General features: G+C 35.6%; 54 protein-coding genes and 1 pseudogene (1 of these 55 running past the window's edge). 36 read left to right on the forward strand and 19 right to left on the reverse strand.

All coding sequences use genetic code 11. The annotated features are described in order from the left end of the window. Positions 1-322 carry the 3' end of an HAD family phosphatase gene (locus B0E44_RS03210; RefSeq protein ID WP_077370765.1) on the forward strand. 338 nt of this gene lie to the left of the window's left edge, so 322 of the gene's 660 nt are visible here — the last part of the coding sequence; its start codon lies beyond the left edge, outside the window; the stop codon is at positions 320-322. Positions 323-541: 219 nt separating this feature from the next. Here the strand turns inward: B0E44_RS03210 and B0E44_RS03215 are convergent, their stop codons facing one another. Continuing rightward, on the reverse strand, positions 542-1,651 hold the full coding sequence (locus B0E44_RS03215) for an AI-2E family transporter (RefSeq protein WP_165688761.1): 1,110 nt from the start codon (positions 1,649-1,651) through the stop codon (positions 542-544). 274 nt (positions 1,652-1,925) lie between these two features. Here B0E44_RS03215 and glgA point away from each other — a divergent pair, with 274 nt between their 5' ends. Next, positions 1,926-3,152, forward strand: coding sequence for a glycogen synthase (gene glgA, locus B0E44_RS03220; RefSeq protein WP_077370767.1), 1,227 nt, complete (start codon positions 1,926-1,928; stop codon positions 3,150-3,152). Between the two features lie 125 nt (positions 3,153-3,277). Here glgA and B0E44_RS03225 read toward each other — a convergent pair whose 3' ends face one another. After that, a complete protein-coding gene (locus B0E44_RS03225; RefSeq protein ID WP_077370768.1) occupies positions 3,278-4,093 on the reverse strand; it encodes a DUF5995 family protein in 816 nt (271 codons plus the stop codon). 225 nt (positions 4,094-4,318) lie between these two features. On the opposite strand from B0E44_RS03225, the gene B0E44_RS03230 reads away from it, so the two are divergent. The 11 genes from B0E44_RS03230 to B0E44_RS03280 all read left to right on the forward strand — a co-directional run bounded on the left by B0E44_RS03230 (position 4,319) and on the right by B0E44_RS03280 (position 13,047). After that, the gene (locus B0E44_RS03230; RefSeq protein ID WP_077370769.1) at positions 4,319-4,648 is read left to right on the forward strand and encodes a winged helix-turn-helix domain-containing protein; all 330 of its coding nucleotides are present in this window, start codon (positions 4,319-4,321) and stop codon (positions 4,646-4,648) included. Positions 4,649-4,657: 9 nt separating this feature from the next. Next, positions 4,658-5,227 (forward strand): molybdenum cofactor guanylyltransferase, encoded by a 570-nt coding sequence (locus tag B0E44_RS03235; protein WP_077370770.1) that lies wholly within the window; start codon positions 4,658-4,660, stop codon positions 5,225-5,227. Further along, a complete protein-coding gene (locus B0E44_RS03240) occupies positions 5,224-5,466 on the forward strand; it encodes a MoaD/ThiS family protein (RefSeq protein ID WP_077370771.1) in 243 nt (80 codons plus the stop codon). The genes B0E44_RS03235 and B0E44_RS03240 overlap by 4 nt, the downstream gene beginning before the upstream one ends. Positions 5,467-5,550: 84 nt before the next feature. Next, complete coding sequence (locus tag B0E44_RS03245; protein ID WP_077370772.1) at positions 5,551-6,603, forward strand: HesA/MoeB/ThiF family protein; 1,053 nt, start codon at positions 5,551-5,553, stop codon at positions 6,601-6,603. Positions 6,604-6,663: 60 nt separating this feature from the next. Then, positions 6,664-7,110, forward strand: a complete 447-nt coding sequence (locus B0E44_RS03250) for a molybdenum cofactor biosynthesis protein MoaE (RefSeq protein WP_077370773.1) — start codon at positions 6,664-6,666, stop codon at positions 7,108-7,110. Positions 7,111-7,207: 97 nt separating this feature from the next. Continuing rightward, a complete protein-coding gene (gene moaCB / locus B0E44_RS03255) occupies positions 7,208-8,134 on the forward strand; it encodes a bifunctional molybdenum cofactor biosynthesis protein MoaC/MoaB (protein ID WP_256382256.1) in 927 nt (308 codons plus the stop codon). After that, positions 8,124-9,131, forward strand: a complete 1,008-nt coding sequence (gene moaA / locus B0E44_RS03260) for a GTP 3',8-cyclase MoaA (protein ID WP_077370819.1) — start codon at positions 8,124-8,126, stop codon at positions 9,129-9,131. Before moaCB ends, moaA begins: the two co-directional genes overlap by 11 nt. Positions 9,132-9,228: 97 nt before the next feature. Then, a complete protein-coding gene (locus B0E44_RS03265; protein WP_077370775.1) occupies positions 9,229-10,179 on the forward strand; it encodes a TIGR01212 family radical SAM protein in 951 nt (316 codons plus the stop codon). A gap of 269 nt (positions 10,180-10,448) precedes the next feature. Further along, positions 10,449-10,871: an SRPBCC domain-containing protein gene (locus B0E44_RS03270; protein WP_077370776.1), complete on the forward strand. Its 423-nt coding sequence runs from the start codon at positions 10,449-10,451 to the stop codon at positions 10,869-10,871. Between the two features lie 10 nt (positions 10,872-10,881). After that, positions 10,882-12,411 (forward strand): glycosyltransferase family 39 protein, encoded by a 1,530-nt coding sequence (locus tag B0E44_RS03275; RefSeq protein ID WP_077370777.1) that lies wholly within the window; start codon positions 10,882-10,884, stop codon positions 12,409-12,411. Between the two features lie 243 nt (positions 12,412-12,654). Then, positions 12,655-13,047: a VOC family protein gene (locus B0E44_RS03280; protein WP_077370778.1), complete on the forward strand. Its 393-nt coding sequence runs from the start codon at positions 12,655-12,657 to the stop codon at positions 13,045-13,047. A gap of 146 nt (positions 13,048-13,193) precedes the next feature. On the opposite strand, the gene B0E44_RS03285 is transcribed toward B0E44_RS03280, so the two are convergent. Further along, on the reverse strand, positions 13,194-15,701 hold the full coding sequence (locus B0E44_RS03285; RefSeq protein ID WP_077370779.1) for a M14 family zinc carboxypeptidase: 2,508 nt from the start codon (positions 15,699-15,701) through the stop codon (positions 13,194-13,196). 240 nt (positions 15,702-15,941) lie between these two features. On the opposite strand from B0E44_RS03285, the gene B0E44_RS03290 reads away from it, so the two are divergent. Together B0E44_RS03290 and B0E44_RS03295 are read left to right on the forward strand one after the other, a co-directional pair. Then, positions 15,942-16,202 carry a hypothetical protein gene (locus tag B0E44_RS03290; RefSeq protein ID WP_077370780.1) on the forward strand — a complete coding sequence of 87 codons (261 nt, stop codon included), beginning with the start codon at positions 15,942-15,944 and terminating at the stop codon, positions 16,200-16,202. A gap of 35 nt (positions 16,203-16,237) precedes the next feature. Further along, positions 16,238-17,137 carry a CPBP family intramembrane glutamic endopeptidase gene (locus B0E44_RS03295; RefSeq protein WP_077370781.1) on the forward strand — a complete coding sequence of 300 codons (900 nt, stop codon included), beginning with the start codon at positions 16,238-16,240 and terminating at the stop codon, positions 17,135-17,137. A gap of 193 nt (positions 17,138-17,330) precedes the next feature. Here the strand turns inward: B0E44_RS03295 and nadB are convergent, their stop codons facing one another. Continuing rightward, the gene (nadB, locus tag B0E44_RS03300) at positions 17,331-18,854 is read right to left on the reverse strand and encodes an L-aspartate oxidase (protein WP_077370782.1); all 1,524 of its coding nucleotides are present in this window, start codon (positions 18,852-18,854) and stop codon (positions 17,331-17,333) included. A gap of 2 nt (positions 18,855-18,856) precedes the next feature. Beyond that, complete coding sequence (nadA, locus tag B0E44_RS03305; RefSeq protein ID WP_077370783.1) at positions 18,857-19,783, reverse strand: quinolinate synthase NadA; 927 nt, start codon at positions 19,781-19,783, stop codon at positions 18,857-18,859. A gap of 259 nt (positions 19,784-20,042) precedes the next feature. On the opposite strand from nadA, the gene B0E44_RS03310 reads away from it, so the two are divergent. After that, complete coding sequence (locus B0E44_RS03310; RefSeq protein ID WP_077370784.1) at positions 20,043-21,863, forward strand: hypothetical protein; 1,821 nt, start codon at positions 20,043-20,045, stop codon at positions 21,861-21,863. Between the two features lie 63 nt (positions 21,864-21,926). Here B0E44_RS03310 and B0E44_RS03315 read toward each other — a convergent pair whose 3' ends face one another. The 9 genes from B0E44_RS03315 to ric all read right to left on the reverse strand — a co-directional run bounded on the left by B0E44_RS03315 (position 21,927) and on the right by ric (position 30,011). Next, the gene (locus B0E44_RS03315; protein ID WP_077370785.1) at positions 21,927-22,661 is read right to left on the reverse strand and encodes a DUF3667 domain-containing protein; all 735 of its coding nucleotides are present in this window, start codon (positions 22,659-22,661) and stop codon (positions 21,927-21,929) included. Between the two features lie 111 nt (positions 22,662-22,772). Next, the gene (locus B0E44_RS03320) at positions 22,773-23,501 is read right to left on the reverse strand and encodes a hypothetical protein (protein ID WP_077370786.1); all 729 of its coding nucleotides are present in this window, start codon (positions 23,499-23,501) and stop codon (positions 22,773-22,775) included. 61 nt (positions 23,502-23,562) lie between these two features. Then, positions 23,563-23,997, reverse strand: coding sequence for an Rrf2 family transcriptional regulator (locus tag B0E44_RS03325; protein WP_077370787.1), 435 nt, complete (start codon positions 23,995-23,997; stop codon positions 23,563-23,565). 312 nt (positions 23,998-24,309) lie between these two features. Next, the gene (locus tag B0E44_RS03330) at positions 24,310-24,759 is read right to left on the reverse strand and encodes a CopD family protein (RefSeq protein ID WP_077370788.1); all 450 of its coding nucleotides are present in this window, start codon (positions 24,757-24,759) and stop codon (positions 24,310-24,312) included. A gap of 180 nt (positions 24,760-24,939) precedes the next feature. Further along, a complete protein-coding gene (locus B0E44_RS03335; RefSeq protein ID WP_077370789.1) occupies positions 24,940-26,178 on the reverse strand; it encodes a hypothetical protein in 1,239 nt (412 codons plus the stop codon). A gap of 2 nt (positions 26,179-26,180) precedes the next feature. Then, complete coding sequence (locus B0E44_RS03340; protein WP_077370790.1) at positions 26,181-26,897, reverse strand: anaerobic ribonucleoside-triphosphate reductase activating protein; 717 nt, start codon at positions 26,895-26,897, stop codon at positions 26,181-26,183. Further along, positions 26,851-27,018 (reverse strand): anaerobic ribonucleoside-triphosphate reductase, encoded by a 168-nt coding sequence (nrdD, locus tag B0E44_RS19100; protein WP_124019267.1) that lies wholly within the window; start codon positions 27,016-27,018, stop codon positions 26,851-26,853. Before nrdD ends, B0E44_RS03340 begins: the two co-directional genes overlap by 47 nt. Positions 27,019-27,144: 126 nt before the next feature. Further along, complete coding sequence (locus B0E44_RS03345) at positions 27,145-29,250, reverse strand: ribonucleoside triphosphate reductase (RefSeq protein WP_077370791.1); 2,106 nt, start codon at positions 29,248-29,250, stop codon at positions 27,145-27,147. 29 nt (positions 29,251-29,279) lie between these two features. Beyond that, positions 29,280-30,011, reverse strand: coding sequence for an iron-sulfur cluster repair di-iron protein (gene ric, locus B0E44_RS03350; RefSeq protein ID WP_077370792.1), 732 nt, complete (start codon positions 30,009-30,011; stop codon positions 29,280-29,282). Between the two features lie 431 nt (positions 30,012-30,442). Between ric and B0E44_RS03355 the strand changes: the two genes are divergently transcribed. The 13 genes and pseudogenes from B0E44_RS03355 (at position 30,443) to B0E44_RS03415 (ending at position 43,929) form a co-directional block, all read left to right on the forward strand. Then, positions 30,443-30,874, forward strand: a complete 432-nt coding sequence (locus tag B0E44_RS03355; RefSeq protein ID WP_077370793.1) for a cytochrome c — start codon at positions 30,443-30,445, stop codon at positions 30,872-30,874. Between the two features lie 15 nt (positions 30,875-30,889). Continuing rightward, positions 30,890-32,224: a cbb3-type cytochrome c oxidase subunit I gene (locus B0E44_RS03360; RefSeq protein WP_077370794.1), complete on the forward strand. Its 1,335-nt coding sequence runs from the start codon at positions 30,890-30,892 to the stop codon at positions 32,222-32,224. A 115-nt stretch (positions 32,225-32,339) separates the two neighbouring features. Then, complete coding sequence (locus B0E44_RS03365; protein WP_077370795.1) at positions 32,340-33,131, forward strand: CbbQ/NirQ/NorQ/GpvN family protein; 792 nt, start codon at positions 32,340-32,342, stop codon at positions 33,129-33,131. Positions 33,132-33,256: 125 nt separating this feature from the next. After that, positions 33,257-35,032 (forward strand): nitric oxide reductase activation protein NorD, encoded by a 1,776-nt coding sequence (locus tag B0E44_RS03370; RefSeq protein ID WP_077370796.1) that lies wholly within the window; start codon positions 33,257-33,259, stop codon positions 35,030-35,032. 83 nt (positions 35,033-35,115) lie between these two features. Then, complete coding sequence (locus tag B0E44_RS03375) at positions 35,116-36,081, forward strand: DUF438 domain-containing protein (RefSeq protein ID WP_077370797.1); 966 nt, start codon at positions 35,116-35,118, stop codon at positions 36,079-36,081. 10 nt (positions 36,082-36,091) lie between these two features. Next, on the forward strand, positions 36,092-36,673 hold the full coding sequence (locus tag B0E44_RS03380) for a cytochrome c oxidase subunit 3 (RefSeq protein WP_077370798.1): 582 nt from the start codon (positions 36,092-36,094) through the stop codon (positions 36,671-36,673). After that, a complete protein-coding gene (locus tag B0E44_RS03385) occupies positions 36,673-36,918 on the forward strand; it encodes a cytochrome C oxidase subunit IV family protein (RefSeq protein ID WP_077370799.1) in 246 nt (81 codons plus the stop codon). The genes B0E44_RS03380 and B0E44_RS03385 overlap by 1 nt, the downstream gene beginning before the upstream one ends. 213 nt (positions 36,919-37,131) lie before the next feature. Then, positions 37,132-38,622, forward strand: a complete 1,491-nt coding sequence (gene nirK / locus B0E44_RS03390) for a copper-containing nitrite reductase (protein WP_077370800.1) — start codon at positions 37,132-37,134, stop codon at positions 38,620-38,622. Positions 38,623-38,725: 103 nt separating this feature from the next. Continuing rightward, positions 38,726-39,046: pseudogene (locus tag B0E44_RS03395) on the forward strand (cytochrome c); the annotation flags it as partial. 75 nt (positions 39,047-39,121) lie between these two features. After that, positions 39,122-39,844 carry a formylglycine-generating enzyme family protein gene (locus B0E44_RS03400; RefSeq protein WP_371594582.1) on the forward strand — a complete coding sequence of 241 codons (723 nt, stop codon included), beginning with the start codon at positions 39,122-39,124 and terminating at the stop codon, positions 39,842-39,844. 33 nt (positions 39,845-39,877) lie between these two features. Beyond that, positions 39,878-40,519, forward strand: coding sequence for an SCO family protein (locus B0E44_RS03405; RefSeq protein ID WP_254423236.1), 642 nt, complete (start codon positions 39,878-39,880; stop codon positions 40,517-40,519). An 11-nt stretch (positions 40,520-40,530) separates the two neighbouring features. Continuing rightward, a complete protein-coding gene (locus tag B0E44_RS03410; protein WP_077370803.1) occupies positions 40,531-41,805 on the forward strand; it encodes an alginate export family protein in 1,275 nt (424 codons plus the stop codon). Between the two features lie 501 nt (positions 41,806-42,306). Further along, on the forward strand, positions 42,307-43,929 hold the full coding sequence (locus B0E44_RS03415) for a hypothetical protein (RefSeq protein ID WP_077370804.1): 1,623 nt from the start codon (positions 42,307-42,309) through the stop codon (positions 43,927-43,929). Positions 43,930-43,985: 56 nt separating this feature from the next. Here B0E44_RS03415 and B0E44_RS03420 read toward each other — a convergent pair whose 3' ends face one another. From B0E44_RS03420 to lysS, 3 genes are all read right to left on the reverse strand, one after another. Further along, complete coding sequence (locus B0E44_RS03420) at positions 43,986-44,297, reverse strand: type II toxin-antitoxin system RelE/ParE family toxin (RefSeq protein WP_077370805.1); 312 nt, start codon at positions 44,295-44,297, stop codon at positions 43,986-43,988. After that, positions 44,279-44,515, reverse strand: coding sequence for a hypothetical protein (locus B0E44_RS03425; RefSeq protein ID WP_077370806.1), 237 nt, complete (start codon positions 44,513-44,515; stop codon positions 44,279-44,281). Before B0E44_RS03425 ends, B0E44_RS03420 begins: the two co-directional genes overlap by 19 nt. A 128-nt stretch (positions 44,516-44,643) precedes the next feature. After that, on the reverse strand, positions 44,644-46,344 hold the full coding sequence (lysS, locus tag B0E44_RS03430; protein WP_077370807.1) for a lysine--tRNA ligase: 1,701 nt from the start codon (positions 46,342-46,344) through the stop codon (positions 44,644-44,646). A gap of 346 nt (positions 46,345-46,690) precedes the next feature. On the opposite strand from lysS, the gene B0E44_RS03435 reads away from it, so the two are divergent. After that, positions 46,691-47,431, forward strand: coding sequence for a hypothetical protein (locus B0E44_RS03435; protein WP_077370808.1), 741 nt, complete (start codon positions 46,691-46,693; stop codon positions 47,429-47,431). Positions 47,432-47,535: 104 nt separating this feature from the next. After that, positions 47,536-48,237 (forward strand): lipoyl(octanoyl) transferase LipB, encoded by a 702-nt coding sequence (lipB, locus tag B0E44_RS03440; RefSeq protein ID WP_077370809.1) that lies wholly within the window; start codon positions 47,536-47,538, stop codon positions 48,235-48,237. Between the two features lie 34 nt (positions 48,238-48,271). Here the strand turns inward: lipB and B0E44_RS03445 are convergent, their stop codons facing one another. Then, on the reverse strand, positions 48,272-48,931 hold the full coding sequence (locus tag B0E44_RS03445; RefSeq protein ID WP_077370821.1) for a ribonuclease HII: 660 nt from the start codon (positions 48,929-48,931) through the stop codon (positions 48,272-48,274). Between the two features lie 383 nt (positions 48,932-49,314). Between B0E44_RS03445 and B0E44_RS03455 the strand changes: the two genes are divergently transcribed. The 5 genes from B0E44_RS03455 (at position 49,315) to B0E44_RS03475 (ending at position 55,097) form a co-directional block, all read left to right on the forward strand. Next, positions 49,315-51,270, forward strand: a complete 1,956-nt coding sequence (locus B0E44_RS03455) for a putative porin (protein WP_077370811.1) — start codon at positions 49,315-49,317, stop codon at positions 51,268-51,270. 121 nt (positions 51,271-51,391) lie between these two features. Beyond that, positions 51,392-52,753 (forward strand): pyridoxal-phosphate dependent enzyme, encoded by a 1,362-nt coding sequence (locus tag B0E44_RS03460; protein WP_077370812.1) that lies wholly within the window; start codon positions 51,392-51,394, stop codon positions 52,751-52,753. 77 nt (positions 52,754-52,830) lie between these two features. After that, the gene (locus tag B0E44_RS03465) at positions 52,831-53,313 is read left to right on the forward strand and encodes a 3'-5' exonuclease (RefSeq protein ID WP_077370813.1); all 483 of its coding nucleotides are present in this window, start codon (positions 52,831-52,833) and stop codon (positions 53,311-53,313) included. A gap of 162 nt (positions 53,314-53,475) precedes the next feature. After that, positions 53,476-54,747 (forward strand): DUF2851 family protein, encoded by a 1,272-nt coding sequence (locus B0E44_RS03470; RefSeq protein WP_077370814.1) that lies wholly within the window; start codon positions 53,476-53,478, stop codon positions 54,745-54,747. Between the two features lie 122 nt (positions 54,748-54,869). Beyond that, positions 54,870-55,097 (forward strand): PspC family transcriptional regulator, encoded by a 228-nt coding sequence (locus B0E44_RS03475; protein WP_077370815.1) that lies wholly within the window; start codon positions 54,870-54,872, stop codon positions 55,095-55,097. 80 nt (positions 55,098-55,177) lie between these two features. Here the strand turns inward: B0E44_RS03475 and B0E44_RS03480 are convergent, their stop codons facing one another. Then, on the reverse strand, positions 55,178-56,629 hold the full coding sequence (locus B0E44_RS03480) for an amino acid permease (RefSeq protein ID WP_077370816.1): 1,452 nt from the start codon (positions 56,627-56,629) through the stop codon (positions 55,178-55,180). Positions 56,630-56,821 lie beyond the last annotated feature (192 nt).

The raw sequence follows: 56,821 nt of genomic DNA on the forward strand, positions 1-56,821 counted from the left end.
GCGAGCGAATCTCGACTTGATTATTAATGCTTTAAAAATTGAAGACAAAATGGATTCAATGATGGCAAGTCAGGACGTTCAGCAGCATAAACCCAATCCGGAAGTCTATCTAAAATCGGCAGAACGCGTTGGTGTTGTCCCATCTGACTGTGTCGTTTTTGAAGATTCTTTTTCGGGAGTTACGGCAGGTCTTAATGCAGGGATGAAAGTAATTGGCGTTTTGAGCTCACATACAAAAGAGGAATTGCCTCCGTGTGACTTTTACATCAACGATTACAGTGAAGTAAGTGTGGATAAGATTTTGGAATTATTGAATAGTTAAATTTTTTTGTAAGCTTTTCAAATAATAAATATTTCTGGTCTTGATTAAAGTTCTTGTGACTCGCGTGAGGGGTAGAAGTAAGCTACCGAAGTAGCACGGATGACCCGACAGCATAAAGCAAAGGGAGCGGACTCACCGCTGTGATGAGTAGCTCCCTTTGCTTTATGGTGGCACGCCCAGATGATCTTTGGCGAACGGATGAAGTAAATTGAAATGGAATTATTCTTCTGCCTCTAATTGTGATTTTTCTAATTGTGGTTCTTGATTCATATCGATCCACGAGAGGAAAAATTTATAACCCAATGTAAGTATTACTGCTCCCAAAAATAATCCGATGAAGCCGTTGTATATGAAACCACCAATAGCTCCTAGGAATATCACGAGCATGGGGGCTGGCGGATTACCTCTTCCAAGGAATATTGGTTTTAGAATATTGTCGGAAATCAAGGTGATTCCTACCCAAATAGCCAGTATGGTTGAGGTTGTGGCATCGGTAATGGAATACATGTAAATGACTACTGGGATGGCAATGGGGCCAATTCCTACTTGTATTATGGCAAGAAATAGACAAATTATCGTGAAAATTCCAGCAAAAGGTACTCCTGCAAGGAAAAATCCAATTCCGATCATTAGCGCTTGTATTAAGGCTACGCCCAAGAATCCTTTTACGACATTGCGAATGGTAATTACAGTGACTTCGGCATAGTGTTCGCCATTGGAACCTATTAGCTTTATAAAAATATTTTTAGAAACTTTGACTAATGATTCAGTGTACAATAATAGTCCCATTGCAATGATGATTGAGACGATAAACTGTAGAATGCCTTTGCCAATTCCAGCCAAGGAAAGCAGTAGCCATGCACCCGCTACTTTTAGTTGTTCGGAGTATTTAAGTGCGACTTTGGATAAATCTTCAGAGGCCGATGCCCATATTTCGACAATGGGTTTTGTTATCGTTGGCCAGCTTTTGGTGGTTTCTCCAGGAGGCGGAATCAAGTGCTCATTCGTTTGATAATAATGGACAAAATTGTTGATTTCTTCATATAAGGATTGGGTTATCAATACACTGGGCAAGACTAAAATAGTAAGCAGTATAAGTGCGACGAATATGGTGGCCAGAACTTTTCGGCCTCTAAATAATCGGACAACCCTTTCGTAAACAGGACTGAAGGCTATGGCAATAACTATCGCCCAAACTATAATTAAAACAAATGGTTTTAGAATATCATAACACCAACCGATTAACAGGAAGAGGACACCAAGACGAATAAGGGTATCGGCAATTTTTTCGAAATTATATCCGTAGAAATTTGAGTTGTTTTGATTCATAAAGGTGAATTTTTTTGATGAATGAGATGTTTGCATATTGTAGTGCTAATCTAGTTAAATTGTAGCGATTATTGATATTGTAAATTGATATCTTTTGCAAAAGGTTTATTTTTTTTCAGAATCTTAACGAAAAAATAATTTTAAAATAATGAAAGGTTTCAGTACGAATTAAATTGCGGTTTCGTATTTTTACTAAATTGATATTTTGATGCAGTTCAATACTTTAATGGTGTGCTCATGTGTCGAATACTCTGAATTATAAAAAATACAGCAAATGAAGATAGCGCTTTATACCAACGAATTTCCACCAAACATTTATGGCGGAGCAGGAGTTCATATTGATTTTTTGAGTCAAGAGTTGGCTAAATTGGGACAGGTTGAAGTTCGGTGTTTTGGTGACCAAAAAGAAAACAAGGACTCCATGCATGTGGAAGGAATTAATTCCTGTTTGACTAAAATGGTTGATCCCGAAAACGAACACATCAAGATGTTTCATAACCTAAGTCGGAACGTCGAAATGGCTCAAGCTACTCCAAAAGCCGATATTGTTCATTGTCATACTTGGTACACGCATTTGGCTGGTGTTTTTACAAGGGAATTGTTGCAGGTGCCTTTGATATTGACAACACATAGTCTGGAAACGCATCGTCCTTGGAAAGTCGAGCAGCTCGGTAATGGTTATTTTATGTCTCGATGGATTGAAACTAACGCCTATAAAACTGCCGATGGTATTATTGCCGTGAGCGAACAGATGAAAACTGACGTGGTGGAAGCCTATGGGGTAGATCCTAAAAAAGTAACCGTAATCCATAACGGAATAGATCCCGAATTTTACAGACCTACTTTTGATGAAGCTTTACTGAAAGAATATGGAATCGATCCAAATATTCCGTTTGTGCTTTTCGTTGGCCGAATTACACGTCAAAAAGGAATTTCGGGATTGATTGAAGCGGCGCAGTATTTTAATGAAAATTGCCAGATTGTGCTTTGCGCCGGTGCTCCCGATACCGAAGAAATTGCTAAGGAAACTTCAGCACTTATCGATCAATTGAAAGCCAAAAGGAAAGGAGTAATCCTGATTTCGGAAATGCTGCCACGAGAAAAAGTCAAAGTGCTCTACAGCCACGCCAGAGTTTTTGCTTGTCCATCTTTGTATGAGCCTTTCGGGATTATTAATCTGGAAGCAATGGCTTGCGAAACGCCGGTTGTTGGAAGTCACGTAGGCGGAATACCCGAAATAATTGTAGAAGGAGAAACAGGGTATTTAATTCCGATGGAAAGTGTATCGCGAACTAATTTCAATCCGCTGGATCCATTTGCTTTTCAACAGGCATTTGCACATAAAGTAAATGTATTGCTGGATCATCCGGAATTAGCAAAAGCTATGGGCAAAGCTGGCCGTGAAAGGGTTTTGGAAAAATTCAGTTGGGAATCGATCGCTAAAACCACATTTAACTATTATCAGGAAGTAATTGCTAGGTTTGAAAAAGAGACGGCATAAATTATAGTTGTAAAAAATTAACCGCAAGGTTCGCAAGGCAAGCGCTATGAACGCAAAGCTTTGCGAACCTTGCGTTTTTTCTTTGTGTTCTTTGCGGTTAAATCTGCCAAGGATTTTTTTATTTCTTAACTTTGTGCAACACATTCAGGAGTTACAACGGTTTGATTTACTGGGTTGTATTCTACTTTGCTTAAGTCAATAATTTTTTGGGCAACAGTTCCTCTTTCGAAAAGTCGAATGAGTTTAAAAACACTGCTTACAAGATAACCTGGATTCGAAACTAATCGGGCAATTCTGGTGATTTTGACATCTCTTTCCTGTATGGAAGCTTCTCTTTCATTTTCTGGAAGAAGGACAAATTCAGTAGCGTATTTCCATGCCCCATCTCTTGCGGTTTTCATGCTAAAATCAATAAAGAAATTGTCTATTTTTCCGGATAATTTCAAGATGTAGGTTAGCGTTGGCCAAATTTCGACTAAGCATTTTTCAACTCCTTCTACTAGATTACTTAAAATTTCATTGATTTTATTATAGTCAGAATGTAGGTCAAAAATGCTTTCAGGAGTACTAACTTGTGCGCAGGCAATTCCTAAATCTAAATTGACATGAGCGTTTATACCAAGCAGTAAATGTTGCACAACAATAGGCCAGTATTCTTCACCTTTAATAAATGAAAACTCCCAGCATTCTGAGCATTTTTCTTTGGCTTTAAATTGATAGTAAGCCTTTAAATAGCGATTAGCAAAAATAACATCCAGTTTTTCCATTCGTTCTGGATTTTGGAATAAACCCGTTTCGATACCCTGTTTTATTTGCAGCGTAACTTCTCTATATAAAGTGGTAAACAAGCCAATGGCACATTGTTCTAATTTTGATGTTTCAATTATTTCATCCAAATATTGAATGACTTCATTTATGGTTGTAGCTTGTTTTGTATTCATTTTTAATTGGTTATGGTTAAATAGGTAAGCGAATATAATTATTTTTTGTGTTTCAATCTGCTTTTTTTGGAGTAATTATCTTGTTGTTTTTTATAACAAAAAACAGAATGTTGTGCTTTTTTTTATTTTTTAGAAACAATCATTTCGTTATATTTGTAAAAGTATAACGAAAGTAATTGGCTTTGAAATGATCATGACCAATAAAGATTCAATACGTGCTTACATATGAAAATCAAAAGTAAAATTTGGATTGAAACGGATGATGGAATTCTAATCAGCGAAGGACGTATTCAATTGCTAAAGCTGATTGAATCGACAGGTTCACTGAATAAAGCCGCCAAGGAAATGAATATTTCATATCAAAAAGCGTGGAAATTAATAGATGCTTCGAACAAAGCTTCCAAAGAGCCTTTGATTGCTACTCAAGTGGGAGGAAATAAAGGTGGAGGTACAGTGATAACTCCTTACGGTAAATCATTAATTGAGTCTTTTGAAGCGATCAATGTTGCCTGTTGGAAATTTCTGGATGTGGAATTAAAAAAGCATTCCTTATAAACCTAGAGGATGGAAAATAAAATAACAGCAATACTATTGGCCGGCGGAAAAAGCCAGCGCATGGGTACCGATAAAGGGATGTTGGATTTGAACGGAAAGACATTCATCAAACATATTTGCGACGCTTTACAGCCAATTGTGGGTTCAAATATTCTGATTGTTTCTACCAACAAAGAATGCGATGCTTTGGGCTTTACCAGAGTGGAAGACATAATTTCAGACAAAGGTCCTGTTGGCGGACTTTATACAGGATTGAAAGAGTCCAAAACCAAAGTGAATCTCGTTTTGAGCGTTGATGTGCCAATGGTTTCGACCGAATTGCTGAAATGGCTGATAGAAAATCACAGCGAAACAGATATGGTCACGCAAACGAAAATTGATGGGAGTGCAAATCCGTTGATAGGGGTTTACGACCGTTCGATGCGTATTGTTTTTGGCGAACAGATAGCCGGAAACAAATTGAAACTGCAACAGGCTATCGAAGAGGTCAAACACAGTACTCTTGAAATTCCTGAAAAATGGAAAAATCAAGTGCAAAATATTAACACACCAGAAGAATATCAAAATTTAATCAAATGACTATAACGCTAAAATATTTTGGTTTACTCGCTGATATTACTCAATTGAAAGAGGAGCAATTCACTTTCGATGAAGAGACTGTTTTGGTTTCTGCATTGAAATCAAAAATTGAAAGTAGTTACCCAAAAATGCAAAACACAGCTTATAACATTGCGGTTAACCAAATGATAGTTGATTTGCAGACTAAAATAAAAGATCAGGATTTGATTGCTTTTTTACCGCCTTTTGCGGGAGGATAAAATTGTTTAAAGGTTTAAGAAAAAGTTTAAAGGATTTAACTCATTAAACTCTTAAACTTTTAAACTCTTAAACTTTTAAACAATATGAGATATTCCAGACAAATAATTCTCCAGGAAATAGGAGAAATAGGCCAGCAAAAATTGCAGGATGCTCGTGTCTTGGTGATTGGTGCGGGAGGTTTGGGCTGTCCGGTTCTGCAAAATTTGGCAGCAGCAGGAGTGGGAACTATTGGAATTGTTGATGGCGACGTCGTGGAAGAAACCAATTTGCACAGACAATTGTTATATACTTTAAAAGATTGTGGCAAAAGGAAAGCCGAAATAGCCAAGAAAGCCATTTTGGAACTCAATCCCGAAATCAGCGTAACGGCTTTTTCAGAATTTTTTACTGTCCAAAATGCTATTCAAATAGTGGGTGAGTATCAAATCATTGTCGATTGCACGGACGCAATTGCTGTTCGCTATTTGATTAACGATGTGTCGGTCACCAAAAGGATTCCAATGGTATATGCTTCAATCCATAAGTTTGAAGGACAGGTTTCGGTATTTAATTATAAAAATGGACCGAGTTATCGATGTCTGTTTCCTGAACAGGAAGGATTAAATGCCGTTCCGAATTGCGTAGAATCTGGAGTTTTGGGAGTTTTGCCAAATACGCTTGGAACATTGCAAGCTACAGAAATCCTTAAAATAATATTAGAAATCGGTACTGTGTTGTCAGGTAAATTATTTATTTATGATGCTCTGCATTTTCAAACTCAAATTATAGATTTTGCCAAAAAACCGAAAATGATTGAAAAAGGAATCATAAACGGAATAAAGCTTTTAAATAGTAAAAATCCAGAAGCAGATTTAAGTCCGAAAGCATTTTTAGAAAAATGTAATCAATTAGGAATCGTTGTTATTGACGTTAGGGAATTAGATGAAACACCTGAATTTAAAGGAGAAAATATCATTCAGATTCCACTGAGTGAATTAGAAGAATACAGTAAAAAATTGGATAAAAATCAGGAAATTGTTTTGTTTTGTCAAACAGGTCAACGCAGTTTAGCGGCTATGAATTATCTTCAAAAATCAGGATTTGTTGGGGTTTTTCATTTAGGAAGAGGTATTGAATCTTTGAAAAATCAGATTTAATGGGAATGGCAATATCAATTTCAATGACAATTTTAAAATAAAATAAAAAATATACTATTCATGTCAACAGATAAACCCAAAAAAAGTTCCTTTGTTCAGGGACAGATAACATCAGAATTCATTGGGAATTCAATTGCGAAACATCAAAGTAAAACCACAATTGGCGCCCATAATATTTTTCTAGGCCAGGTTCGTGCCGATGTGATTGAAGGAAAAACAGTCGCTGCGATAGAATACACTGCCTACGAAGAAATGGCAGAACAAACTTTCTATGAAATCAGAGAAGCGGCTTTCGCCAAATATGAATTATCGTGTCTGCATATTTACCACAGTTTGGGAACGGTAAAAACAGGTGAAATCTGTCTGTTTGTTTTTGTTTCGGCACCAAGACGAAAAGTGGTTTACGAAGCTTTGGAGTTTTTGGTTGAAGAAATAAAAGAAAAGACAGCTATTTTCGGGAAAGAAATTTTTGAAGATGAAAGCTATGTTTGGAAGCAGAATACATAAAAACAAAAACACAGATTGCACAAATTGTCGCAGATTTTACAACCTAAAAAATAATCAGTAAGAATCCGTTGAATCTGTGTCATCCGTGGCCAATAAAATAAAAAACAGAATGGTAGATATCACCCATAAAATAATTACACAGCGCACGGCTACAGCACAAGCAATCGTAAAAGTAGGCTCACTTGCAACGATGCAAGCCATTTTGGACAAAACCGTTCCAAAAGGCGATGTGTTAGAAGTCGCACGAACAGCGGGTTTGTTTGCCGTAAAAAACACTTCGAACTCCATTCCGGACTGCCATCCTATGCCGATTGAATTCACCGGAATTGAATATGAACTGCTCGAAGATTCGGTATTAATCAAAGTAACCGTCAAAGCAATTTACAGAACAGGCGTTGAGGTCGAAGCAATGCACGGCGCTTCGATTGTTGCTCTGACAATGTACGATATGCTAAAACCCATAGACAAACAAGTCGAAATTTCGACCATAAAACTGCTTCACAAAAAAGGAGGGAAATCCGATTATGGAGTCAAAGAAGATCTCGATTTATCGGTAGCGGTAATCGTTTGTTCAGACAGTGTTTCCAGCGGTAAAAAAGAAGACCGAGCCGGAAAAGTAATCTCGGATAAAATTAAAAAATTAGGACTAAGCGTTTCGAACTATTCGGTAATTCCGGATGAGGTTGCTGATATTCAAGAGACTATAAATAAATTGTGTTCTGCCAATAAAGATCTGATTATCCTCACTGGAGGAACAGGTTTGTCTAATCGCGATGTCACTCCCGAAGCCATTATCCCAATGCTCGACCGACGTATTCCGGGAATTGAGGAAGCCATTCGTTCTTACGGACAGGATAGAACGCCTTATGCAATGTTGTCCAGATCGGTAGTAGGTTTCAAAGGTGATACGCTGATTATGGCTTTGCCGGGTTCCACAGCGGGAGCCAGTGAATCTATGGACGCCGTTTTTCCATCAATATTACATTTATTCAAAATATTAAATGGTTTTAACCATGGAAAATAACATCAATCCAATGCAGGACAACCACGGCAGAGCGCATAATTACCTCCGCATTTCGATTACAGAACACTGTAATTTGAGATGCACCTATTGTATGCCAGCCGAGGGGATTGCGCTTACTCCAAGAGCACATCTGATGACTGCAGACGAGATTATTACCATTGCCAAGACTTTCGTAAAACTCGGCGTGAATAAAATCCGATTAACCGGTGGAGAGCCTTTGGTACGAAAAGATGCCAAAATTATTATCGAGCAATTAGGGAAACTAGGAGTTGAATTAACGTTGACAACCAACGGAATCTTGGTCCACGAATTCATAGATACATTCAAGGAAGCCGGAATTACCACTTTGAACGTGAGTATCGACAGTTTGAAAAAAGATAAATTCAACCAAATTACTCGTCGAAATTATTTTGAAAAGCTGGTTGAAAATCTCGATTTGCTAGAGGCAAATAATTTCAAGGTAAAACTAAATGTAGTTGTTATTAAAGGTTTTAACGAGAATGAAATTATCGATTTCATTGAAATGACCAAAGACCGAAACATTCAGATTCGGTTTATTGAGTTTATGCCTTTTGATGGCAATCAATGGAATAAAGAAAAATTGGTGAGTTATGCCGAAATTCTTTCACAGGTGAATGCTTTTTATACCGAACAAAAAGTAGAGCGCACCCAAGACAAACCGAATGACACCGCCAAAAATCACAAAATTGCTTCTTACAAAGGCAGTTTTTCGGTCATAAGTTCCGTGACCAATCCGTTTTGCAGTACCTGTAACCGAATCCGTTTGACTGCCGACGGTAAACTAAAAAACTGTTTGTTCTCTAATACCGAAACCTCTTTGCTCGACACATTACGTGCGGGAGATTCAATAGAACCACTTATCATTCAAAACATAAAATCCAAACACGCCATGCGCGGCGGAATGGACGATGATGCTAAATTCCAGAATCCGCTTCTTTTTTCTCAAAACAGAAGTATGATTAAGATTGGGGGATAGAGCATTTTGCGCCTTTGCGTCTCTGCGAGAGATTGTTTCGTAAAATCCCTGATAAAAGTCATTGTTGGCACTATATCATAGTGAATACCTTTGCAAGATGAATGCAAAAATAGAATCCAACAAAAAAGGGTACAACAATTACGGCACCCATCTCCGTGAAAAATACAACGGAAAAAAAGTTTTCAAAGTAATAGTCGATGGCAATTTCAGTTGTCCCAACCGAGACGGACTCAAAGGTTACGGAGGTTGCACCTATTGCAATACCGATTCTTTCACCCCCGATATTTCCAGAAAAGCACCAACGATAGAAGAACAGTTGTTTCAGGGAATGGAGCGTGCCAAAAAATCATACAAAGCCGACCAATTCATTGTCTACTTCCAACCAAATACCAATACTTATGCACATGTCGATTATCTAAAAACAATTTATGACCGAGCCTTGTCTTTCAATCCCGATGAGGTCGTTGGATTTTCGGTAGGGACGCGTCCAGATTGTATTGATGCCGAAAAAATAGCTTTGCTCGAAAGCTATTGCAACCGTTTCGATGTCGATCTCGAAATGGGAATGGAATCGATGTATGATGAAACATTAGAAAAAATAAACCGAGGCTGTACCCACGCCGAGTTCATCACCGCCGTAGAATTGTTAAAAGACAGCCCCATCGATTTGTGTGTCCACACCGTTTTTGGATTCCCTTGGGAAACCCGCGAAATGATGCTCAACTACATCAATGAAATCAACCGTTTCCCCCAAATAAAATTCGTAAAATTCCATCATCTGCACATCGTCGAAGGCTCGATAATGGGTGTGCACTACAAGCGAAACCCGTTCCCGCTCTTCACTCTGGAACAATACACCGATTTACTTTGCGACCTAATCCCGCTCCTGCGCCCCGACATTGTCATTCAGCGCCTCTTCGGAATCTCCGATTGGGATTTGCTCATCGCACCAAATTGGGGACTCAAAAAGACACAAATACAGCATTATATCGACTCCACAATCGAAAAAAGAGGTATTATTCAAGGTTCTAAATACATCAATTTATAAAAAAATTAAAGTATCAGTTGGGCGTGCCCCCGTTGAGAAAAGGGGTTTGCTTATTGTACTGCTTATTCAGCCCCTTTCCTCAACGGGGTCGGGCTATTCGCGCTACTTCGGTAGCTAGCTTCTATCACTCACGCAATTCACAAGATATTTATTGAAAATGAGAGGCAAATCCATCTAATAAGAAACTAATTTGTTGTAGTTAAATCCGTTATATTTACGTTGTAATTAATGATAGTCAACAGTATATAGAATAACTAAATCAAATAAAAATGATAACAAGTAAATCAACAATACTAATCAATTCAACCAAACAAAAGGTTTGGGACGCTCTTACCAAACCGGAATTGGTCAAAAAATGGCAATACGGAAGTGACGTTGTAACGGATTGGAAAGTGGGTAGCGAAATTAGATTTAGTGTGGTGTGGGAGAATAAAGTATTCGACCAATGGGGAAAAATATTGGAAGTGATTCAAAACGAACTCATAAAATACAGTTTGTTTTTCCCAAGACCGGACCTTGAAGACAAAGAAGAAAATTATTTCATTATGAGTTATATTATTTCGGAAAGGCAAAATATGATAAAACTCGAAATTATAAAAGAAGACAACAGACCAGGAGCGGTGGAAGAAAAAGAAAGCGATGAAGAAAATCCTGTTTTGACTGCATTAAAGGAAATTATTGAAAGTAACTAAGTAACATCAAATGAACAAAAAAACATTACTGCTACTCGGCTTTATCATACTGAAATTTGTATTGCAATATTCTTTAATAACTGACGACTACGACTTACAGCGGGATGAATATTTGCACCTTGACCAAGCCCGTCATTTGGCTTGGGGGTATTTGTCGGTACCGCCATTCACTTCTTGGGTTTCCTATTTTATTTATCTTTTGGGGAATTCGGTTTTTTGGATTAAATTTTTTCCTGCTTTGTTTGGTGCCTTGACGATTGTTGTCGTTTGGAAAGCAATTGAAGAATTGAAGGGAAGTTTGTTTGCCTTGGTTTTGGGAGCAACTTGTGTGTTCTTTTCAGCACTTTTAAGGCTGAACACTTTGTACCAACCCAACTCTTTTGACGTATTGTGTTGGACAACTTTTTATTTCATCTTAATCAAATACATCAATTCCAAAAACACCAAATGGCTTTTCATTTTGGCGATTATTTTTGCTTTTGGTTTTCTCAATAAGTACAATATCGGATTCTTGATTATTGGATTGATTCCTGCCATTTTATTAACCCAAGAACGTAAAATTTTCACTCAACCGAAATTGTATGTTGCGCTTGTTTTGGGCTTGCTGTTAATTGCGCCAAATCTTTTATGGCAATACACAAACGGATTTCCAGTAATTCATCATATGAAAGAATTAGCCGAAACACAGTTGGTAAATGTAGACCGATTGGAATTTTTAAAATCGCAAGTGCTCTTTTTTATTGGTTCTTTCATAGTCATTGTGTCCGGATGCATAGCTTTGCTATTATATAAACCGTTCCAGAAATACAGATTATTTTTCTGGAGCATCATTTTTACGCTTGCGGTTTTTATGTATTTAAAAGCCAAAGATTATTATGCCATTGGACTTTATCCTATTTACATTTCTTTTGGTTCCGTTTATTTGGCGGAGCAATTAAAAGAAGGTTGGAAAAGGTATTTACAGCCAGTTTTAATAATACTGCCGATACTTTTTTTTATACCGATGTACAATGCTTTTTTCCCTAACAAAAGCCCGGAATACATTGTAAATAATGCTAAAGCGTATCAAAAATTTGGTTTGCTTCGTTGGGAGGACGGTAAAGATCATTTGCTGCCGCAGGATTTTGCAGATATGCTGGGTTGGAAAGAATTAGCTGTGAAAGTGGATTCCGTTGCAGGAACACTGCCGGATTTGGAGCATACCTTAATTCTTTGCGATAATTATGGGCAGGCAGGAGCTATCAATTATTACACCACTAACAAAAAAGTGGTTGCGCATTCCTTTAATGCCGATTATATCAATTGGCTTCCTTTGGATATGAAAATTAAAGATGTCATCTTAGTAAAAGAGGATAACGACGATGACAAAGAAAGAAAAACCGAAATTCCATTATTTGACACCGTGTATTTGGCAGCAAAAAGAATCAACAAATTTGCCAGAGAACCCGAAATTTCGATTTATGTATTGCGCGGAGCTAAAGTTGATGTCAGTAAAAGAATAAAAGATGAAATGGAATCGAAATTGAAAGAAGGTCAATAATTTAACCGTTTTAATCTGTATTTTTAATTTTAAACATGTTTCCAAACAATTGGGAGTAAGACCAATTTCGTTGAAGAATTAGATTATACTTCTTTTCAAAAGATGCTTTTATTGTGATTTAAATTTTTTATATTTATCTGATTTATAGTGATATAAATATGAATTGGGTGGGTGAATTTGCCAAGTTCGTGAATAGCTATAAATGGGTAGAGTAATAAATAGTAACTTATAAAATTATTAGATATGGCAGCGTTATCAAAGAACCCGTTTACATGGGTTGAAATTTATGTAGAGGATATGAGTAGAGCACAAAAATTCTACGAAACTGTATTGCAAATCGAAATGACTCCTATGCAAGCACCAGGTGAAATGGATGATTTAGAAATGTTATGTTTTCCTTGGGCTGAGGGTGGAATAAACAGCAGTGGTGCATTGTGTAAAACTAGTGAAATGAAGCCAGGTACTGGAGGAACGTTAGTTTATTTTGCATGTGAAGATTGTGCCATTGAGGCATCTAGAGTGGAAAGTGCCGGAGGGCAGGTATTACAGCAAAAATTTCAAATTGGTGAGCATGGATTTTGTGCTATTGTTATGGATACTGAAGGGAATACAGTTGGTTTGCATTCGATGAATTAATAATTGATTTTGATATCATTCAGCGAACTCAAAGTGTAAATAAATTTATTAAATATTGAAGATATAGAATAAGAAAAGGATTTGAGAAGCAAAAAAAAGGGATCCCAGTTCAAATCAGGATCCCTTTTTTATTTAAAAAAACTTTTTTATTTTACCAAAAACAAGGCATTACTGAATAATAAGATTCCGTTTTCCCAAAAGCCTCTAAACAAAGGATTGTCAATCATATAAATAACGGATCCGTCTCCTTTTTTGTCAACGGCAAAGCTTACAGTTTCTGTTAGTTTTTTCTTCATATCATTACCCACAAAACCATAACTAATATATTCCTTTGGAATGTAAGCCACATTGATTGCTTTTTTTAATAAAGGGTAGCATTTTTCATTCGTTTTAAGACTAAAATAAGAATTGCCCAAGCCAAAGGCCATAGGATATGTTTTGTCTATTTTATTTTCCATAATAGCGCCAGGAATAGAACCTGAAATGGCTCTTCGCTCAGATCCTTCAAAATCTAGAAAACGTTTTTTAAGTTCCAATTCTTTTTCTTCTTTTTCTGATTTTTCTTTATCTTCAGTACTTGCAAACGGACTCAAAGCATATCCTTCTCTATCTTCAAATAACGAATTGGATGCATTGATAGCAATTACTTTTCCACCGTTTTTAATCCAAGAATCAATTTGTTCTTTTTGCTCGTCTGATAAATTATAATAGCCATCTGCTAAAATCAAAGTGTTGTAATTGTATAATTTGACTCTGCTAAAATTGGCAGTTTCTACAATACTTACAGGATAACTAATAGTTTCATCCAAATAGAACCAAGTGGCACCAAACTCAGTGGAGCTTACTCCTTTTCCAGATAAAAGCAATACTTTTGGAGCTTTAAGCAAAATGAAATTTTCTCCTCCTAAATCTTTTGAATTGTTAGAATATCCAGTTGCTATAAAATTATAATCGGATTTTATTTTGATAATTTCATTTACCGTTTTCTCAAAATCAACCACCTTTGGGTTGTCGGCTTTACTGACTATTAATCCCCCTGGTTCAACAATAATATCCCCAAAAACAGCTTTCTTCATTGCTGATCTTACTTTTATACCCGCTTGATGTAATTGAGAAACGACTTGGACAGAGGTTCTGTTATTCCACGGAATGTGAAAAGCATAAACCGACTCTGGTATCTTTTTTTCTTTGACTTCAAGTGTAGCTTTTGTTTTGATATCCAAGCTGTTTTTTACGGCATAACTTTCTACGCCATAAGCCAGAGGTAATGCCCAAGCTGTAATGTCATATGATAAACTGTCATTTAATTTTTGGTTGGGTTCAAAAAGGACTTGAGTCAAAACAGCTCTAGGCTGATCTACTTTTACGATTAAATCGTTAGGTTCTATTTTGAAACTTTTATTCTTTTTAGATTGATAATGAAAGCCTGATTCATTAGCTGTAGCATCAGCATAAGCAAATTCGATATTGTTTTTCTTCAATAAAACAGCCATTTGATCCAATTTTGGATTGTTTTTCATGACATAGGTTTTGTAACTTCCTTTTACTTTTTTTCGTGCATTGTTGTTAAAATCCCTGAAGCCTTTTATTAATGCTTCTTTTTGAGCTGAAGCACTTTCTATGATGGTAAGTACTGCAGTAGCATGATGTGTGAAACGGTCTTTTATGGTTAAATTCACTCCGTTTTCCATCGTGATTTCTCTTCCGGCACCAATTCCGCCTTGCTCTAGTGTCATTCCAACAGCACCATTGTAGGTAGGGTAAGTATCTCCATAACTTGGGTAAAATAAATCAAATCGTTCACGTGTATTGTATGTCCAATTCTGTTTATCAAATTTTGCCGAAATTTTTTTGCCTAATGTAGTGTGAAAGTCTTTTTGATATTTCTCTATAAACTCATGCAAAGGTTCGGCTGAGGGCGGAAAGAAGTACGGTGAATCATAACTCATTTCATGAACATCGGCATGCACCTGTGGCATCCATTGATAATACATGGCTATGCGCTGCTGTGTTTCTGCTTGTGTTTGCCAAGCCCAATCTCTGTTTAAATCAAAAATATAATGATTGTATCTTCCGCCTGGCCATGCCTCCATATGCTCTCTGTCATACAAGCCAGGATGTGTTTTTTTTCCTGAAATTTCTCTTAACCAATTTCCATATCGAGAATAGCCATCTGGATTGATACAAGGATCCAGAATGACTATAGTATTTTTTAACCATGTTTTGGCGGCTTCATTAGTTGGATTTAGTAATTCATAAACAACAGATAAAGCACTTTCAGTTCCAGCAAATTCATTTCCATGTACATTAAAGCTGATCCAAACAATCACTTTGTCTTCAACTGTTGGCGTTTTAGAATTAGACATGCCAATAGCGGCGAGATTGTTGTTTCTGATTTGTTCTAAATTGGCTAAATTCTCTGGAGTCGAGATATAATATAAATTCAAATCTCTTTGCTCTGCAGTTACACCATATTTATGCTTTTTGATGAGTTTGGATTCTTCAGTTAAATAATTAAAATAATTTTCAACCTGATGGTAATAAGTGATTTGTTTACCGTAAGTGGGAATGAAATCTGAAGGACTTTTTAATTGTGCGAAAGCCGAAAAAAATGTTGTGAACAACAATAAAGTAATGTAAAGGTTTTTTTTCATGGTTAGGTTGAGTTTATAGCAGGTCAAAAATAAGGATTAACTTTTTAATGTACTAAAATGCATTATAATTTAAACAATGAAATATAAAAATTAAATTTTGACTTTTATTATGGCTTGAAAGCTAAATATGGGGTTAAATGAAAAAGTATAAAAAAAGTATCACAAAAATTAGATGTAAGAATATTATTTGTTATTTTTATAAATAAATACTAATTATTCTGATAAACTAAATTTACATTTATGATAAGCGAATGGATTGCAAAATATGAAAATACTGAAATTAAGATAACAAACAGTTGGTTTGGAGGAGAAAAACTATTTGTTAATGGTGAATTACAAGATGAACAATTGAATTTTGTTACACCAAGTAGAATGACTGGAAATCTTACGAATTCAAAAGGCGAAAAATTAAACATCAAGGCCAATGTTTCTGGATTTTTTACGGTGAGTTGTAGAGCTTTTGTAGATAATAAAAAGCTGGAGTTGCAACAAACAAAGTAAAAACAAAGAGCTTCAAAAGTGAAATCAATATAATAATGGATGTGAGTTTGGTTAAAAAAGATATAAATCAAAATGAAGGTTGGCGAAATGTTTTATTATTAATATTTCCCTATTTGTTTATCGTTGGAATATTTCAATGGATTGCATACTATAACTTGGGACTTGATATTTCTTATGAAAATATTCATATGACTCCTTTTCAATTTATGATAGTTGCTTTTGGTTCTCTTGTGGGTACTATGATTGCGATTGGTATAATGATGAAATATATGGATCAAAAGCCATTTTATACTTTAGGTTTTAAAAGGCGTCACATTGTGAAAGATACGATAAAAGGTATTTTTTTGGGTTTTACCATTATGCTTTTGGGCTTTTCTATCTTATATTTTACTAAACAGATACAGATTCAAAAGTTGGATTTTAATTTGAATTTTTTACTGCAAGGGTTTTTGCTTTTTGTTTTTGTAGCGATAGCTGAAGAAGTGTTAGTAAGAGGCTATATTTTAAAAAATTTATTGGCTTCATTCAATAATCTAACGGCACTTTTAATATCCGCAGTTTTTTTTAGTATACTGCATTTGGGGAATCCTCATATGAGTTTTTTTAGTTTTATTCAGCTTTTTGTAGCGGGAATATTGCTAGGGATTCCATATATAATTACTCGAAAATTATGGTTTTCTATTGCACTGCATTTCAGTTGGAATTTTTTTCAGGGAACAATTTTCGGTTTTAGTGTGAGTGGAATTCAGCATTATTCAATTATTGAAACAAAATTTCATACTGCTACTATTTGGAATGGTGGTGATTTTGGATTTGAGGGCTCTTTATTATGCTTGCTATTTCAAACAATAGTAATCATTTTTGTTTTACTTAAATTTGATAAAATTGGTGAATCAAAAAGAACTAGAGTATTTGATTTATTTATAAAAAACTAAAAAGTCCCTCAATATTTCTGTTAAGAGACTTCTGGTAATGTTTTTTGCCACAAATTGCATAAAATTATTGGTTCTATTAGTGTCTAACAAAGAAGCATTAGAACCTTGCTACCTTTCAGTCTGCTAAGCAAATCACTATGGACTGGAAGTTCATAGTGATTTGTTTTAAAATGTTTTATGGTTCAATATACGATCATTTATACTTTACAAATCCGCCACAATTGCCATTACGGTCAATAGATTGCTGAACGATAAGATTCCCGATGTCAATCATATTATTCAATTCATATAAATCAGTGCAAACAAGATGATTCTGAATTTTTTCATCAATTTCGTTTTGCATGTTTTTAAGTGTTTCTTTGGCTTTCAATAAATCCGAATCAAATCGAACGATCCCCGCATTTTTACGCATCAATAATTGCAGTTTAGCTTTCGTTTGAGCGATGTATTCGGGAGCTATTTTTACTTTAGATGGAATAGACCACCTTGGAAGTACGTTGGCTATTTTTGGTTCGATAAAAGGATTTTCAGCTAAGTAATGGTAAATTTTATCTGAGTATACCAAGGCTTCCAATAAAGAGTTTGAAGCCAGTCTGTTGGCGCCATGTAAACCTGTTCTGGAACATTCGCCACAGGCAAATAAATTATCTATAGATGTTTTTCCATTGATATCTACAACTATTCCACCACACAAATAATGCTGGGCAGGAACCACCGGAATCCATTCTGTTTCAAGGTCGATACCTACTTTTTTGCAATGCTTATAAATCATTGGAAAATGGTTTTTGAATCCTTCCATATCCAAGTGCGTACAATCCAAATAAACGCATTCATCACCTGATTTTTTTAGCTCCAAATCAATGCTTTGGGAAACAATATCTCTAGAGGCTAGATCACCTCTTGAATCATAAAGATGCATGAATAAATCCCCTTTCTTGGTTCTCAAGCGAGCACCAAAACCACGAACAGCTTCGGAAATTAAAAATTTGGAACCAGCAGTATTGTCAAATAAAGCCGTTGGGTGAAACTGTATAAATTCCATGTCTTGGATTGCTGCATTGGCGCGATACGCCATTGCAATTCCGTCTCCTGTGGCAATAATTGGGTTGGTGGTGTGTCCGTATAAATGTCCAATTCCACCAGTGGCCAGTAAAGTGAAATCTGATTGATAGGTGATTACCTCGTTTGTTTTTTCGTCAAGGGCATAAGCGCCAATGCATCGATTGTCTTGTGTAATCAATTCCAGTGCGAAGTGATGATCGAGTACAGTAATGTTTTCTTTTTGCATTACTTGTTCCAAAATGGCACGTTGGATTTCATGACCCGTTTGGTCTTTATGATGCACCACTCTGTTTTCAGAATGGCCTCCTTCTTTGCCTAAATCAAAAGTGCCTTTGGCATTTTTGTCAAATTGGGCACCCCATTCGATCAATTCTTTCAATCGTTTCGGACCTTCAGTAACAACCATTCTAACTACAGTTTCGTCACACAATCCGTCGCCACAAATCAGCGTGTCCTCAATGTGTTTTTGATACGAATCTTCGGTTTTATCGGTAACAATAGCGATACCTCCTTGTGCGTATTTGGTGTTAGACTCGTCTGCGTTTGCTTTGGTAATAATGGTGATGGTTCTCTCAGGAAAACGATTGGCCATTTTGAGAGCAAATGTCAGACCTGCAACACCGGAACCTATAATTAAATAATTGGTTGTAATCATTCTTATGATAATTCGAGCATGCGTTCGATAGGGATTAATGCTTTTTCTCTAATGTCGTCTGGAACATTAATTTCTGGAGTTTCATTTAGCAAGCAATCGTATACTTTTTGAAGGGTGTTCATTTTCATGTATCCACATTCGCTGCAAGCACAGGTATTATCCTCGTTTGAAGGTGCTGGAATCAAAATTTTATTAGGAACCACCTGTTTCATTTTATGCAAAATACCAGCTTCAGTTGCTACAATAAATTTGTTGCTTGGATTGGTTTTTACATAATTGATCATCCCTGCGGTAGAACCAATGTAGTTGGCCGTTTTCAGTATATGTGTTTCAGATTCAGGGTGTGCAATAATTTGGGCATCTGGATTTTTTTTGTACAAAGCGATTAATTTATCTAAAGAAAAAGCTTCGTGAACCACACAAGAACCGTCCCAAAGTAGCATTTCTCTACCCGTTTGTTCCATTACATATTTTCCTAAATTTTTATCTGGAGCAAAAATGATGGGTTTGTCTAACGGGATGGATTGTACAATTTTAACGGCATTGGAGGAAGTAACCACAATGTCTGTCAATGCTTTTACTTCGGCTGAACAGTTTACATAAGTTATAACTATATGGTCAGGGTGTGCTTCTGTAAACTCTTTGAATAAAGGGGCAGGGCATGATTCAGCTAGTGAACAACCTGCTTTCAAATCAGGCAAAATTACTTTTTTGGTAGGGTTTAATATTTTGGCAGTTTCTGCCATAAAGTGAACTCCTGCGAAAAGGATAATATCGGCATCTACTTTCATTGCTTCTTGGGAAAGTCCCAAACTGTCTCCTACATAATCTGCCACATCTTGAATATCGGATTCTTGATAATAATGCGCTAAGATTACCGCATTTTTCTCTTTTTTCAATTCCAATATACGTTCTTTAAGACTTTTCATTTTTTAAAAACTTTAATGGTGTTTTTTTAATTGAAGATTAATTTCTATGCAAATATAAGGTAAAACTTTGAAGCTACACGTTTCTGAAAGCTTTCTAAAAGTTTCAAAAAAAATGTTTTTGTTAAAAAAATGCCTTTGTGGTTTTTGCAACCCGCAAATCTATTGCAATATGTTTCATGTGAGTATGACATTTATCAGTTTTTAAGCAAATTAGTATGGTGATATTTGCATAAAAGTTTAATAAACCAATTTTATACCTATGGCGACTAAAAAACAACTACATACTTTCCATATTCCAGTGATGGGGTTGGCCTATACTATTGACAGTCCAATACGTGTGGCCCAGTATGGGATTTCATCTGTAGTCTCTATTATAGATGACGATTTGATTGAAAGGATGAATGCTTTTTACAGCGAAAAATTCAAAATACCTTATCAGGAAATCACAGAAAAGATTCATGATTATCGTGCCGAACGTGTTACTTCTTATTTGAATTTGATGGACACTATCGTAAAAGATAAATTCGAAAAATTCAAAACAGAATTAGCCGAAAGCAAACAGGCTTTGGAGAATTATATCTCAATGTTACCGAATAAATCGGAAATTAAGAAAGGACTGCAAGATTTAATAGACGACGGAATTGCTTTTAAAGATACTATCAAAAATTACCTTGAAGAGAATCTTTCCGCAGGTGAAATTGATGTGAATATCATGACCAAAGTCGATAAAGACAATTTCATTAAAGACGAACAATTACCGGTTGAGTTTAATGATGCTCATGCTTCACTTCGTGGTTTTGCCAATAGTAATTTGTCATCTTCGGTAGTGCTTTCTGCAGGGATGAATCCTAGATTGTATGCTTATTTTGAAAACTTCCCTGTTTTTTATCCGGATGCAAATAATAAATTACAAAAGAAAATTATCCTGAAAGTTAGCGATTTTCGCTCGGCGATGATTCAAGGAAACTTCTTGGCCAAAAAAGGACTTTGGGTTTCAGAATACCGAATAGAATCAGGTCTAAACTGTGGAGGACATGCCTTTGCAACCGACGGTTATCTGTTAGGGCCAATTTTGGAAGAATTCAAACAAAAGAAAGAGCAATTAATCCAATCTGCTCATGAATTGATGGTAAAAGCATTGGAAATAAAAGGATTGCATATACCTGAAAAACCATTGGAATTAAAAATTACGGTGCAAGGTGGTGTTGGTACTGCCGAAGAGCATGACTTTTTATTGGAACACTATCAAGTGGATTCTGTGGGTTGGGGTTCTCCTTTTTTATTGGTTCCCGAAGCTACTTCTGTAGATGCTGCAACGAGAACATTATTGGAAAAAGCCAAAGAGGACGATTTTTATTTGAGCCATATTTCGCCTCTTGGAATTCCGTTTAACGCAGTGAAAGGAACAACAAATGAGTTTTTTAAGCAAAAGCGTATTGAGGAAGAAAAGGCAGGAAGTTCTTGTCCGAAAAAATTCTTGGCTTTGAGTAAAGAATATGGCCCAAAAGGAATGTGTCCCGCATCTAAAAAATACCAAGATTTAAAATTAGATGAATTGGATGCTGTAAAGGATTCATTGTCTAAAGAAGCTTTTGATAAAAAGAAAAACAGTATTACAGAGAAATCGTGTCTTTGTGTAGGTTTGGCCAATGCTTCTTATCTTGAAAATAACATTAAAATAAAAGGGCAGTCCCAAGGAGTTGTTATTTGTCCAGGTCCTAATTTGGCTTATTTTGACAAAGAAGTTTCGCTTTTGGATATGGTAAAACACATTTATGGAAATGCTTCCGTACTTGGAAATAATGATCGTCCGAATGTAATTATCAATGAATTGAAAATGTACATGGATTATCTAAAAAATGAAATCAATGAATTTTCAGAGCAAATCACAGCTCCTCAAGCAAAGAAACTGAAAGCGTTCAAAAGTAATTTGAATGAAGGGATTGAATATTACCAATCATTAATTGCATCCAATAATTGGTTTGAGAAAAGTAAAGAAAAAATTGAAAATCAATTGAAACAATATAAAGAGGAACTGATTGATCTTTGTATTCCTGAACAAGTGGCAATAGCAGTTTAAATAATAGTAGTTTGATAATGAAAAAGACTTGATGTAACTCAAGTCTTTTTTTTGGATTTTAGTTTATGCTTTGTCCAGAATAAGCAACACAATGACGCCGATCAAAATCACTATAAACCAAAATATCAAATGGGTTAACAATGTCAAGAAGAATGTTTTTGTTTTTGATAAATGATTGAAAAATTGCTGATTGGTCCAAAAATACAAAACAAAATCTATAAAAATTATTATTTTGGTTATTGTATTGATGGCTGGAGTTCCGCTGTAATAATAGAATACCGGGATAAATAATAAGGAGATATATAATTTTTGTGCTGCCTTGTAAGTGTTGAGGATAAAATATTCAAAAAAATTATAGCCTTGTTTTCTAAAAGTAACAATAGTGCCGATTGTGTGTATGGGTATAAAGGCTAGCGTAATCCATGCAAAATGAGCTTGTAACCATTCTCCAATTTTTCTAGCATCAATATTGGAACCAGAGTCACTTGTATTTACAATTAAATCAATGTGAAGCAAGTGAATCAAAGCTAAATAGGTTGTTGCCAATACCATCACTAGAGAAATGGGTTTGAAATGTTTTATTCTTTTTCCTTCTATAAATTCTCGAATCGAGTGACCTGGTCTAGTGAACAGTTGCTTGGCTGTATATGCTATTCCATTGTCAAAATGAAGAAGGCCTTTTTGAATATCATGCCACAAAAAGTGTAAGTTTATAGGATGAGTCTCTGCAGTTTGTCCGCAATTACTACAATAATGTCCTTTGAAAGTTTGATGGCAGTTTTTACAATTGATATACATTATCTTTCGTTTTTAGTCTTTGTAAAAAAAAATAAAAGCAGAATCTTTTTTAAGTAAATATAATGGATTTATTAAATAGTTGTAAAAAAAGTAAGGACTTTTGACGGTAATTTAATCTTTAAACAGCGTATTTCCTTTAATTAGCCATGCAAAACCAAAACTTTCAATTGCTATCGTTTCCATCCAAAAGGTCAATGGGAATGCTTTAAAATAGCTTGGGGGAATTATTTTTAAAGAACCTACAAGCAATGTAATTAGAGCCATAAGCATCAAAACACCGCAAGTTCTGTAAATTCGGTTTCGGATGATTTTATTTTTCCCTCTTTTGCTCGGTGATTTGTCTGACTTTGTAAACAAAAAGAAAGACATATAGGACAGGCATAAAAAAAATAACGCCGCAGCTGTGTAATGAAAATAAACTCTGAAATCACTGTTTGGTAAAATCGTAATAGCATATTTTTTGTCAAGGTCACCGCATATTTCCGTGATGTTATTAGTTGGAAATAAAACTACCAAAAGCGCAAAAAATCCAGCGAATAGGGAAATATAGAAATCAACAGGTTCTTTGCCTTTGTAAACAATTAGAAAAATGGCCAATAGACTTAAAATAATTACAAAAATGCCACTCACTCTCGTGTAGTAATAATGGCTAATGGATTCTAGAGGGTGCTGCATTCCATTGTCAAAGTATAAGAATGCATATAAAAGCAACGGCATCGCCATTCCCAAAACACCAATAATCTTCCGAAGTGTCAAACTATTGGTTAGCCAAATGCTATTGTCTTCTTTGTAGTCTACTTTTAAAAAAGTGTTTAAATTGGATTGCTTAGATTTATTCATGATAAATTAGTTTAAGTTCAGTTACTTAAAAAATATCATGTAAATATAAGATTACTTTTTATTAGTACCGCAAAAAAGTATCTCCGGTCTTAATTCCCAATGCCAATTCTTCTAGATTCGTGTTTTCGAGCATAAAAGCCAATTCGTTTCGAATGGATTTGAATTTTTCATGCATCGGACACGGATGGTCTTCCGAGCAATGGGTAAGTCCCAAGCCACAGCCGGTAAAAACGCGGTCACCTTCCAAGGCATTTACTATCTGAGCCAGTTTGATATTTCTCATAGTCTCTCGAGGAATTTCAAAACCGCCACCAACACCTTTTATGGAATTTATAATGTTGTCTTTTGATAATATTTGAAGAATTTTTGCCGTAAAAGCTTCAGGAGAATCTATTTTTTTGGCAATGTCTTTGAGTCCAACTCTTTTATTCTGATAAGACTCTGAAGCTATAAAAATCGTGGCACGAATGCCGTATTCACAGGTTTTGGAAAACATAATCGGTTTTTTACAAATTTAAGAAATTACTTTTATTTCCCATAGTAATAAGGGCAAAGGTTTAGGTGTTTTTAATCAAAATTTTCATTTTTTTGGGCGTGTCCCTGCGGGTCGGGTTTTACGTTCCCGCTTTTTTTTATCCCGCTAAAAAGCGTGATAAAAAAAGAGCTCCACTGCAACCCCTCACGCAAAATAGCACTAGTTTAATTTTTCTCGCAAAGACGCTAAGGCGCAAAGTTCTGATCCAATTTCTTTGCGCCTTAGCGTCTTTGCGAGAGATAGATTTAGTGAAAATTTTGCGAGAAACCAAAATCAAAATCCCCCAAAACGTACAAAAGAGCCAAAAATAAGCATGAAAACACCAATCAAAGTGACAGATACAATATGAAAAGTCATTTCAGGCAATTTATCGGGATTGGTTTTAAGTTTTGGCAGTACTCGGAATTGCGCGCTCAACGCAAAAAGCACCGTCAGCAAAAGCAAAAGTAATTTTGTCGAAACCACTTTTTCGATGGGCGTAGCAAATTGAAACCAATATTCAATGTTTACGCCATATTTATAAGCCATCAGGATTCCAGTGACAACTAACAAAACCAAAGCTGTCATTCCCACCGGTTCATACTTTCGCTCATAGTCGAGGATTATATTTTGATTTTTCTCCCTGAGAGCTTGTGGCAAATGGCCAAAGACGAGCAATAAATGGCCACCTACCCAAATACTCGCACACAAAAGATGAATGATTAATAATAAATGATGGCTCATATAATTTATGATTTAAGTTTAGAAATATCGATTAATTTAAAAACATGTAAGTCATATAAGTTTTAAATTGAATAAAATCAGTTTAAAAAACAGATTATTTAAGCAAAGTTAGATAGCAATACAAAAACGTTCTCAACTTATAGTCACTTTTTTTATCCTAATTTGGCAATCTAACTTTCTTTAACTTATATGACTTATATGTTTAAAATTGAATGCTTTTTTTGCATGGCTGAAAATACCAATAGTCAGCATTAAAAGTCCCATTGGCAGAAAGACACTTGACAAAAATAAATTAAGATAATAATTCGGGAATGATCTATTATTCAAAAGTAGCCAAATACCCTGAAGAAATAAAAGGATTTCGGTAGCCAAAAATCCCAGTAAAAAAAGGATTGCACCCCATTTTTGGATAGCATTTTTAGAATTTAAGAAACCATTTTGAAAAGCAAATCCAAAAAGGAAACCAGTGATAATTCCCAACATAGTCAAGTGGATGTATCCAATCACGAAATTCCGAATCTGATGCGAAACCTGAGCCAATTCGGGAACCAAGACAACCAATTGAATGGCGATTTTTAAAACCAATGATAAAAGGGCAAAACGGTAAACGTTTTTTTCCAATGCAGACAATGGGGCGAAGAACGTTTGAAATTGAGTTTGAATAAGCTGTATAAAAAGAATTGCCGAAAAGAATTGGAGTACAACCCCAACTACATTTATCCAATAAAAAGCAGGATTTGAAAGCGACCAACTCACAGGCAAAGCCAATGTCAATACCGTTCCAACAACGAATAAATTATAAAAAAGGCGAAACTTTTTCTCGTCGAAATTTAGTTTAGCTTGTTTAAAAAACAAAGCCAAAACCGCAAACAAAAACCACCCGTTAAATTGAAAATGAAGGAAAAACTGAATCGCAATTTGATAAAAGGCACTTGCTTTTCCCAACATTCCTACTGCAGGACCCAAGCACCAAACGCCCAATGTAGAGAATAGCATAAAGAACAAAGCAGTTCTCAGCATCCTTTTTTCGGGAAAAGTGGCGGGTTTGGCGTCTTTCCAAACCAAGTGGCAGAAATAGTAACTGCAAAAAATATGCAAAGTCGAAAAGAGAATGGAAGCAAAGGCATAACCTTGCGCTGGAAAATCTATCATCATGCCTACTACGGCGAGTTCTGTTATCCAGAACAATCTATTATAAATGTTTTTTTGTTGGCTTTCTTTTGGAACAAAAAAAATAAAAATCAAACAGTAAAGCATTAAATAGACCCAACCCAACATCGCAACATGCGAATGCCCATGCATTAAAAACTGAAAATTTACTCCGGAAATCGGTGCAACATACATCCAACGAAGCAGTAATCCCATCAGCGAAGCAATGAAAAAATTAATGAAACACGCCAAAATCCAGCTCTTTCTCATATTTATCCTCTAAAATGAACTTTTATTTTTTCTGTTGAAAGGTTTTCGTTTTCCAGTTCATTGAATGAATGCTCCAGTTTTTCTATAGTTGTCGCTCCGTTCACAAAATGCTGAATGTAATAATTACCAGTATACCCTATATTTTCCAAATAGGAAATCATTTCCCGAATATCATTTTTATTCAATAATTCGGAATGTACGGTTGTGCGTACTTCAAAAGGAATTTCGCTATGGAGCAATAAAAGTAATGACTTTTCGAAGGGAATAAAAAGTTTCGACTGTGTTATCTTTTCAAATTTCGCAGGCATTGCCTTAAAATCAAGCGCCACATAATCGATAAGTTCTTTTTGAATGAGTTCTTTCAGGACTTCGGGTTGTGAACCGTTGGTGTCAATTTTGACTAAGAATCCCAATTTTTTAACTTCGGCAATAAACGAAATACTTTTTTTATGTAATAAACATTCGCCTCCGCTAAAAACGACAGCATCCAGCAAATGACTTCTGCCTTTTAAAAATTGGATTGCATTTTCAAAGGAAATAATTCCTTTTCCAAAAACTATTTCGGGATTATAACAATATGAGCATCGCATATTACAGCCTGCAAACCAAAGGATGCAAGCTGATTTATGCGGGTAATCCAATAAAGTGAAAGGTGTTAAACTGTAAATCGGTCTAGCAGCACTTTCCTTCGGTAAAATGAGTTCGTTGTTTGTGTTCACCTTTTTTTCCTATGTTAAAGCTTTCTACGGGTCTGTGGTAGCCCATTACGCGTGTGTACACCAAGCATTTGGTGCGCTGTTCTTGATTTTGTTCTAAAATCTGGTTTGTTGTTAATTTCATATTTTAAAAAGTTTAAAGTTGTTTAATTTGGTTTAAAAGTTTAAGGGTTTAAAAGTTTAAAATTGTTTAATGTTGTTTAGGAGTTTAAACCAAATTAAACTATTCTTAAACAATCTTTAAACTCTTTTATAATTCGAAGGACTTCGCTTTCTCAGCAATTATAATTTCATCACATTTCGGGCAATACTCGTGTTCTCCGTTCAAATACCCATGTACTGGACATACACTAAATACTGGTGTTACTGTAATGTATGGCAATCTGAAATTAGTAATTACTTTTTTGACAAACTGTTTACAGGCTTCCGGCGAACTTATTTTTTCGCTCATGTATAAGTGTAAAACCGTTCCTCCGGTGTATTTGCACTGCAATTGATCCTGTAACATCAAAGCTTCAAATGGATCCTGAGTGTAATCAACAGGAATTTGGGAACTGTTTGTGTAATAAATATTCTCTTCCTGTCCCGCTTGAAAAATATCATCAAAACGTTTTTTGTCTTCTTTGGCAAAACGGTAAGTCGTTCCTTCGGCGGGTGTGGCTTCGAGGTTGTAGAGGTTTCCGGTTGCTGACTGGAATTCTTTCATTCTGCTGCGGATGTGATCCAGAATTTCCGAAGCAAATTCAATACCTGTTTCCGTCGTTACATTATCATCTTCATAGGTGAAATTTTCAATCATTTCGTTCATTCCGTTAACGCCAATAGTCGAAAAGTGATTTCTGAAATGCTGCAGATAACGTTTGGTGTAGGGATACAATCCGCGGTCATACATTTGCTGAATAAATACTCTTTTTTTCTCCAAAGTCGATTTGGCTATGTACAAAAGCTCGTCAAGCTGCGTATATAATTTTTCTTTATTTCCTTTGTTCAAATAACCCAAACGCGCCATATTGATGGTCACCACGCCGATGCTTCCCGTCATTTCGGCACTTCCAAAAAGGCCGTTTCCGCGTTTTAGCAATTCGCGCAAATCCAATTGAAGACGGCAGCACATACTGCGTACAGCGTTGGGTTTATAGGCATTCTCATTCTCAATCTGATTGCCGTTTTCATCCAAAACATATTGGCTTCCAATGAAATTTTGAAAGTAAGAAGAACCGATTTTGGCTGTATTTTCAAAAAGCAAATCTGTATTTTCGCCATCCCAGTCAAATGCTTCGGTGATATTCACCGTTGGAATAGGGAAGGTAAACGGTTGTCCATTGGCATCGCCTTCGGTCATAACTGTATAATAGGCTTTGTTGATGAGGTTCATTTCTTTTTGAAAATGCTCATAACGCAATTCTGTTACTTTAGACACGCCTCTTTTTTTGGCTCTGATTAATAAGTCGGATGTGATACTGTCTTCAAAAATATGATGGTCATTTTTGGTCGGAATCTGAGTTTTCAAATCATCGGGAACAATCCAGTCCAAAGTGATATTGGTAAATGGCGATTGTCCCCAGCGTGCAGGAACATTCAGGTTGTAAACAAAACCTCTCACCGCTTTTAAAACATCGTCAAAACCCAAATTATCTTTGAAAACATAAGGAGCCAAATACGTGTCAAACGAACTGAAAGCTTGAGCTCCAGCCCATTCGCTCTGCAAAATTCCAAGAAAATTTGCCATTTGTCCTAATGCTTCTCTAAAATGCGCTGGCGGTCTGCTTTCTACACGTCCTCTCACACCGTTAAAACCTTCGTTGAGCAGTACACGCAAACTCCAGCCTGCGCAATAACCTGTAAGGCAATCCAAATCGTGAATGTGAATATCTCCGTTGCGGTGCGCATAACCTTCTTCTTTGCTATAGACTTTGTCCAACCAGTAATTGGCAATTATCTTTCCCGCCACATTGTTGACCAATCCTGCATTAGAATAGGAGGTATTGGCATTGGCATTGATCCGCCAATCCGTCTGTTCGATGTATTCCTCTATTGTCTGTGAACTGTCAACATACGTGGTGTCATCATTAAGACCATTAACGTGTTCACGCTGTAATTTTCTCGTGTGACGAAACAACATGAAAGAACGCATCACATCGAAGTATTTCTTTTCGAATAACTTTTTTTCAATTAAATCCTGAATCTCTTCAACAGCCCATACTTCTTGGCTTTCAAGTTGAATGATAATGTTTTCAAAAACACTTTCATCAACAACTATAGAGACGCTCTTGAAACTTTTTTCAATTGCATCTTTGATTTTATAACTCTCAAATGGTTTGTATTTTCCATTTCTTTTGATAACATAGTTCTCCATAGTTGTTGATGTTTGGTGTTTGACATTGGTTATAATTGTGCCGAAAAATCCTTTTCGAGCTTGGTTGCTTTTGGGAATAAAATATTATTTTCCAAATGGATGTGTTTGTGCAAATCCTGTTCAAATTCCTGTAACATGGCAAATGTTACTTTATAAGTATTGCATCCATCTGCTGGCGGTGTGTAATTATTACTTAATTCCGCTATTTTTCTGAAACGTTCCCCTTCGGCATCGTGTTCGTGCATCATCATGGCAATTGGATTTTCTACCGTTCCAAAATGGGGTTGCTCAATTAATGCATCCGAAATAGAGGCGTGAACCATTTTTTTGATAAAAGGAAACAAAATCAACTCTTCTTTTTTCATATGTTGTGCTAATTCACCTGCACAACCTTTAAAGAGGTCATTTATTTCTAATAATTCTGGATGATTGGCTCCGTGAACTCTGCTTAATTTGTCTAAAAATTGAAGCAATGTTGGTGTTTTTTCTGAAACATAACGGTGATGTGTTTTCTCGATATAATCGGCTAGTAAATCGATTGGCCATGAATTAAAATCGATTCCAGAATCACTTTTTTGGGACAAAACAGCTTCAATTTCTTTTAATAAATCATCAGGATTTACTGCTTTTTTCTGGCAGGCTTCTTCAATACTTCTGTTACCATTGCAACAAAAATCGATGCCGTATTTTGAAAATAAAGCTGCTGTTCTAAAATCTTTTGCTACGTATTCACCTATTGTAATTTTCTCTAAAGTTTCCATTGTGTTATTTTTTTTAATTAAATTTTAGAGTACAAAAATAGGTACTATTTCAATAAAAGACAAATTTATCCTTAATTAAATATATTATTTTTTTATTTATGTAAATGTTTGAATAAGAAACGAATGAGATTTGGGGATCTTCTGTTTTTGTCAATGTAATTTTACGATTATTTGAAAAATGGGAACATGATAAAAATCATATTTTGGCCATGACTTAAGAACATTCTGTTGTTGAAAACTTATCTGTCCAGCAATTTCAAAAGTTTGTTTTTTATATTGTATAAAGAAAACACCCAAAAAAATATTTTAAAAAAAATGACAATTATTACAATAAAAGACAAAAACATCTTTTATATTTGCATTTAAATAAAAGACAAACTTATCCTTTATTAAAAAAATGAAATTTATTAACTAACAAAAAACAGATTATTATGCTTTCAAAATCACAAGCACGAGCATTTTTTCTGGGAGGAACTTTGGTCACCTTTTTAATCTTTATAGGATTGACCATTTATTCGTTTATGCCCAGAAATGATCAAACCAACTACAAGGCTATTGACAAACAAGTAGTGAGAGGAAAAGAAATTTGGGAACAGAACAATTGTATGGGTTGCCATTCCATTATGGGCGAAGGAGGTTATTATGCTCCTGAACTGACAAAAGTACTCGACCGCAGAGGTGAAGGCTATGTTAAAGCTGCTTTGATGTCGCCAATTCCCTGGGCACCAAATGGACGAAAAATGGTTGCCTATAATATGAGTGAGCAAGATGCCGATGCCGTGGTAGCCTATTTCAAATGGATCGGGAAGATTGATTTGAACGGGTTTGACCGTATCGTTTCGCCATTAGCTAAAGAAGAATAATTAAATTATACAAATATGAAATATAAATCACAAAAAGTAGCCTATTGGTTTTTTGCACTGTGCATGCTTTTGTTCTCACTGCAGATTATCTATGGCTTTATCATGGGCTTTGACCGAATAGGAATCCAAGGATTACACGATATTATCCCTTTTAATGTTGCCCGAGCAGTACATACCAATTTATTGGTGGTTTGGTTACTGACCGGTTTTATGGGAGCCGCCTATTACATTATTCCCGAAGAAGCACAGCGCGAGCTGATAAGCGTAAAATGGGCTTATGTACAATTGATTTCCCTTGCCGTTGTTGGAGTTGTAGCCATTGTAGGCTTCCATTTGAACCACTGGGAAGGAAGAAAGTTTCTTGAAATTCCGAGAGAATTGGATTTTCTGGTAGTTATTAATGTATTGCTGTTCTTAGGATTAATTTTAGGAACGCTTTATAAAGGAAAACGCAGAACCACAACCGCATTGGTATTGACTATGGGATTGCTGTTTGCAGCCTTATTGTATCTGCCGGGAATGATTTGGTTTGATAGTCAAGTAATGGATTCATTCTTCCGTTGGTGGGTAGTTCACTTGTGGGTTGAAGGTGTTTGGGAATTAATTATGGGAGGTATTCTTTCGTATTTATTAATCAAATTGACCGGTGTTGACAGAGAGGTAATCGAAAAATGGCTGTACGTAATCGTCGGTTTGACTTTCCTTTCTGGAGTTTTAGGAACAGGACACCACTATTATTACATAGGAGTAAACAAAATTTGGTTAATCGTAGGTGGAATTTTCTCTGCATTGGAACCTTTGGCTTTCTTGGCAATGGCTTTGTTTGCTGTGAATATGTATCGCAAAGGCGAAAAAAGCCACCCCAACAAAATTGCTTTATTCTGGACAATCGGTTCTTCCATAGTATCATTTGTTGGAGCAGGATTGCTAGGTTTTGCACACACTTTGCCACAAACGAATCTTTATACTCACGGAACTTTGGTGACGGCTATGCACGGACACTATGCCTTTTGGGGTGCTTATGCGATGATTGTTTTGGCGATAATCAGTTATGCACTGCCGAACTTGACAGGCCGAAAAAGATACCAAAGCGCAACAGGAATGGCCGCTTTCTGGTTATCCAATATCGGAATGTTAGGAATGACAGTTGCTTTTGGAGTTGCAGGAGTGGTGCAAGTGTATTTAGAGCGAAAAATGAAAATGGAATTCATGGTCGTGCAAAACGAAATCAGCATTCACTTCGTTGTATTGTTGATCTGCGCTACGATGTTCGCCACAGGAATAGGACTTTTTATATTCGATTTCTTTAAATATGGACGACCAACCGATGAAGCTTTGGAGATAAAATAACTTACTAATTCAGCCCTTTTTTTTAACCGGAACGTTTTGACAGTAGTTTTTGAATTTCCATTTCCATAAAAACGATTGTTTTACGTTTCGGTTTTTTTTCAAAAAATTTAAAAATATGTTAGTAGATACTTTAATACCCGCACCATATTATCATACTGTCGGCAAAGAAGCCGAAGTCTTTGAACATTCTTATAAAAATAAAATTCCTTTTTTGCTGAAAGGTCCAACAGGAACCGGAAAATCCCGTTTTGTTGAGTTTATGGCGCATCAATTGGATAAAAAACTCATTACCATCAGTTGTCACGAAGAAACGTCTTCGACTGATTTAATCGGCCGATTTATAATCAAAGGAGCCGAAACGGTTTGGCTTGATGGGCCTTTGACCACTGCCGTAAAAGAAGGAGCAATTATCTATCTTGATGAGGTTGCTGAAGCCCGTCCTGATGTTATTGTGGCCATCCACTCACTGACCGATCACCGCCGAGTACTTTTTATAGACAAATTGGGAGAAACCATCAAAGCTCACGATAATTTTATGCTGGTAGCCTCTTTTAATCCAGGTTATCAAAGAGGATTTAAAGAACTGAAACCCTCCACCCGTCAACGGTTTATTGCCGTTTCTTTTGATTATCCAGAAGCGAAAATTGAAACCGAGATTTTGGTTAATGAGGCCAATATTAATAATGACACAGCGAAAAAGCTTGTGGCTATTGGAAACAAAATCAGAAATTTAACCGAATTGGGATTGACCGAAACGGTTTCGACACGACTTTTGGTTGATGCTGCAAAAATCATCCATAGCGGATTGCCAAAACGATTGGCTGTACACGTAGCCGTTGTTGAGCCTCTCACAGATGATTTACAAACATTGGAAGCACTGAAAGATTTGTGCAATTTGATGATATGATCCCCCTAACCCCCGAAGGGGGAATAAAACCTTGCATAAATAAATTGTATATAAAGTTTTTAATAACTTAAATCCTATTTACCCCTAATAGGAGTTCCCCCTTCGGGGGTTAGGGGGATACTATTATGGGTTTCGAGATAGATGAATATTTAGTTGGGAAGTTTTTCAAGCACTTAAAAAGCCGAAAAAAAATAAGCCCCGAAATTGAAGCCAGAACTGTTACACTTGCTTTCATAAAACCACGTTTGACCATTATGGCGCGAGCTTTGACAGGAAATCCAATCGAAATATTTCCTGCAGAAAGGGAAGGAGGTTATAAGAACAATAATTTTTTTCTTCCGATTTCGTTTGCCGAGTTTCCAACTTTGGAAGAGAACCTTACTTTTTATCATTTTAGAATCTTGTATCTCAGCGTGCAGCAACGCCTGAATTACAATTGGACTTCCGAAGAAACCGAACCTGAATTAGCTCTTTCGCAACAAAAAGCATTGGAAACATCCGATGATGTTCTGACTATTTTGTTTGAAGAATTTTCAATCGATGAACAGTTTTTGGCGTATGCCAAAGATCATTTTATACAAAAAACTGATACTAAAAAGGAAACTGATTTTTCTTGGCTTTTTGGTAAATGGATGAAAAACGAAACTGTTGTCGATAGTGAGAATGTGTTACAGAACTTCTCGGACAAGACCAAAAAACCAAATGAAATCCAGCCTTTAACGACGCTTAAAGCAAAAGCAGTTGAGGAAGTCATCACAGTGGAACTCGATAAAAAGCAACAAGAAGATTATGTGATGTTGCATAATTTTGAAAAAGTGGAAACCGCCGAAGAATTCAATGGAAATTGGCGAGATTTTGATGGATCGGATGAACTCGAAGACCATCAAGACGCATTGGAGGAACTGAATATGAAATACACCGTTCGCGTTGATGACACGGCACATTCCGTTTATCAATCCGATTTTATGGAAAACACCACAATCTCTGAAAGCGCTTCAGTGGATGAAAAAGGTTTTCATCACTCCTACGACGAATGGGACTGCAGCAAAAACAGCTACAAAGAAAATTTCTGTAAAGTATATCCAAAGCTGCAATTAAAGACTGATGCCGATTATTACAAAAAAACAATAACAAAGAATGCCTCCACCTTGATGGGCTTGCGCAAAATGCTGACGAATGTCAACAACAAAATGCAACAGCAAAAAAGGCAAACCCAAGGCGATGAATTTGACATTGATGCCATCACCGATTTGTATGTTGATGTGCATTCCCGAAGAACGCCTTCGGATAAAATTTATGTTTCGAATCGGAAAAAAGAAAAGGATTTGTCGATTCTGATTCTTTTGGACATCAGCCTTTCAAGTGATGGCTACGCGGCCGGAAACAGAGTGATTGATGTGGAAAAAGAAGTTTCCATTTTGTTTGGGGAAATCCTCAACGAATTCAATATCGATTTTTCGATAGACAGCTTTTACTCCAAAACAAGAAATTATTCGACGTATCTGACCATCAAAGATTTTGATGAAAATTGGAATATAGCCAAACACAAAGTGGGAGCAGTAGAACCCAGTGGTTATACTAGAATTGGAGCCGCACTACGACATGCAGGAGTTCGCCTCGACAAACGAAGCACCAAAAACAAATGGGTAATTCTGATTTCTGACGGAAAACCCAACGATTACGATAAATACGAAGGAAAATATGGAGTCAATGACGTAAAGCAAGCCCTTCGCGAACTTAATTCGAAAAACATTAATTCCTATGCATTAGCCATTGAAGCCGAAGCCAAATATTATCTGCCTCAAATGTTTGGGCAAAACCACTATCAGATTCTGACGACTCCCGTTGAGTTATTGCAGTCGTTAGTGAAATTATACGAAAAGATAAAACACCAGAAATAAATTTACCATATAAGTCATATAAGTTTTTTTAAGCTTGATATATGAAAACTTATATGACTTATATGTTTTAAAATGTAATTAAAATGACAGAAACAGTTCATACACCAATATTACCGGAAGGTCATCCAGTTTGGATTTACTTTCAGGAAAAAGAATTAATAGTGTCTCTTTTGGAAGAGATAAAAAGCGTTAACCCTTTAATTGATTTACCAAAATACACCAACATATTCAGTCATTTGCTTACGATCGAGAAACGATTTGCCCGCAAGGAAAATCAGCTTTTTCCTTTCTTGGAGAAAAAAGGCTGGGTTGGTCCTTCGCAGGGAATGTGGTCGTTCCATGATAATTTGAGAGAGCAGTTTCGTTTGATTCAGTATTATCTCAAAATGAATAATCCCGAAAGAATTGAAACCAATACTCCTTTTTTGGTAGATGGAATTTATCGATTGATGGGAGTTGAAGAAAACGTCCTGTTCCCAAATGCATTAGACATCCTTACCGAAAGTGATTGGATCGAAATGCGAAAAGGCGAAGAAGAAATTGGCTGGATGCTGTCGCAAACGCCACCTTCTTTCCCAAAAGTTGAATATGTGCATCCGAGCGAGGATTTCACGATCCGAGAAATGCCTTTTTCATTAGAAAACACTTCGCATTTTGATGAAGGTTATATGACGGTGGAGCAGGTGAATTTGCTTTTTAGAACAATGCCGTTGGATTTGACTTACGTGGATGAAAATGATAAAGTAATTTTCTATAACAGAGGCGAAGAGCGCGTGTTTCCCAGAAGTGCCGGAATCATTGGTCGTGAAGTGAAGTTTTGCCACCCGCCAAAAAGCGTGGGAACGGTGCTGAAAATCTTGGAAGAATTCAGAAAAGGAACCCAAAATGAATCTTCTTTTTGGATTAACTACAAAGATCGCCTGATTTACATTCGCTATTTTGCTGTAAGGGATGCCAATAAAAATTATAAAGGAGTGATCGAAATGTCTCAGGATATTACCGATATCAAGAAAATTGAAGGCGAAAAAAGGTTATTGGATTGGGAGTAAAAAAACAATTATGGAAACTCTAAAAATAAATTACAAAAGCATTTATTATCCACCTGGAGGAATCCTGATGTGGATTATCATTTTTTTGGAACTCATTACTTTCGGAATGGCATTGGTAGCATTCGTGTATTACGGAAGCCAAAATACCGCTGTATTTCACCAGTCCAGAATGGAATTGAATACCGCTTTCGGAGCAACTAATACAGTTTTCTTATTGACAAGCGGTTTTTTTATGGCCAATGCTGTGCATCAATTTAAAGAGAATAATATTCAGAAATCATCAGTATATTTTAAGTTGGCTATGTTGGGAGGGTTTCTGTTCTTGGCACTCAAAAGTGTAGAATATTACCATAAAATTGAAAGCGGAATTTCACTTGAAACCAATATGTTTTACACTTTTTATTGGCTGTTGACAGGATTTCATGTTATTCACGTAATTATGGGATTGGTTATTTTGGCTTGGACAAACTACGGAATGAAAAAGAAAAACTCCGATTCCGCTGTTGAAGATGTTGAGGCTTGCGCTGCTTTTTGGCACATGTGCGATTTGATTTGGCTGTTACTGTTTCCAATACTTTACCTAATTTTTTAATGATGAAAAAAGATTTACTTCTAAGCTATGCTTTTTTGCTCTTACTGACTGTTTTATCAGCTTTGATTTCCAATTCATTTATTGTTTCTGTAATGATGGTAAGTTTATTGATGTTTTTTGCAGCTTTTAAATTTGTATTAGTTGCTTTTCAATTTATGGAATTAAAAAAGGCTCATTCGTTCTGGAAAATCAGTTTAATAATGACTTTGGGATTGCTTGTGATTTTGATTGTTGGGGTAAAATGAGTTGTTAAGATTATTGTAGTATTGAGATAGGTTTTAATTAGAATATCAGTCACTTAGCATCTTAAATGCTTCTTCTGAAATTCTTAAACAAAAGTTAATAAACATGATATTTATCATGATTTTCTTGAATAATAGGTTTTAATTTTACTTCGTAATAAAAAAAGACAAAACTATCCTTAATATAAAAAACCACTTTTTAAAACCAAAAAAATCATGAAACAATTATTCCATTTTAGCCATCCCTATAAAATCATTGCTTTTGCATTATTTGTGGCTGTTAGTATTTTTTCTTGTGCAAAAAAAGAAGAAACCCATGATGCCGATTATTACGAGAACATAAAAATGGAGGGCCAAAAAGAAGCCGAATTGACTGCTCCGCCTCTTGTTCCGAAACCAGTGGGAGATCGTCCGCCGATGAAATTAATAGTAAATATGGAAATCAAAGAACAGGAAGGCGAAATGGTCGACGGAGTAAAATATACCTATTGGACATTTGGAGGTTCAGTTCCGGGAAGTTTCATCAGAACTAGGGCTGGTGATGAAGTGGAATTTCACTTAAAAAACCATCCAGACAATAAAATGCCTCACAATATCGATTTGCATGCTGTAACAGGACCTGGAGGTGGGGCAACATCTTCATTAGTGGCGCCAGGTCACGAAAAAGTATTTAATTTTAAAACATTAAATCCTGGATTGTACGTATATCATTGTGCTACAGCACCAGTTGGTATGCACATCGCCAACGGAATGTATGGTTTGATATTGGTAGAACCAGAAGGCGGATTGCCTCCAGTGGACAAAGAATACTACATCATGCAGGGAGATTTTTATACCAAAGGGGCTTATGGAGAGCAAGGTTCCCAACCGTTTGATATGAATAAAGCGATTAAGGAGCAACCAGATTATGTGGTTTTCAACGGAAAAGTTGGAGCTGTTGCCGGCGACAAAGCAATTACTGCAAAAGTAGGTGAAACAGTGCGTATTTATATGGGTAACGGAGGTCCAAATTTGGTTTCTTCATTCCACGTAATCGGTGAGATATTTGACAAAGTGCATATTGAAGGAGGTGATGCGATTAATACTAATGTCCAAACTACCTTGATTCCGGCGGGAGGTTCTGCAATCGTAGAGTTTAAAGTTGATGTTCCCGGAACATTCATTTTGGTAGATCACTCTATCTTTAGAGCATTCAATAAAGGTGCTTTGGGTATGTTGAAAGTAGAAGGAGAAGAGAATAAAAAAGTATATTCAGGGACAACGCAAGAAGGTATTTATTTACCTGAAGGAGGTACTATTCAAAATATGCCAAAAGAGAATGGCGTGGCAAAGAGTACCGTTGCTAAAACCGTTCCAGAGCAAATTAAATCAGGTAAAGAATTATATGGAAGAACCTGTTTTGCTTGTCACCAATCCGAAGGGCAAGGAGTTCCAAATGCATTCCCTCCATTAGCCAAATCAGATTTCCTGAATGCTAATCCGGACAGAGCAATTGCTGCAGTATTGCACGGGTTAAGCGGTGAAATTACGGTAAACGGCAAGAAATTCAACAATGTCATGACCAGTCAGAATTTGACAGACGAAGAAGTAGCAGATGTTCTGACGTATGTTTACAACAGTTGGGGTAATAACAAAACAGTTGTAACGGCTGCAAAAGTAAAAGCAGTTAGAGCAAAACCAGCTCCAAAAGCAACAGCAAGCCATTAATAATAGAATAAAAAACTATAAATAATAATCAATAATTAAGACAATAATGAAAAAGTATATTCTTTGCATCGCAATGATGGGATTGGGATTAAAAGGCTTCAGCCAAGATATAAACAAAGGGAAAACAGTATATACAAAAACTTGTGTAGCTTGTCACCAAGTAACAGGTGCCGGAATTCCTGGGGCATTTCCGCCATTGGCAAAATCAGATTATTTGAATGCTGATGTGAATCGTGCCATCAAACAAGTAATCAAGGGATCCAATATTCCTATGACCGTAAATGGGAAAAAATACACTACGGCTATGCCGCCTCAGGCTTTGAGCGACCAACAAGTTGCCGATGTACTTACCTATGTTTATGCCAGTTGGGGAAACAGTAAAAAAGTGGTGACATTAGCGATGGTGAAAGCCCAAAAAAAATAATAAATACTTAAGCAAAAAAGAGCAGTAATGTGTGCATCAAAAAAAATAGCGATTTTCTTTTTATTGTTCATAAGCATGACTCTTTGTGCTCAAGAAGCTAAAATGGCAACTATAAATGGGGGGACTTTTGTTCCCCTTTATGGTGCTACCAGCAAAAAACCGGTCAAAGTTGAACCTTTTAAATTGGATGTTTATCCAGTTACTTACGCACAATATCTTGCTTTTGTTAAAAAATATCCAGCATACAGCCGTTCCAAAATGAAAGGCCTTTTTGCCGATAAAAGTTATTTAAATCAATGGGAAAGTGATTTCAGTTACGGAAAAAACAATTTAAGCAATGCTCCCATAACTAATGTTTCCTGGTTTGCTGCCAAGAAATATTGTGAATGTCAAGGGAAACGTCTGCCGTCAATGGATGAATGGGAATATGTGGCTATGGCCGATGAAAAAAGAATTGATGCCCGTACCAAAGAAGAGTTTAATAAATACATTATGTCCTGGTATGAAAAACCAAAAGCCTATGCGAATCCTGTTGGACAAACCTTCAAAAATTATTGGGGAGTATATGATATGCACGGATTGGTTTGGGAATGGACAGCTGACTTCAACAGTATTTTCCTTTCGGGTGAATCCAGAAAAGATAAAGATACCGATAAGAGTCTCTTTTGCGGAAGCGGATCGGTAAATGCAACCGATTTAATGAATTATGCCGCTTTTATGCGGTACGCTTTCAGAGGTAGTTTGAAAGCCAATTATACTACGAAAAATTTAGGTTTTCGATGTGCTAAAGATAAATAGCAGATTTTCGGAATCCTTATAAATTGAACCAAAATGAAATTAAATTTAAACCAAAAAATGAGTGGAATCCTTAAAAAAGGAAAATCCATTTTATTTGTTTTGTTCATTTTTGCAGCATTTTTCACTATTGAAAGCTGTAATAAAAAAGAAGTTGTTGCTAAGGACAAACCTATTTCGGATTTGTCTATTTACAATTTGCCTTCCAAATGGACCAATCAAGATGGGCAGAATATTGAAATGAAAGATTTGAGAGGAAAAGTGCTGGTAATGGTTATGATTTATACTTCCTGCAAAGCAGCTTGCCCGCGTTTGGTGGCCGATATGCGCAATATTGAATCTCGTTTACCAGAGAGTATTAAGGAAAATGTACAATTAGTATTAGTAAGTATTGATCCGAAGATAGATACCCCAAAACGATTGAAATCCTTTTCTATTGAGAACAAAATGGAAGGAGACCAATGGCTGTTTTTGCGTTCAACCGAAGAAAACACCAGAGAGTTTGCGGCAGTTTTGGCTGTCAATTATAAAAAAATATCCCCTCTGGATTTTTCTCATTCGAATATCATAAGCGTTTTTAATGCCGAAGGTGAATTGGCTTATCAGCAGGAAGGATTAGGTGTAAACTCAGACGCAACAATCAAGAAAATAACTGAAGAAGCGGTTAAACTAAACTAAAATTTCACTAAATGAAGCTATTTAAAATAATGGCACTGGCAGTTGTGTTAATGACCAGTATGAATACTTTTGCCCAAGAATTTGATGCCAATTTGCAAATCAGGCCACGTTATGAGTTTAGAAATGGTTATAAAGCACCAATTCCTTACGGAGAAACTCCAGGTCAGTTTATATCTGGAAGAACGCGTTTGAACCTGAATTTCAAGCAAGATAAGTTTGTCACTAAATTGACTTTTCAAAATGTCCGTGTTTGGGGAGATGTTGCTCCCAATACAAAGTCAGATGTAAATGGCATTCAGATATTCGAGGCCTGGGCACAATATAATTTCAACGAGAAATGGAGTACCCGTTTAGGTCGTCAAGTGATTTCTTATGATAATCAACGCATCCTTGGTGAAGTTGATTGGGCTCAACAAGGACAGAGTCACGATGCAGCTTTGGTAACCTATAAAACTAAAAAAAGCCAATTAGATCTAGCAGTTGCCTATAATGCCAATGGAGAAACAGACATTGCAACACCGTATACAGTTGCTACTTACAAAGCGATGCAATATGCTTGGTATCATACTGAGTTGGGTAAATTAAATATGAGTTTACTGTTTTTAAACACAGGTTACGAAAATAAACTAGTCGCTCCAATTCCAACACCAACACCTGAATTAAAAGTAGATTATATGCAGACTTTTGGAACCTATATGAATACCAAAGGAAAATCTTGGGATGGAAATCTATGGTTCTATGGACAGACGGGTAAAAGTACAACTTATACCGTGAGTGCTTTTGACGCTGCACTTAATTTTAATTATGCGTTGACAGATAAATTCAAAGCAGGTCTTGGATATGAATTTTTATCAGGAAAAAGCCAAGCGAATGCAAATACCGATATAAAATCGTTTAATCCTATTTTTGGGACTAACCATGGATTGAATGGATATATGGATTATTTCTATGTAGGGAATCATAAAAATTCGGTAGGGTTGCAAGATGCTTTTTTGAAATTTGGATACGCAGTTAATAAATGGCAGTTTGCATTATTGCCACATGTTTTTAATGCAGCAAATACAGTTTTGGACGCTAGTGGAAATGAAATGAGTAACTATCTTGGTACGGAAGTCGATTTTACGTTTGGCTATTCAGTACATAAATTTGTAAACATAACTGGAGGTTATTCCCAAATGTTTGCAACAGATACTATGCAAAGACTGAAAGGTGGTGATGTTGATCACACCAACAATTGGGCTTGGGTCATGATTAATGTCAACCCTCAGATTTTTTCTTTTAAATAAAGGTGTTAATTTCTTGTATGAAAAGGAGCTTGATAAAAGCTCCTTTTTTTGTTTTTTATAATTGTTACACTTTATAGTTCTGCTATCCATTCTGAATCTTCATTGTCAAGTTGTTTTTGGTAAATATCACTTTTAAACTTTATGTCGTCTTCAATTTTATTTGGATCTAATGGTTAAAGTAAATTCATAATTTCAGCATCATCGACAGATTTTAGTTTGTCAAAAAGGTCTAGTTTTAATTCTAAACTGCTCATAATGGCATGGTTTTCGATAAGCAAAGAAATGAAACAAAAAAATATTTGTTTTAATTTGATTTTTTTGAGTGGGAAGATGTGTTTTGGTTTAAACTTATTTTTTGCTAATACGATACATTGGTTTGGTTTAAAGCAGTTATTTTTTGATGTATTGTTAAGCAAATGCCTTTAGTGTTAATGTCAATTTAAAGTAGTCTTAAATTTGCACTCCCTCCCAAAAATAATAATAATTTATTATAGTTTAATTATGAAAAAAAGTATTTTTGGGCTACTTGCCTGTTCTTTTTTGGTTTTTCAGAGTTGTCAAAATGATGGTGATAGCGTTAATGTAGATCAAAATGCAAAAGTTATTTTAAACACAAATTCACAAAATTTGTCTGGCAGAATGAATAACGATAATCTAGGTATTATCGGTTTGGTTACTGGTAAAACTACTGGTAAATCAGCAAATGAAACTTCTTCTGAATTTCCAATGGCATTATTGGCGGAATTTAATCCTCCTACATATAACGGTTTGACTTTGAAAGCGACTCACGTTGATGTTAAGGACAATTATGTGTATGTTTCTTATAACACTCAAGGTGAAACTTACATAGGTGGAATAGATGTAATAGATGTTTCTCAACCCAATAATCCACAGCTTATTATACAAGCGATTTTGCCAAATGTCGATATTAGTACTGTTGTTTACGATAATGGAAATCTTTACTTAGCAGGGGCTATGGATGTTGATAAAAATGCAAATATAACTACCCCTTCATTTGTTGGTAAAATGCCACTTCAAGCAGGAAAGTTAACTACTGATTATACTTCCGTTTCTTTACGCGGTAATGTTGCTACTGGACTTACAGTTGCTGATTCTAAATATTATGGTGTTTCTGGAGATAATGGTGTTGTAGCAAAAATTGATAAAGCTACTAATACTGTCGAAGCTACGATTGGTGTTTTAGATTTGCGAGCAATTGGACGTATAGATAATAAAATTGTAGTTTTAAGTGGTAGAGAAGGAGTAAAGGTTTTTAATGCTGATAATTTAAGTTCGATTTCTTCTTTTTCGACTTCAAACGATGTTTCAAGTGCAAAAAGAACAATTGATTTTCAAGGAAATAATCTATTGGTTTCTGAAGGATATCAAGGGCTGAAAGTATACAATCTAGACTCAGGGAGTTTACTTCAGAGTTTGCCATTACCAACTAATTTAGCAAATGTTGATGCTGGTGATGTAGTTACTAATGCTGTATCTGTTAATGGTGATTTTGTATATGTTGCCAATGGAGCTGCGGGAGTTTCGGTATATAAAAATGTAAACAGCAGTTTGTCTTTTTTAGGGTCAATTCAATTGGGAGGTTCTGCAAACTATGTGAAGAGTGTTGGAGATTATATTTTTGTAGCTTCTGGAAATGGAGGATTAAAAATTATCAGAAAAATTAGCAGCGGTTCTCCATCACTTGCTTGTGATGGTTTTATTGCTTTTCCAGGTTCTGCTTACTTGAACGTAAATTCAGGTGAAACATTTAATTATAAAGGTGATCAGTCACTCTATACTGTGAATGTTAACCAAAATCTTAATTGGTGCGGAGTTCTTGCTGCAGCGCAAGGGGTAACAGTAAACAGTAATGGTGTTTTTTCTATAAAAGGAGGTCTATATGTTGGTACTACCAAAAATTCATCTACCTTAATTGTTAATGGAACTCTTAATATAGAAGGTGATTTAATGGTGTATGGAAATGTAATTTTGAATAGTGGTGCCAAACTTCAATTTTTAGGAGCAGGTGGGCATATGATAATTACTGGAACTGTAACTAAAAATAGCGGTGTTACGATTACAGGAAATTACATTGATGATAGAAATCAAGGTAAATTGAAATAATAAATTAGCTTTAGGCTGAAAATAGAAAAGGAGTTTCAATTTTGAAGCTCCTTTTTTTATGGTTTTTTCAGAATTTTAGTAAGCTTATTTGGGTTTTGTCGATTGTCCCAAAAAGCAATAACAATTAGTTCGTTCTCGGTTGTTTTGTAATAAATGTTATAATGACCTAAAGTTGATGTTCTAATGTCTTTATAATTGGTGCTGACAAAACTTTCAGGATTTCTAAGTAGAAATTGTACTCTTGTAAATATTTCAAAAATCAGTTTTTCAGAATAAGTAGAAGATTTATTTCGTTTCGTCCAATAGGTTAATATTTTTCTTCTTTCACGAACGGCTGTGTCGGTCCAAATTACTGTTTTGACAACCATTCTAAATCTTCTTTGTCTAATTGTTCTTGCGAAATGACTCTGCCTGCTTTTATATCTTCTTCTCCTTCTTTTACCATATCTAATTCATATTTACTTAAATGGTAGATTTTATCTTCATCGACTGTCTTTAGTAGAGCCATTATTTTTTTTAACAAACTCTCATCTTCTACAGATTTTAGTTTGTCAAATATTTCTAGTTTTAATTCTAAACTACTCATAAATAGTATGATTTTGAATAACAAAGTTAGGAAACGAAAAATGATTATTTGCTTTTATTAAAAAATTTTGAACATAAAAAAAGGAGCTCCAAATTGAAACTCCTTTAAAATATTAGATAGAATAGAAATTACTCCACCAATTCCACAAATTTATATTCCCCTTCAACGGCAACTTTTGTCAACCCGTGTTTAGATAAATTTTTCATAGATGCATCCCATTTTTTACCGCTTAAATTCGCAGTAATTTTTAGTTGCTGAAGATCCATTTTGTTTTCATTTCCTTTCAATAAATCAACGATAAATTTCTCTTCGTCTGATAATTCAACGGTCTGTTTTTTCTCAGGACGCATTTGCGGGAAAAACAAGACCTCTTGAATCGAAGCATTATTTGTCAAGAACATCATCAAACGATCCATTCCAATTCCTAAACCAGAAGTCGGAGGCATACCGTATTCTAATGCTCTCAAGAAATCCTCGTCAATAGTTCCATTCGCTTCGTCATCACCTTTTTCAGCCAAACGCATTTGGTCTTCAAAACGGGCTCTTTGGTCAATTGGGTCATTCAATTCAGAGTAAGCATTCGCAACTTCTTTACCGCAAACCATCAATTCAAAACGTTCAGTCAATTCTGGATTGTCACGGTGCTCTTTACAAAGCGGAGACATTTCTTTAGGATAATCAGTAATGAAAGTTGGCTGAATATAATTTCCTTCGCATTTCGCTCCAAAAATCTCATCAATCAATTTTCCTTTACCCATTGTGTTATCTACGTCAATTCCCATTCCGCGTGCAGCCTCAAAAAGTTCTGCTTCCGATTTTCCAGAAATATCAAAACCAGTAAAATGTTTGATAGAATCTGTCATTGTAACACGAGCATAAGGCGCTTTAAAGCTAATTTTATGCTCACCAAAAGTAGCCTCGCTTGTTCCATTAACGCCAATAGCACAATGTTCCAGCAAGTTTTCGGTAAAATCCATCATCCAGTTGTAGTCTTTGTAGGCTACATATATTTCCATTGCGGTAAATTCCGGGTTGTGCGTTCTGTCCATTCCTTCGTTACGGAAGTTTTTCGAAAACTCATACACACCGTCAAAACCACCAACGATTAATCTTTTTAAATACAATTCATTCGCAATACGCATGTACAACGGAATGTCAAGCGAATTATGATGCGTGATAAACGGACGAGCCGCAGCACCACCAGGAATCGATTGTAAAACCGGAGTTTCTACTTCAAGATATCCAGCTTCGTTAAAGAAACCGCGCATTGCATTAAACAATTTGGTACGCTTGATAAACGTTTCTTTCACGTTTTGGTTCACCGTCAAATCTACATAACGCATTCTGTAACGCAATTCGGCATCGTTAAAAGCGTCGTGAACTTTTCCGTCTTCATCCACTTTAGGCAATGGTAATGGACGAAGTGTTTTACTCAAGAAAGTAAAACCGCTCACACGAATACATTTTGCACCAACTTGTGTCGTAAACAATTCACCTTCAATACCAATAAAATCGCCCAAATCAGTCAATTTTTTGAATACTTGATTGTACAATGTTTTATCATCGCCTTCACACAAAACATCGCGGTTCACGTACAATTGAATACGCCCTTCGCTATCCTGCAACTCAGCAAAACAAGCCTTTCCTTGATCTCTCACACTCATCAAACGCCCGGCAACAATCACTTTTTTACCTTCTTCAAAAGACTCCTTTATTTGCTTCGAAGTGTGATTTACAGGAAAAAGATTAGCAGGATAAGGATTGATTCCTAAATTACGTAAAGATTGAAGTTTTTCTCTTCGGATGATTTCTTGTTCTGATAAGGCCATTATATACTGTTTTTTAAGTCCGCAAAGATAACAAATAGATTGCAGATTTTAGAAAGCAGATTTCAGATTTTTTGGAGCAGAAAATTCGCGTGTTTTCAAGACCATTTCTCCCGCTATTCGTTTCAATCTTTTTATTTTTAAAGAAAAAATAAAAAGGATTTTCACTGCTATCGGGGCTAAGCCACAAGTTTAGTTTTTCATAAGATCTTTGCCAAAGCTACATTTTGATGTAAAACTGTTAATTATTTAAAAACAACAATAACATCTGTAAGAAAACTAATTAACTTCGCTTTGTAAAAACTCAGAAACTTAGTGTCTTCAGTATCTTAGCAACTTTAAAAAAAAAATGAAAAAATATTTCTTCCTACTCTCAATTCTCCTTACCGTAAGCTGTCAAGTCACCGAAACCATTAATTTCAACTCCAATGGAAGCGGAATCATTAAGGTTGAGCATTTAAGAGATGAACACAGCTATATGCAGATTGCTAAGGAAAACTATTCAAAGGAAGATATATTCAGAGACACGACTTACATTTTTGGCGATTATATCAAGAAACATGAAGAAACATTTTCCAGAACAGCTGTTGCTGATCAAAACGTATTTTTGAGATATTCCGATGTGAAAATTCATAGAAAGGCAAGTTCCTATGATAAGGAATTCCGAAAAAGTTATACCCAGAACTTTCAAAAAGCATCCGATATTGTTGATCTTTCAAAAACCGATCATTACTTGGACGACATTATAAATAATTATGCCTTAAGCGCAGAAGAGCACTATTACAAAGTAAGTTACAGTTATACTAACAATCGTTTCAACAGAACTGTAACGATTATCGATACACTGGAACAAAAAAAGGAATTTGATAAAATTGAAGAATTAAAAGCAAAATACAAAGGATATAAACTGGTTCAAAATTATACTCTGAATTATCATTTTCCTCGCAAGATTCAGTCGGTTTCCAATGCTCTTGCAAAAATAAGCGATGACCGTAAATCGCTATCTCTGCAATTTCTATTAACTGATTATCTACAAAATCCGGTAAGCACAAATCTTGAAGTGGTTTTAGAGCCTGAAGCAGTCGATTAATAACAGGCTTTCAAAACACTTTTGGTTGAAATAAACATTTGTACCTTTGCAAAAATAAATCTTAGATTCTTAATGTCTAAGATTCTTAGCATCTCAAAGAAAAAATGAACAAAACCATTCAGCTTCAGGATTTAGGGAATAAGGATTATAAGGAAACTTGGGAATACCAGGAAGAACTGTTCAAGGGAATTGTCGATTTGAAGATCCAAAATAGGAGAGAAGAAACCACTGTTGAAACTCCCAATTATTTTTTGTTTGTTGAACATCCTCACGTTTATACTTTAGGCAAAAGCGGCGATTTGAGCAATTTACTTTTATCTGAAAAACAGTTGGAAGCCAAAGGTGCTACTTTCTACAAAATCAATCGTGGAGGTGATATTACCTATCATGGGCCTGGGCAAATTGTGGGTTATCCAATTCTCGACTTGGAGAATTTCTTTTCGGATATTCATAAATATTTGCGTTTTTTGGAGGAAGCTATTATTCTGACTTTGCAGGAATACGGCTTGGAATGTGGCCGAAGCGACGGAGAAACAGGAGTTTGGCTTGGAGCGGGGACACCATTCGCTCGTAAAATTTGTGCTTTGGGAGTTCGTGCTTCGCGCTGGGTGACCATGCATGGTTTTGCCCTAAATGTCAATGCCGACTTGGGTTATTTTGACAACATCATTCCGTGTGGAATTCGAGGTAAAGCGGTGACTTCACTTCAAGTGGAACTTGGTGTGGAGAAAGTAGATGAGCAAGAAGTTAAAGAAAAAATCTTAAAACATTTCACGAATTTATTTGAATGTTCCATTACTCGATAGTTCGAAAAATCTAGCAATCTAGAAGTCCAACAATCTAAATATCCAATTTCAATTGCTCAGGCAATAATCTAAAACTCATTCTGTGGTATTTTGTGGTGCCATATTTTCGGATGGCGTCGCGGTGTTCTTGAGTGGGATAGCCTTTGTTTTTTTTCCAATTGTACATTGGGAATTCTTCGTGAATTTTATCCATATATTCATCACGATAGGTTTTTGCTAAAATAGAAGCAGCGGCAATACTCAGGTATTTTGAATCGCCTTTTATAATACTTTGATTCGGAATTGACTTCAATAATTCTATTTCGGCTTTAGTAAATTTTTTTCCAAAAGTATTTTTTAAACCCAATTTGGCATTCAATGCTCTATTACCATCAACAATAATAAATTCGGGAGTTTGTGTTAATTTCAAAACACATTCCTGCATTCCTTTCATCGAAGCATTTAGAATATTGATTTCATCAATTTCCTTTGGATGCAAATGGGTTACGGCAAATGTAATGGATTCCTGTTCGATAATTGGTCTCAGTTTCTCTCTGGCTTTTTCACTTAGTTGCTTACTGTCGTTTAGGATGCTATTTTTGAAATCAATTGGCAGAATTACGGCCGCGGCTGTAACTGGACCGGCAAGACAGCCCCGTCCGGCTTCGTCGGTACCAGTTTCGAGCAGGAAAGAGGAGAAATTATTATGAAGCATATTTGAATCTTTTCGTGTGGCAAATATTGTGATTTTTTCTTGATTTTCTTTTTTGAGAAGCAAATTGATTTCGAAAAAATAAAAGATTTGGTGATTGCATTCAGGCCGCTACGAGCTGCGAGAGGGATAGGAGCAAGCTACCAAAGTAGCGCGTATAGCCCGACAGCAGTAGGAAAAGGGGCAAATCGACGGTACTGTGAGTTAGCCCCTTTTTCTACTGGTGGCTCGCCCTGATTATTTGGAACAGATAAGTTGTGGTTTGTAACTAAATTATGTTTAGTTGTTTGTCCTATAAATTGAGGTGTTTTTTTATTTATATGTTTTTATCCTTTACCTTTGCTCGACATATCAGTGAAATAATTGCCTAATTATAACCTTTTCAAATGAGAATTTTCTTTTCTTTATTTTTTTTAGCTTTCCCAATTCTCTTGTTTTCTCAAGTAAACAGTGCTAAAGAAATAGATTATAATAGTAAGTATAATGCTTCGGACTCTATTAGGAAGAAAAAAGCGCCAGAGGCAACCATTGATATGTACCAGATTATTTCATTGGATAAGGATACGACTTATATTGATACCACTCAGTCTGTTCGAAAGGGATACAGTTATAATTATTTAAGAAAAGATATTTTTGGTCTTTTACGTTTTACCAATGTGGGGCAAACCTATAATACGCTTCAATACGGTCTTAATGGTTTTTCGCCTTATCCTGAATTCGGATTTACGGCAAAACAGTTTAATTATAGCAAGGGGGAAGAAATTAGATATGCTAATGTGGCCACTCCTGTATCCGAATTGTATTTTAAAACAACCATACAAAGGGGGCAATCGACAGATGTCTATTTTGCTATAAACACGTCTCCAAGACTTAATTTTTCTATAGCCTATAAAGCGTTGCGTTCGGAGGGGAGATACATTAACCAAGAAGCCAGAACAGGAAATTTTAGATTTACCACCAGCTACAACTCCAAAGACGGGCGTTATGTTGCCAATGCACATTATGTAGCCCAAAAGATTCAGAACGAGGAAAATGGTGGAATTAGTAATGTAAGTGATTTTGAAAGTGGTGATCCATCGTTTGATAATAGAGCTCGATTGGGAGTTTATTTTGAGGATGCGATGTCTTTGCTTAAAGGAAAACGTTTTTTTGTTGATCAAACCTTTAGAATTAATCCTAAAAAAGGCGACAATAATTTATATGTTACCGAACAGTTTAATTATGAGGATATTTATTTTAAATATTCGCAAGAAATAATAGCTTCAACGGTTGGTGGGACTATAGTGAATCGTTATGGTGATTCTTTTGTGACTAACGGGATTGATGACAAAACAGACTACAATAGAATGTATAACAAACTAGGGTTGGTTTATGAAAACATGACTTTGGGAGCTTTTACTTTTTTTGTTGATGATTTGCATTCGAATTATTTCTATAATAATATTTTGTTTTTGGATAACGAAACAGTTCCTAATTTGTTAAGTCAAAACATAAACACTGTTGGCGGACAATACAATTATCGGAAAGACAAATGGAATGGAAAGTTTTTATATTCGAAATCAGTAACGGATCAAAATTTATCCAATCTTGACGCATCGGCGGTCTATGATATTAATGATGAGAATCAAATCTCATTTAGATATCAAAACATGAATAAATTGCCAAACAACAACTATAATTTGTACCAAAGCAGTTATAAAAAATACAATTGGTCAAACAATTTTGTTAATGAAAAAATAAACGCTATCAGTGTCAATGCAGATACGAAATGGGTATCATTATCTTTACAGCTGAATTCGATAAACGATCATTTGTATTTTGCAGATGTGTCTACAGCAGCCGAACGAAAAGACAGCACTCAAATAGTGGCTCCTGCGCAATATGGCAAAGCAATTAGTTATGCGTCGCTTAAGGTAGCAAAAGAGTTTGTATTTGGTAAATGGGCGTTAGATAATACCTTATTGTTTCAAAAAGTAGATCAATCTGATCCTATTTTGAATGTGCCAGAATTTGTGACCAGAAACACTTTATATTATACCAACTCCCTATTTGAAAAGCGACTGTTTTTTCAAACAGGATTGGAACTGAATTATTTTACCAGTTATCATAGTAATAGTTATAATCCATTGATTGGGGAATTTTTTGTTCAGGATAGAGTAAAAATTGGAAATTATCCTCTTGTTGATTTCTTTATAAATGCAAGAATTCAGCGTACTCGAATTTATTTGAAAGCAGAACATTTCAATTCGTTGTTTTCAAAAAACAATTATTTTTCGGCACCCGATTACCCGTATCGCGATTTCTTAATTCGTTTTGGATTAGTTTGGAACTTCTTCAATTAATTTGGAACTTAGTCATTTGAAATTTAATTTTAAAATTAAAAAACTGACTAATTTTGATTTTGTATATAGATTATGCGTAATAGTATGATTTAAAAAAAAAATAACACCAAAAAAAGACAAAATGGAATACTCAGAAAATATATTAGGAACTATTGGGAATACTCCATTAGTAAAACTCAATAGAATCACTGCAGAAGTTGACGCTTTGGTTTTGGCAAAAGTAGAGACATTCAATCCAGGTAATTCGGTAAAAGACCGTATGGCCGTAAAAATGATTGAAGATGCCGAAGCAGATGGACGTTTGAAACCAGGAGGAACTATTATTGAAGGAACTTCTGGAAATACAGGAATGGGATTGGCGTTAGTAGCCATTATCAAAGGTTACAAATTGATTTGTGTGATATCCGACAAGCAGTCCAAAGAAAAAATGGATATTCTTCGTGCTGTAGGCGCTAAAGTGGTGGTTTGTCCAACAGATGTAGAGCCGACAGATCCGCGTTCGTATTATTCAGTTTCAAAACGACTGGCCGAAGAAACACCAAATTCATGGTATGTGAACCAATATGATAATTTATCGAATTCATTAGCACATTACGAGCAGACTGGGCCAGAAATTTGGAAACAAACAGAAGGGAAGATTACCCATTTTGTGGTTGGTGTAGGTACAGGAGGAACTATTTCTGGTGTTGGAAAATACTTGAAAGAGAAAAATCCGAACATCAAAATCTGGGGAATTGATACTTATGGTTCGGTGTTTAAGAAATATCACGAAACAGGTATTTTTGACGAAAATGAAATTTATTCCTATATCACTGAAGGTATTGGAGAAGATATTTTGCCTAAGAATGTTGATTTCTCCCTAATTGATGGATTCACCAAAGTAACCGATAAAGACGCTGCTGTCTATACCCGAAAAATTGCACTCGAAGAAGGAATATTTGTTGGAAATTCAGCCGGTGCAGCCATAAAAGGCTTGTTGCAACTCAAAGAGCATTTCAAACCAGAAGACGTGGTTGTCGTATTGTTTCATGATTCTGGAAGCCGTTATGTAGGCAAAATGTTTAATGACGACTGGATGCGAGAAAGAGGGTTTCTGGAAGAAGATGTAACCAAAGCCGAAGATGTGATCAAAGATCATATTGATAAGCCTTTGATTGTTGTTCGTACCGAGGAATTGGTTTCGCATGCAATTGATCGTATGCGTAAATATAATATTTCGCAAATTCCTGTGGTAGATATTAATGGATTTGTTGGCTCTGTTGACGAAACTGATCTGTTTAGAAGTTATATGGTTGACAAAAATGTAATTGATAAGCCTATCAAAGAAGTAATGGGAAAACCATTTCCTGTTGTTAAATTAAGTACATCAATCGAAGAAGTTTCCAAGTTTTTCACCAAAGATAATGATGCTGTTTTGGTAGAACTTGGAAACGGAAACCATCAAATTATAACAAAATCAGATATTATTAAGGCGATGAAATAATTTTTTTGGATTGCAGATTTTGTACAAATCATTGAAATCTGCAATCTAAAATCTGCAATCTAAATTCTAAAATTCCCATGACTTTCACCGCAATAGATTTTGAAACAGCAACAGCTTATCATCCTTGTTCAGTCGGTATTGTTACCGTCGAAAATGGTGTCATTGTTGATGAGTTTGTAACTTTAATTAAACCTCCCAATAATGAATATAATCCCTTCACGATACGCGTTCATGGAATATATCCAAGAGACACGGCAAACGCCAAAACGTTTGTGGAGGTATTTCCCGATATTCAAAAAAGACTTCAAAACAGAGTTGTAGTAGCACATAATGAAAGCTTCGATCGTAATGTTTTGTCTAAATCCATGGCGCTTTATGGTTTGAATTACGAGGATTTGAATATTGGTTCTCGTTGGGAATGTACCGTGAAAATATATAAATCGAAAGGTTTGAAGCCTACAACTTTAAGTGATTGTTGTAGAGCCATGAAAATTCAGTTGAATCATCACGAAGCTTTATCGGATGCTCGAGCTTGTGCTAAATTGTATTTATTGAGATAATTCCTTTCAAAAAGATCCAGAATTTTATAAGCTTATTTTATTGTTGATATTTCAAATTTGTAGAAATATCTGTCTTTTTTTATTTTGTAAGTTAAGTTGTTGCTTTTTTTATTACTTTAGTCTAAAAGTCTAATAATCTAAGAAGTCTAACAAATCTGAATTATGAAAGAAGATTTCCTCCACTACCTTTGGAAATTCAAGAAGTTTGATACTTTAAATTTAAAAACTTGTAATCAAGAGGAAATCACGATCGGCAATGTGGGACAGTATTTAGAATTGGCTGGACCTGATTTTTTTAATGCCCAAATTACTATTGGAAATCAAAAGTGGGCAGGAAATGTCGAAATTCATGTCAAATCATCCGATTGGTATATTCATCATCACGAAAAAGATGCGGGTTATGAAAATGTAATTTTGCATGTCGTTTGGAATCACGATACCGAAATTTACAGAAGTAATAATTCAGAAATTCCCGTTCTAGAACTCAAAAATTATGTCAGTACAGATATTCTAAATAATTATCAAAAGTTACTGACTCCAAAATCTTGGATTTTTTGCGAAAAGCAACTGAAAGAGATTCCTCGATTCACATTAATCAATTGGCAAGAACGTTTGTTTTTTGAACGTTTGGAAAGAAAGGCTAGGCCTATTTTGGATTTGTTGGAGTCAAGCAACAATGACTGGGAATCAGTTTTATTCTGTCTTTTGGCAAAGAATTTTGGTTTGAATACGAATGGTGAAATATTTCTCAAGATTGCTCAGTCTATTCCTTTTTCGGTGATTCGGAAAGAATGTTTTGAAGTGGAGAATCTGGAAGCATTATTGTTTGGATCTGCAGGATTATTGGATGCAGAGAAAGAAGATGCGTATTTCAAAGATTTAAAATTCAGGTATTTTTATTTGCTCCACAAATACCAAATTGAGAAAAGTTGTGTCGAACCCGTTCAGTTTTTTAAACATCGCCCAGATAATTTCCCTACGATTCGGCTTTCACAATTAGCCAATTTGTATCACAAACAGCAAAATCTATTTTCGAAAATAAGTGACTTGAATTCTGTTGAAGCTATTTATGAGGTTTTTGGCGTTTCGGTTGCTGAGTATTGGCAAGCCCATTATCAATTTGACAAAGAAAGCCCAAAGAAAAAGAAAACTTTGTCCAAATCATTTATAGATTTGATTGTTTTAAATACAGTTATTCCACTTCAATTTGCATATGCCAAAAGTCAAGGAAAGGAAATTTCTGAAGATTTAATTGCTGTTCTAAATGAGGTTGAGCCGGAAAAGAATTCAATTGTAGATAAATTTGGTTCATTTGGATTAAAAGCTAAAAATGCATTTGAAACTCAGGCGTTACTGCAACTAAAAAATGAATACTGCAATAAGAATAAATGTCTAGATTGCGCTATCGGAATGGAGTTGCTGAAGAATAATTAATCGAAGAAAGGTTTTCTCTGAAGTTTAGCTTTTATAATGTATGTAAGAACCTTTCGAGCATTAACCGATAGTATTAAAAGATTCTGTAATTTTGCGCATAACCATAACTCATAACTCAAAAAATGCGAGCAGTAATACGATTGAAATTCTTTTTAGAAAAATATGGTTTCCATGTTTCTTCTCGTTTGGCCGATAAATTGGGAATGCGTGTGACAAGTGTCAGACTGTTTTTTATTTACATCTCTTTTGTTACCGCTGGTTTGGGATTTGGAGTTTATCTTACATTGGCTTTCTGGATTAGACTAAAAGATTTGGTAAGAGCCAAGCGGACTTCAGTTTTTGATTTGTAGAAAGAATTGTAGAGCATAAAAAAGGGATTTTAAAGTGGTTAAGCTTTAAAATCCCTTTTTGTTGATTGTATTGTGAAAAGTTATTTTTCCGGATTATTTAATTTACTGTTTTTCTTACCATATATAAAATAAATTGCTATACCTAAAGCCATCCAAACTATAAGCCTAGCCCAGCTTTCGTTAGGTAAAGAATACATTAAAGCTAAACAAATTACAATTCCTGCAATCGGTACAAATGGAACCCATGGTGTTTTAAATGCTCTTGGAGCATCAGGCATTTTTTTACGCATAACCATAACGCCAATACAAACTAAAACAAAAGCTAATAAAGTTCCGATACTTACCATATGACCTAAGTCGCTTACCGGAACAAGTCCCGCAAATAAACTTACGAATACCAAAAAGAAAAGGTTAGTTTTCCATGGAGTGCGGAATTTTGAGTGGATTTCACTGAAGAAAGGAGGAAGCAAACCATCTTTGCTCATTGTGTAAAAAACACGGCTTTGTCCCATAAGCATCACTAGCATTACTGAAGTATAACCAGCCAAAATTGCCACAATTAAACCTGTTTGTAAAAAGTCATAACCTGTTACGGCAAAAGCTGTAGCGGCAGGTTTTGCATCTCCTGCAAATTTATAATAAGGTACTAGCCCTGTCATTACGTGAGAGAACAACACATATAAAATTGTACAAATTACCAATGAGCCTAAAATACCGATTGGCATCCCTTTTTGCGGATTTTTTGCTTCTTGTGCTGCTGTAGAAACTGCGTCAAAACCAATGAAGGCAAAAAATACTGTTCCAGCTCCAGCTGCAATTCCAGACCATCCAAATTCTCCAAAAACACCTGTGTTTTCAGGAATATAAGGAACATAATTGTTGGCATCGATAAATTTCCATCCTAATACTATGAAGATGATTACGACAGCAACTTTTACAACAACTAAAAAGTTGTTTATTGAAGCCGATTCTTTAGTTCCTTTTATTAATAATAAAGAAAGTAATGAGACAATGAATATAGCCGGTAAGTTTACAATACCGCCTTCTATTACCGTTCCGTCACTTAATGTTAATGTTTCCCATGGAGAGCAAATTAGGTCGGGAGGTAGGTGAATTCCATACTTTGAAAGTAACTCAAGTAAGTATCGAGACCAGCTTACACCGACAGTGGCGGCTCCTAAAGCGTATTCTAAAACTAAATCCCAACCGATAATCCAAGCCATAAATTCACCCATAGTGGCATACGAATAAGTATAAGCACTACCGGCAACTGGAATCATTGAAGCAAATTCAGCATAACAAAGTCCAGCAAATGCGCATCCTACTGCGGCTAAAATAAATGAAATTGTAACGGCTGGACCAGCATGGTCAGCAGCAGCAATTCCTGTTAGCGAAAATAGTCCCGCTCCAATAATTGCTCCAACTCCAAGTGCAACAAGCGAACGTGAAGATAAGGTTCTTTTTAGTCCTTTTTCAGATTCGGATGCTTCACCGAGCAATACCGAAAGAGGTTTAGTTTTCCAAATTGACATACTATTATATTGGTTTATTGTTATTAAGCTTCAAATGTATTGTTTTTTGTAAAAAATAAAAACAATTATATTGTTTTAAGTTACAAAATGTTCATAATATTTATGAAAGTTGTTAAGAATAATCTTTAAAGCTTGAAATTCATTAATTTAATATGGATTTTAATTTTGAGTGTATAATATTAAGAAAAATAA

This window comes from Flavobacterium sp. A45 (assembly GCF_002001005.1).
Taxonomy (GTDB): Bacteria; Bacteroidota; Bacteroidia; order Flavobacteriales; family Flavobacteriaceae; genus Flavobacterium.

What these genes read in the sequence shown, in the direction of transcription:
- B0E44_RS03215 (WP_165688761.1), bottom strand. Translation starts at nt 1,651, where the DNA reads ATGAATCAAAACAACTCAAATTTCTACGGATATAATTTCGAAAAAATT.
- glgA (WP_077370767.1), top strand. Translation starts at nt 1,926, where the DNA reads ATGAAGATAGCGCTTTATACCAACGAATTTCCACCAAACATTTATGGC.
- B0E44_RS03225 (WP_077370768.1), bottom strand. Translation starts at nt 4,093, where the DNA reads ATGAATACAAAACAAGCTACAACCATAAATGAAGTCATTCAATATTTG.
- B0E44_RS03230 (WP_077370769.1), top strand. Translation starts at nt 4,319, where the DNA reads ATGAAAATCAAAAGTAAAATTTGGATTGAAACGGATGATGGAATTCTA.
- B0E44_RS03235 (WP_077370770.1), top strand. Translation starts at nt 4,658, where the DNA reads ATGGAAAATAAAATAACAGCAATACTATTGGCCGGCGGAAAAAGCCAG.
- B0E44_RS03240 (WP_077370771.1), top strand. Translation starts at nt 5,224, where the DNA reads ATGACTATAACGCTAAAATATTTTGGTTTACTCGCTGATATTACTCAA.
- B0E44_RS03245 (WP_077370772.1), top strand. Translation starts at nt 5,551, where the DNA reads ATGAGATATTCCAGACAAATAATTCTCCAGGAAATAGGAGAAATAGGC.
- B0E44_RS03250 (WP_077370773.1), top strand. Translation starts at nt 6,664, where the DNA reads ATGTCAACAGATAAACCCAAAAAAAGTTCCTTTGTTCAGGGACAGATA.
- moaA (WP_077370819.1), top strand. Translation starts at nt 8,124, where the DNA reads ATGGAAAATAACATCAATCCAATGCAGGACAACCACGGCAGAGCGCAT.
- B0E44_RS03265 (WP_077370775.1), top strand. Translation starts at nt 9,229, where the DNA reads ATGAATGCAAAAATAGAATCCAACAAAAAAGGGTACAACAATTACGGC.
- B0E44_RS03270 (WP_077370776.1), top strand. Translation starts at nt 10,449, where the DNA reads ATGATAACAAGTAAATCAACAATACTAATCAATTCAACCAAACAAAAG.
- B0E44_RS03275 (WP_077370777.1), top strand. Translation starts at nt 10,882, where the DNA reads ATGAACAAAAAAACATTACTGCTACTCGGCTTTATCATACTGAAATTT.
- B0E44_RS03280 (WP_077370778.1), top strand. Translation starts at nt 12,655, where the DNA reads ATGGCAGCGTTATCAAAGAACCCGTTTACATGGGTTGAAATTTATGTA.
- B0E44_RS03285 (WP_077370779.1), bottom strand. Translation starts at nt 15,701, where the DNA reads ATGAAAAAAAACCTTTACATTACTTTATTGTTGTTCACAACATTTTTT.
- B0E44_RS03290 (WP_077370780.1), top strand. Translation starts at nt 15,942, where the DNA reads ATGATAAGCGAATGGATTGCAAAATATGAAAATACTGAAATTAAGATA.
- B0E44_RS03295 (WP_077370781.1), top strand. Translation starts at nt 16,238, where the DNA reads ATGGATGTGAGTTTGGTTAAAAAAGATATAAATCAAAATGAAGGTTGG.
- nadB (WP_077370782.1), bottom strand. Translation starts at nt 18,854, where the DNA reads ATGATTACAACCAATTATTTAATTATAGGTTCCGGTGTTGCAGGTCTG.
- nadA (WP_077370783.1), bottom strand. Translation starts at nt 19,783, where the DNA reads ATGAAAAGTCTTAAAGAACGTATATTGGAATTGAAAAAAGAGAAAAAT.
- B0E44_RS03310 (WP_077370784.1), top strand. Translation starts at nt 20,043, where the DNA reads ATGGCGACTAAAAAACAACTACATACTTTCCATATTCCAGTGATGGGG.
- B0E44_RS03315 (WP_077370785.1), bottom strand. Translation starts at nt 22,661, where the DNA reads ATGTATATCAATTGTAAAAACTGCCATCAAACTTTCAAAGGACATTAT.
- B0E44_RS03320 (WP_077370786.1), bottom strand. Translation starts at nt 23,501, where the DNA reads ATGAATAAATCTAAGCAATCCAATTTAAACACTTTTTTAAAAGTAGAC.
- B0E44_RS03325 (WP_077370787.1), bottom strand. Translation starts at nt 23,997, where the DNA reads ATGTTTTCCAAAACCTGTGAATACGGCATTCGTGCCACGATTTTTATA.
- B0E44_RS03330 (WP_077370788.1), bottom strand. Translation starts at nt 24,759, where the DNA reads ATGAGCCATCATTTATTATTAATCATTCATCTTTTGTGTGCGAGTATT.
- B0E44_RS03335 (WP_077370789.1), bottom strand. Translation starts at nt 26,178, where the DNA reads ATGAGAAAGAGCTGGATTTTGGCGTGTTTCATTAATTTTTTCATTGCT.
- nrdD (WP_124019267.1), bottom strand. Translation starts at nt 27,018, where the DNA reads ATGAAATTAACAACAAACCAGATTTTAGAACAAAATCAAGAACAGCGC.
- B0E44_RS03345 (WP_077370791.1), bottom strand. Translation starts at nt 29,250, where the DNA reads ATGGAGAACTATGTTATCAAAAGAAATGGAAAATACAAACCATTTGAG.
- ric (WP_077370792.1), bottom strand. Translation starts at nt 30,011, where the DNA reads ATGGAAACTTTAGAGAAAATTACAATAGGTGAATACGTAGCAAAAGAT.
- B0E44_RS03355 (WP_077370793.1), top strand. Translation starts at nt 30,443, where the DNA reads ATGCTTTCAAAATCACAAGCACGAGCATTTTTTCTGGGAGGAACTTTG.
- B0E44_RS03360 (WP_077370794.1), top strand. Translation starts at nt 30,890, where the DNA reads ATGAAATATAAATCACAAAAAGTAGCCTATTGGTTTTTTGCACTGTGC.
- B0E44_RS03365 (WP_077370795.1), top strand. Translation starts at nt 32,340, where the DNA reads ATGTTAGTAGATACTTTAATACCCGCACCATATTATCATACTGTCGGC.
- B0E44_RS03370 (WP_077370796.1), top strand. Translation starts at nt 33,257, where the DNA reads ATGGGTTTCGAGATAGATGAATATTTAGTTGGGAAGTTTTTCAAGCAC.
- B0E44_RS03375 (WP_077370797.1), top strand. Translation starts at nt 35,116, where the DNA reads ATGACAGAAACAGTTCATACACCAATATTACCGGAAGGTCATCCAGTT.
- B0E44_RS03380 (WP_077370798.1), top strand. Translation starts at nt 36,092, where the DNA reads ATGGAAACTCTAAAAATAAATTACAAAAGCATTTATTATCCACCTGGA.
- B0E44_RS03385 (WP_077370799.1), top strand. Translation starts at nt 36,673, where the DNA reads ATGATGAAAAAAGATTTACTTCTAAGCTATGCTTTTTTGCTCTTACTG.
- nirK (WP_077370800.1), top strand. Translation starts at nt 37,132, where the DNA reads ATGAAACAATTATTCCATTTTAGCCATCCCTATAAAATCATTGCTTTT.
- B0E44_RS03400 (WP_371594582.1), top strand. Translation starts at nt 39,122, where the DNA reads ATGACTCTTTGTGCTCAAGAAGCTAAAATGGCAACTATAAATGGGGGG.
- B0E44_RS03405 (WP_254423236.1), top strand. Translation starts at nt 39,878, where the DNA reads ATGAAATTAAATTTAAACCAAAAAATGAGTGGAATCCTTAAAAAAGGA.
- B0E44_RS03410 (WP_077370803.1), top strand. Translation starts at nt 40,531, where the DNA reads ATGAAGCTATTTAAAATAATGGCACTGGCAGTTGTGTTAATGACCAGT.
- B0E44_RS03415 (WP_077370804.1), top strand. Translation starts at nt 42,307, where the DNA reads ATGAAAAAAAGTATTTTTGGGCTACTTGCCTGTTCTTTTTTGGTTTTT.
- B0E44_RS03420 (WP_077370805.1), bottom strand. Translation starts at nt 44,297, where the DNA reads ATGGTTGTCAAAACAGTAATTTGGACCGACACAGCCGTTCGTGAAAGA.
- B0E44_RS03425 (WP_077370806.1), bottom strand. Translation starts at nt 44,515, where the DNA reads ATGAGTAGTTTAGAATTAAAACTAGAAATATTTGACAAACTAAAATCT.
- lysS (WP_077370807.1), bottom strand. Translation starts at nt 46,344, where the DNA reads ATGGCCTTATCAGAACAAGAAATCATCCGAAGAGAAAAACTTCAATCT.
- B0E44_RS03435 (WP_077370808.1), top strand. Translation starts at nt 46,691, where the DNA reads ATGAAAAAATATTTCTTCCTACTCTCAATTCTCCTTACCGTAAGCTGT.
- lipB (WP_077370809.1), top strand. Translation starts at nt 47,536, where the DNA reads ATGAACAAAACCATTCAGCTTCAGGATTTAGGGAATAAGGATTATAAG.
- B0E44_RS03445 (WP_077370821.1), bottom strand. Translation starts at nt 48,931, where the DNA reads ATGCTTCATAATAATTTCTCCTCTTTCCTGCTCGAAACTGGTACCGAC.
- B0E44_RS03455 (WP_077370811.1), top strand. Translation starts at nt 49,315, where the DNA reads ATGAGAATTTTCTTTTCTTTATTTTTTTTAGCTTTCCCAATTCTCTTG.
- B0E44_RS03460 (WP_077370812.1), top strand. Translation starts at nt 51,392, where the DNA reads ATGGAATACTCAGAAAATATATTAGGAACTATTGGGAATACTCCATTA.
- B0E44_RS03465 (WP_077370813.1), top strand. Translation starts at nt 52,831, where the DNA reads ATGACTTTCACCGCAATAGATTTTGAAACAGCAACAGCTTATCATCCT.
- B0E44_RS03470 (WP_077370814.1), top strand. Translation starts at nt 53,476, where the DNA reads ATGAAAGAAGATTTCCTCCACTACCTTTGGAAATTCAAGAAGTTTGAT.
- B0E44_RS03475 (WP_077370815.1), top strand. Translation starts at nt 54,870, where the DNA reads ATGCGAGCAGTAATACGATTGAAATTCTTTTTAGAAAAATATGGTTTC.
- B0E44_RS03480 (WP_077370816.1), bottom strand. Translation starts at nt 56,629, where the DNA reads ATGTCAATTTGGAAAACTAAACCTCTTTCGGTATTGCTCGGTGAAGCA.